Source organism: bacterium SCSIO 12844, from assembly GCA_024397935.1.
GTDB lineage: Bacteria > Pseudomonadota > Gammaproteobacteria > Francisellales > Francisellaceae > M0027.
In genome coordinates, this window is the sequence record CP073743.1 from 631,992 (window position 1) to 689,662 (window position 57,671).

Here is a 57,671-nt window from a genome sequence, read left to right on the forward strand (position 1 = left end):
TTCTTTTGTTATGTTTTAATGCGTTTTTTTTAAAATATCTAATCAACATTAATAAACTCCATTTTTTGATTATATGTTAATAGACTAGGGCTTTGAATGAACTCTACTTTAACTGTATTATCAATATCATTATTTAAAAAGCTGAAATTAAAAGCTGATGATGGTGCATGGTAATATATGATACCATCACGATCATAACTTTCGTATCTGTGAGTGTGTCCTGAAATTACATATTTGATTTTATGTTTATAGTTTTGAAGTACACTAATTACTTTATTGTTATTTTTTATTATATAGTTATCCATAAAATCATTAGTTGGTTGAGCATGATGATGCATACAAATAATAGTTTTATTAGAAGCAAGCTGAGTAAGATGTTCTTCTAGTTTATCTAAAGAATTTTGTGTAACCATGCCATAATCTTCATTCTTTACATTAGAGTCTAAAAAATAATAGTTTTGATTTTCAATAATTTTAGGAGTATCTAAGCAGTATATAATATTATTTTTCTTACAATAAAGTTCTAATAAACTTTTATTGTCATGATTGCCTGCCATCATAAAAATATTTTTATTTTTAATAAGATTTATTTGATCAAACAGCAAATCATAGCTTTGGTTGTTACCATCTTGAACATTATCACCAAGGAAAACAATATTTTTATCTATAATGGTGTTTAATTTAGAGACAACAAGTTTAAATATATTATATGTGTTAATGTTTTTAAGGTTGTTTTGGCAAACATGTGAATCAGAAATAAAAATCATTTGTTATACTCCAATATGTTGCTTCATAGAGTTTAATATGCCAGGTATAAATGTATTAATGATTAGCCCTACAATTACTTTAAAAACTAATGTGCCTATGACTAACTCCATAATTCGCAAAAATGAATAGTGATTAAAAAATGTGATATTGTATCCAATAAATACTAATAAAAACTTTGAAATAAAGTTACATAGTGTATCTCTTATATAAACTCCTAAGAATGAAATTGTGTAAATTGACTTTTTAAAAAAATTTATGGCGTATGCATTAAAACTAAAAGAAATTGAAATGCTAAAAAAAGTAGAAAATAAGACTACCCAATTGAATTTAAAGGCATTTGACCAAATTTGAGAATTTTCTCCTGGGATGGTTGAAATTAGCCATAATATTATATTAGCCATAACACCAAAAGTAGTAACAATAGACATAAAAATGAGAGATTGTTTAATGCCCCATCTTTCAGTAATGATATCACTAAATAGTAATGCTATTGGAAATAATAATCCAGACATAACCATTGGAGTACCAAAAAAATCAACTATTTTGTACGCAAATATATCACATAAAAGCATGGTAAATACGCCCATAAGTATACAAATAACATAAGCATAAATGTCTTTTTCATTGATAAATGGTGATTTATCTGTTTTTGTGTCCATTAAATTCTTGAATATCATGTTAGTAATCCAATTTATATATAGTTTTAATGATCTCTCCAACAATTGATTTGTTTCCTTGAGATTCTAATGAAGTAAGGTTCTCAGAAGTTGTAAAATAATAATTATTATCGATTATTCGAATAACTTTTATGCAATAAGAAGAATTACTTTCTATGACAACTTTAGAAAAATCATTATAGATAGGCTTAGTTTGAACATAAACGAATTTATCCTTAAAAGAAGGTAGTTCAGAAGGAAATCGAAATGCAGCATTGCAAACAAACCCGAATTCATGTGATTCAATGGCTATAGTTTTACCAGTTACAGAATCTAATATATGAAGTTTTTTGCTTTTATATAATTTTTCAATATCATCATTTAGGATAGATTCCATTGTAACATCAAAAATTTTTGCACAAGATTCTACAATATCTACTTTTGGTAAAGATTGTCGCTCTCTTGATTTGACAAATGCTGATCTGTCACATCCAATTGCTTTAGATAATGATGATATATTTTTAATATTTTCTGATTTTTCAATTAGATAATCTAAATTTCTAAAAAACACGATGTGTTTATTTACTTTTAATGCAGTCATGAAAATTTATGTTGACAAATGTCATCATCCTTTGTAGTTTTGTTGTCAGATGTCAGCAATTCTATAGTTGAGTTAATAGAATTACAAGTCTGCTATCTCTAATTAGTTGAGATGTTTAAATAGATATAAATGAAAATGGGAAAGGATGTCATATGTTCTTGATAAATAGTTATATCGTGCTAAAATCATCAATGTCAGGTGTGGTAACCTGCAAAAACAAGCGTAATCATGCGTTAAATGGTGTCAGTGTAATATCATCACGGCTTTTTCGATTTTATCGAGTTGTCGGGTGGTGGCGTAAATACAATACTCGCGAGAGAAATAGCGTCGACCTTACTTGTTTGAGGTTACCAACCACCTGGCTTAATTGGTAAAAAACAAGGAGTCTAATCATGTCTGAAGTCAAGTGGATTAAAATTGTCACGGATATTTTTGATGATGAAAAAGTACAGTTAATTGAATCTTTACCAGAAGCTGATTCAATAATTGTAATTTGGTTCAAATTACTCTGTCTAGCAGGGAAAAATAATAATAGCGGTGTTTTTACTTTAAATAACAGAATTCATTACACCGATGAAATGTTTTCAACAATATTTAGGCGTCATGTAAATATTGTAAAACTTGCACTTACTACATTCGAAAAGTTTGGAATGATTGAGTTGATTAATGATGTTGTTACCATTCCCAATTGGTCTAAACATCAGCATTTAGATCAGCTAGAAGAAAAGAAAAAATACCAGCGTAATTACATGAAAAAATATCGAGAAAAACAAAAGCAAATTACTGATCAAAATTACAGTAAATCTAACTGTAAAACTAACAGTGAATCTAACAGTAAAGCTAATGTTAGCTCGACAGATAAAGATATAGATAAAGAAATAGATAATAATAACCCCCTTATATCCCCCTTTGAATTATCCCCTTGTAAAAAATCACAACAGTGTCATTGTTGTTCAAGAAAAGCAAAATTTACAATTAGTGATTTAGCATATTGTGGGCAGCATACAAGGATTGAGCTAAGTAAACTTGGTAAGCTAGATTGTTTACCTAATGATTTAAATGATCAATTGATAAATCAACTTGATACATCTCTACATGAAATTTTTGAAGAATATCTTGATTTGCGCAAACAGCTTAAGGTTAAAAATACTGATAGAGCTGTAGGATTGTTAATCAATGAGTTAAAGAAATATTCTCTTAATGAGCAAAAGCAGATGATTGAAAACTCAATTATGCATTCATGGAAATCAGTGTATCCGTTAAAGAAGCAACCAGCTAATAACCAACAGAGTAAATCTCAAACACCTGCTGTTAATGCCATTTTAGATGAAAATTGGCGTATGACAGATGAAGAGTTTGATGCACATAACGAAGCAAATATTAAAGCTGCATTTGGTGATGATTTTTTTGAAAATCTTAAAAATGATATTGATAATTTTGACCAAAAAGGAGGGGCAGCATAATGGAAGCAATAAGTAAAATTGAAAGCTTTGTAGAGCAAATGAAGCTTAAAGCTGAGAAGAAAAAACAACATTGTGATAAACATCAGATTGGTTATCTCTATAGCTGTTCACAATGTGATGCTGAGATTAAACAAGCTCAAGAAAGAGCATATCAAGTAGGTGTTTTATTAACTCAGTCAGGTATTAGAAAACGTTTTGAAAAAGCATGTTTTGAAAATTTTAAGCCTGAGAATCATCATGATCAAATAAATTTTAAGTTGGCTAAGAACTATGCTGATAATTTCGATGTCATGAAAGAAAATGGCAAAAACATTGTCATGTATGGTGGTACAGGCACAGGTAAAAATTATTTGGCTGTTAGCATTATGCGAGAATTAATCAGCCTATATAGCGCTAAGGTAAAAGTAATTACGGCGTATAACTTGATCTACAGCATTAACGAAACTTACTCACCAAACTGTCATAAAACCGAGCGCCAAGTTAAGCAAGAATATCTTAGCTATGATTTTTTAGTGATTGATGAGTTTGATTTAAATCGTGGCACTGAGTCAGATAATTTACAGTTGTTTGATGTTATCAACGATCGTTATGAAGAAATGTTGCCAACAGCAATTATTTCTAACCTCAATCGAGAGCAGTTAGAGAAGCGAGTAGGACAGCGTGTCATATCGCGCCTACTAGATGGTGGTGTAATCATGAAGTTTACTGGAGTCGATAGAAGGAAAAATCAAGTTTGTAATGGAGGGGTAAAATTATGAATTGTATAAATAAAGTTTTAAAGGTCGTGGTAAAGTTTTCATATGGCTTATGTGGGTATGTATTGGCGATGGGTAGATCGTTTAATGATGAGGATTTATTTGGTGATTATGACGTTGTTATTCAAGTGGATTTGGCTAAGGGAGCAGAAAAATGAGTTTAGATAATTTGATTAAGGTACAAGTTGAAGATGCGTTACAACCAATAATGGCGGAATTAAACTTTTACATAGACAAACTTTCTAAGACAGATGTTTATAAAGATGTTCAAGTTGGCGCAGCAGAGGCAGCACGGTTGCTAAATAGAAGCGTTGCTATGATTCATATCTATGTTGATGAAGGGCAGTTAATTCCAGTTGACCCACATGAAAAATGCAAAAAATTTACACTCGAAGAAATTGATAGATTTAGGAATGAGTCAACAATGCAACGTCGAAAAGATTTTTAATAGGAGATTATATATGAAAATGCAAAGTGAAAATAACCTTAAATATATTGGTGGTGGTAACGGTTTTGGTTTTTTTATAATACTTTTTTTCATTTTTTTAGTATTGAAACTATGTGGTGTTATTACATGGTCATGGTGGTGGGTATTTGCACCGTTTTGGTTGCCACCCACTGCTTTTTTATTGATATTGGCAATTTTTTATGTTGTCGTTACAATTTTTGATTTGATCAAAAATTATGTTAAGCCAAACAGTTAGTTTTAGAGCGAATTTTAAATAAAAATCATCTTGCCCAAACTCAAAGAATAATTATTGATAGCATAGAAATATAGCAGGTATTTCGGGGGGAGTTACATTCCGAGATAGTCATTTTTATCTTGGGATGTACCCAAAAATTAACGATTTAGGAAGTAAAATGAGTCAGCAGTTACAAGTAGTTAATTATAAAAGTCCTGTAGTAACAGAGCAGCAGTTGAAAACGTATTTGTCATCAATGGGAAGTAACCTAAAGCCTGAACATCAAACGCAGTTTATAGAGCTTGCAAAAGCATTTAATCTTAATCCATTTAAGCGTGAAATATATGGGGTAAGTTATAAAGATAATTTTAATATCATTGTTGGTTTTGAGGTTTATTTAAAGCGTGCAGAAGCTAGTGGTCAATTAGAAGGTTGGAGAGCTTGGACAGAAGGTAACAAACCTGATTTAAAGGCATGTGTTGAAATTAAACGTAGAGATTGGAGTGAACCTTATTACCATGAAGTTTATTTTGAGGAGTATAAACAAGAAAATAAAATGTGGTCTACAAAGCCACGCACAATGCTTAAAAAAGTTGCCATAGCTCAGGGTTTTCGTTTGGCATTTCCACTTGAATTAGGTGGAATCCCCTATATGGAAGATGAACTGCCAGATTTAGAAATTACGGATGTTACAACCAAAGAAAAGAAAAATAGTCTGGTCATAAACAAGCTTTACACAAAAATCAAAGCGCATGGTCTTAGTGATGAGGAAATACCTGATTTTGCTAAATTTGCAAATTTCAGTAGAGATGATATTGACAGTTGTTGGTGCGCATTAAATCGCTTTAATAAGTTATTTCAAGATTATCAAAATTCAAAGGCAATTGATCATGAATCTTTATGAAATTAATCATGCAATTATGCAAACACTATCTAATTCTGTTGATGAAGAGACAGGTGAAGTCATTGGTAATTTCGATATAGAAAAGTTAGATGAATTAAATCTAGCACGTGAAGTTAAAATTTTGAATATTGCCAAATTGATTAAAAACCTAAGTGCTGAACAGGCAGCAATTAATCATGAAAAATCAAAATTTCAACAATGGGAAAGTTCGATCAAAAGTCGTGTTGAATCACTGAAAAATTATTTAATAAGTAACTTAAGGGAGGGCGAAAAATTCAAGGATACACAAATTATGGTTAGTTATAAAAAACCAATGCAGAAGGTTCATATTTCAGATGTAGAAGTTTTGCCAGATGAATTTAAAAAGATTTCAGTTTTAGCAGATAAGGCAAAGATCAAAAGGCAACTTCTTGATGGTGAAATTGTATCAGGAGCAAAGCTTGAGTTGGGTGAGCCAAGTGTTTTGATTAAGTAAATGAAATTAAGGATAAAGTCATGAGTGAATTAGCGGTATTAAATAATCAAGAGTTAACAATGTCTAGTCTTGAGATTGCTGAGCTAACAGGTAAGAGGCATGATCATGTAATTCGAGATATTAAAAAAATGTTAAATGAACTTGAAATCACTCACCCCAAATTTGGGGGCAGCTACATAGATAGTACTGGGAGGCGGTTAAAGTGTTATTACTTACCAAAGCGTGAAACATTAATTTTAGTCTCAGGATATAATATGGGTATGCGTGCTAAAATTATTGATCGTTGGCAAGAGCTAGAAGAAAAACAAGAAACATCATTTGAAATACCGCAAACATTACCCGAAGCATTAAGATTAGCAGCTAATTTAGTTGAAGAAAACTTAACACTTAGAATTGATAATGAAAAAAAGTCATGCTTAATTGATGAATATCAGCCAAAAGCCGAGTATTTAGATCAGATATTAAGTTCAACTTCACTTGTGACCATAACTCAAATAGCTAAAGATTACGGTATGAGTGGTCGTGCAATGAATGAACTTTTGCATGAAATAGGCATTCAGTACAAAATTAATAACCAATGGCTGTTATATAGTCAATATCAATCAAAAGGTTATACACAAAGTTATACACATTTAAGAATGATAAATGTTAGTTATAATCATGATTTAACTGAAGTTAAAATGGTATCAAAATGGACACAGAAAGGTCGCTTGTTTTTATATAACAAATTGAAGTATGTAGGTATTTTACCAATGCTTGAATCCAAAGTAGCTTGATTATTTTTAAGGATTTATAATGAGGTATCAATATGAGGATAAAGTATTTTATTCACAGGTAGCGATATTTAAATATTTAAAGTCGATTAGTATTGTTAGCTGTGGATATAACTTCTTTATCAATGCTTTAAAGAAGAATAATCGAAATGTGCTAAATACGATTAAGTATACTAAAAAGCATAATCATGGTCGTGCAAAAGTGAGTCAAGGATTTGAAGTTGATGGAGCTTACTTTAACAATATGAGTGAGTTTGAAGATAAGTATAATTTGCCTAAAAATACAGTTTCTAATATTAAATCAAAACAAAAACTATCTGTGCAAGAAGCAGCATTAAAAGCGTTGGAATTACCAATTGCTAAGCATCAAGTTTTATATAAGAACAAGATGATATCAAAGTTTTTACAATCAAAACTACCAACGACAAATTTGGCCTATCGTTATAACAGGGGGTAAACGATGGATGAGTTAACATTATCAATTGGGTATAAAATGATTGAGAGCCTAATCGGTAGAAAATATGCTGATGTGGTTTATGATATTGCTGCGACAAATAATCGAAATAAAGTCTATATTCCAGTTTATTCTGGTGGCTCTACAGGTCGATTAAAGAAAGCGTTGCCTGATCATATCTTTAAAGAGCTTGTTAAACATTTTGGTGGTCAACGTTTATATATTCAAAAAGAAAATATTAAAATTGATGAATCAGCCTTAAGGCGTAAAGCAACACAGGATTTAGCTGATAAAGGTTACTCAGCAGATGAAATAGCACAGATTATTGGGGTTAATAGGACGACGGTGTTTAAAAGTTATTTGGCTAATAAAGTAAAAATGAAATATCTTAATGGTAAGCAAGGAGAATTATTTTAATTTTAAATGTATTTCAATGATCAGTTATAAAGTTTATATTTAAATTGTTTTTATTATGTATCTATAAGTTTATATATTTCAATATTGTGCAATGCAAAATCATGCAAACACTTGTATCGCCATTAATAAATTTATTTTATTGTTTCAAATATTACATAAAAATTTATTTTGTTATATTTATTTTTATGTAAAACAAAAAAAATTAAGGCTACTTATGATGCTTAAAATTATTTTATTATCTTTTTTGTTGGTGTTTAATTTAAATTCTATGGCCTCCACATTAATTTATCAGCCTGTCAGTCCCTCATTTGGAGGCAATCCTTTAAATGGGCCTTTTCTACTCCGTAGTGCTGAGCTACAAGATGATCATAAACCTCCTTCATCTGGGAGTAGATCATCAGCAAATACTGCTGCCGAGAGATTAAAGGCAAGATTAGATTCAGTTATTGCTTCACAGTTAGCTAGTTCAATCTTAAAAAATGTGATTGATGATGATGGTAACTTAAGTGCAGGTTCGGTTGAAACAGATTCATTTACCGTTTCTGTCACAGAAATAGGTAGTAGCTTCATTATTAATTTAGATGATAAAGTAACGGGAGAGTCAAGTGAAATTACTATTACTAATTAATAATATCAAAATAACTACACTGTTTATGGTTCTAATACTATTAACAGGTTGTGCTACAAACCAAAAAAGAATCAAGCAGCCTGTTTATGATGAGAATGTCTATTCACAAGCTTTTATGAAAACTTTTCCTAAAGAAAAACTTAATGTATCAATTTTTGAATTTAAAGATTATACGGGGAAATATCAAGGTGCACTAAATGGTCAAAGTGTTTATTCAAAAGTAGTTACTCAAGACCCAGAGTCTGTCTTAATTACTAAACTATTGGCAAGTGATTGGTTTAATGTATTAGAGCGAACGGTGTTAAAAAATATTTTAACTGAAAGAAAGTTATCTGAATTAAGTAACAAAGAGAAATTCTCTAAACTTGCATACTCGCGTTATGCACTTGCAGGTGGAATTATTGATTATGAATCTAATACATTAACAGGAGGGCTTGGTGCAAAATATTTTGGTATTGGAGGTTCTACTGAATATAGAGCTGATCAGATGACCATAAGTTTAAGATTAATTGATATTGAGACAGGATCAATTTTAAGCTCTACTGTTTTGACGGATCAAGTTTATTCATATGGATTGAGTCTAGGGGTTTTTCAGTTTGTAAGCTATAAGAAATTATTGGAAGCTGAAGGTGGCTTTACAAGAAATGAACCCAAGATTCTTGTATTAAATAGCTTACTAGAAGAATCTGTTAAACAGCTTATTCAAGATAGTATTGAATTAGGTATTTTTAGTGTAAAAGAAACAAGCAGTAATATAAAACAAATAAAAAGTTGATGTGTAATGAATAACTAATAATTACTTAGGGAGGTGCATAATTAAGAAGAGAAGAGTTTTATTTAAAACAAAAAAAGAAAAATTGAATAAAAGAATATAATTCTAATTGGAGAACAACATGAATATCCTAAGTAAAAACCTACTAGGGGTTGCATTATTCAGTTGTCTGTATATAAATGCAAATGCAACAACTAGTGTATCTGCAGCATTTGACGCTGCTCATAGTGCTGCATTAGCTGATGTTAATGCAATAGATCAGTCACTCTCAGGTAGTACTGCAGCTATTTCAGATACAACAGCAACTATGAATAATGTACAAATGACTGTCTCACAAACACCAGGTAGTATACAAGTAAGTGAGATTACAAGTTTATCAAATCCAGCAATTGATGGCAATGATGATGTTTTCATTGATCAATCAGGTGCTACGGTTGCTAATCCTAATAAAGCCTTAACGATATGGAATGGTGATAATTTATTTTTAAGCTTAGTGCAAAATGGAGAAGGTAATTTATCTTTACTCAATGTTAATGGTAATGATTCTAGTTTTGAACTTGATCAATCAGGCCCAGGTAATAGTAGTACGGTTACATCAATTGGTAATCAGCTTGATGGAACAGTAGATCAAGATTCAGTATTAATGGGAAATGCTTTTACCTATAGAGGTAGCGGTGATAATAATGAGTTTACAGTTACACAAAATGGTGATAGCAATACTTCTACTGTTGATATTGAAGGGAATGATAATTTCATTGGCAGTGGTGATGCAATTAATCTGGATGGAAATAATAACCTAAGCAGTGCTTTAATTGTAGGAGATAATAATAGCCATAATCTAGCAATAGATGGTGATACAAATACATTTAATGCAATAATTGAAGGCAACTCCAATCGTATAGATATGGGTTTTGTAGGTGAGAATCAAGGTAATAATAATAATTTCTTTGCTGATATACATGGCGATAATAATAGGAGCGATATGTATGGTATTGTTGGAAACTCAAATAACTTATCAGCAAATATTACAGGTGATGATAATCGTAGTGGAATGACTGATGTCAATGGAGATTTAAATGCATTATCAGCAACAGTCATGGGAAATAGTAATGATCTAGATTTTTATGATATTACAGGAAATTTAAATGATTTATCAGCAACAGTCATGGGCAATAGTAATGATCTAGATTTTGATGATATTACAGGAAATTTAAATGAGTTATCAGCAGCTGTGGCAGGTAATGATAATGATGTTGATTTTCATGATGTCGTCGGTAATGAAAATATGCTATCAGCTACTTTAACAGGTGATGATAATAATGTAGATTTTGATAGTGTTGTTGGAAATCTGAATGAATTGTCAGCAACAGTCATGGGCAATAGTAATGATCTAGATTTTGATGATATTACAGGAAATTTAAATGAGTTATCAGCAGCTGTGGCAGGTAATGATAATGATGTTGATTTTCATGATGTCGTCGGTAATGAAAATATGCTATCAGCTACTTTAACAGGTGATGATAATAATGTAGATTTTGATAGTGTTGTTGGAAATCTGAATGAATTGTCAGCAACTGTGGCAGGTAATAGTAATGATATTGACTTTCATGATATTGAAGGGGATGGAAATATATTATCAGCGATAGTAACAGGTGGCGATAATGATTTGGATTACAATGATATTGAAGGTGATAATAATGTTGTTATATCTACATTATTTACAGGTAGTAATTCTAATGAGTTAACTGTAGATCAAATTTTAGGATCTGATAATACTCTTACAACAAATATTACAGGTTCTTTTAATGATTTAACCTATAGTATTGATGGAGACAGTAATGACATTACTACAACGGTAAATGGTGATAATTATCTTCATACAACAACACTAGTTGGAAGTAATAACATAATGACTTTCACATACGGTCCATAAATAACTATCTATTTATATGGCAAAATTATTTTGCCATATAATCATATAACTATAAAATTAAAAATTTAATTAAATCTTATTATTTATATTTATTCACACTACACGACAGTAACGGTGTAACCCATTGATTTTTCATTGTTATCGTTCATTCTTATAATCGCCAAAAAACAAAAAAGAGCGATATGATGAAACACATCAATGAATTACAACAGTCACTGAAGCACTATTTTAACTTATCTTTTTGGAATACTGAATGCCTAACTTACTTTATTATTGCCCTACAGATAATAAATGATGTTAATCTTTCACAAATTGCTAAATGCTTTCCATCAAAAGCATCAACTACGTCATGTTATAGACGTCTTCAACGTTTTATCACAAGGTTTGAAATATCTTTTCTTAGCCTCTGGAAACTAGTCGACACCATTTTCAATTTATCTGATCAAGTCATATTATGCATGGATAGAACTAACTGGAAGTTTGGCAAGGTACATATTAATTTTCTAATGATTGCTATTGCTTATAAAGGTGTTGCAATTCCTGTGATTTGGTCACTGCTTCCTCAGCGAAAGAGAGGTAACTCAAAAGCCATTGATAGGCAGAGACTATTTGATCAACTACTTGAATTTATTCCTGCAACTAGAATTAAAACACTTTTATGTGATCGTGAATTTATTGATGGAAATTGGATAGCTTATTTGTCTAGCAAACAAGTTAAATTTGTTATTCGAGCCAAAGGTAATTATCTAGCTTCTAATAAAAAGATTTCAAAATTATTTCTAACTCTTCAAGCTTCACAAGCAAGAACACTTCATAATACAAAGTGTATAGTAGGGTGCGATTTATATGTTTCAGGACTGCGACTGCCTACAGGTGAATTAGTTATTGTTGTAACTAGAGAGTTTAACCTAAATGCACTCGATCAATATAAAATAAGATGGGAGATTGAGTCATTTTTTTCAGCTATTAAAAAACGTGGTTTTAATTTTGAGAATACCCACTTAACTGATATGCAAAAACTTTCAAGGCTTATGTTTGTTGTATCCATTGCATTAATATGGTCTTATCGTACAGGTGAAATATTAGAAAGCATTAAACCTATTAAAATTAAAAAGCATGGATTTAAAGCTAAGTCTTTGATTAAAATTGGTACTGAAACTATTGCTAAATCGCTAGCTAGAGCCATTAATTCTTCAGAGTATATCTGTAATATTATCAAAGCTACATTTAAACCTAAAATATCAATTAGTCAAAGAATGGATCTGGTAGGTGTCATGTAGTGTGATATTTATTAGAAAATTTGTAACATGTTAAAAAGATATACTAAGGCTTGTTAACATTTCAATTTAAGAATTGATTTTAAGAAGTAAATTCGTAAAGTTAAGATTCTTACAATATAAAAATAAGCTTGCTAATGATTCGATGAATGCTCATAGAGGAGTATTAGTCAAATATTAAGAGATATCATGCATGAATATAGGATTTATGGTAAACCTAATTTATAAAGTACTTTAGCAGGTGATATAACATAAACATATAGTTTGTGATGGCTATAGTTTGCCAATTTGTTTTGCTATTACAGGTGGTGAGGTTAATGTATGTAAAGTAATAACACTACGATAGAAGTACCTTGTGATCTATTTGACAAAATAAGTTTTTTGTAACATATTCTATTTAGTGATTTTAATCACTGGTATGTATAACGTAATGCAAGGAGCTAGCAAAATGAGTACTACAAAGATTCCACAGATGAAATGACGTCATATACAAATTACGCAGATCATAAATTAAATCAATGGCAAACTGATACAGTTAATGGTATGCCTTCACATAATAGCAATGGATTTATGAATTTAACACCTGGAGGTACTACTGGTATACCCAATCTTTTTGGTTTTGGCACGGAAATATCTCAGAATCCTGGTTTAAACAGTACAGTATCAAATTTGGATAATTACGCAAAAGAATTGCAACAATTAGTTAACTCTTTAAATAGAGATTTATTTCAAATGTTTAACCATCAGACATTTCCTCAAACAACATGGATGAATAAACAGAGTTTAGCAGTTGATATTACGGAGTTTCATGACTCATTTGTTATTAAAGCAGAAGTGGCTGGTTTGAAAAAGAATGATGTCAAAGTTTACTATAGTAATGGTCAATTAACCATTAAAGCAGTGAAAGAACGTCAAGATAAGATAGAAGCTAATTCAATATCAGTTAGAAAAGAGAGTTTTGGTGGTGTTTACACCCGTCATATTTTATTGACAAACACTCCTGAAGTTGTTGATGCTAAGTCAATTACTGCTAAATTAAATAATGGTATATTAGAGATTACAATTCAAAAAACTAAGTCTATTCAAAATACGTCATTAGAAGTACCTATAAGTTAGAGCTTTTACTTTTACTCTTCTCCGTGGCTTGCCACGCAATACATATTGTATGGAATGAAAATATGGGGGTAGCTATATAAAAGCAGGTTGGTACTCCGTAAGGCAAAAAATTCGGAATATCCGACTGCTTTGTGTTGCTGTGGAGATAGAAATTTTAGATCTATTACACATTGATTTCACAATGTGAATAGCTTCATTTAAATTGAGATTATTTTACCATACCTAAACTCAAAACTAACTATAAATTATAATATTCATAATCAATTAAAAAGGTACTTCTGAAAGCTAGTAATCCCGGGGGGTTGGGATGCGCAAGAAATATTTTCTGCGAGGAGGATGTATTTCGAGGACTAGAGTTTACTCAAGAGCCATCTATTATTTATAATAAGCTGAATAAAATTACTTAATTTATTCATTAAAAGGTTTAATCTTTTATAGTTTATAATCAACTACAGTTTGCACATAAGCCATGAATTTCGAGGTTCCATGTTTTTACTAAAAAGGTTTTGTTATCCTTAATTTTGGTGGGTATGTTAAATTTATTTAAACAGGTTTCTTTAGTTGAACCACATGAGTCACAAATTAGTATTTGTATACCTTTATGCTGGTGATCAGCATTACAGGCGATGTAACAATTAAGGCTTTCAACTCTATGGATAAAACCATGCTTTGACCAAAAATCTATTGCCCTATAAATTGTGGGTGGTTTAATCTCTTTTTCTACGGATAAGGTTCTTAAGATATCATATGCACTAATAGGTTTATGTTGGTTAATAATGGTTTCTAATACCTGTTGTCGTGGTAGAGTAAATCTGTATTTGTTTTCTTCACAAAATAGCTGTGCCTGCTTTAAGTAATTATTCATGTTTAAAAATATTTAACCTTAGCCTTATCATTAAATTAGTATAAACTAATTTTTATCTTTTTTATAACTGTTATATTGTAACATATAATATTTTTGTATATGATGCCTTACACAATTAATCATATGATAAGTTTAATAAATTTATTGTTGGGCTTATCTATAAAAATGTTATATGAAAAGGCGACTAAATCTATGAATAGTTTTGAAATTTTAATGGCAATAATAATTTTTCTTCTAACAATTGTCTCAGGGATATTTCCATTTGTAAAAAGAGTTAATAACCCTGCAGGGTTTTCGTTTCCAATTGGTGAAGCACTTGCTAATGGTGTTTTTTTAGGTGCAGGTATGATTCATATGCTTGGAGATTCAGCATCTGATTTTATGGATTTACATATTGATTACCCTTATGCATTTTTAATAGCAGGGATAACCATATTATTTTTCTTATTAATTGAACATATTGGTGTGGGAGCATCAAAAAATAATAAAATGAATTCAAGTTTTATGGCAATTATGGCAACTATTATGTTATCTATACATAGTTTTTTTGCTGGCGCGGCTTTAGGAATTTCAGCTACAACAGCGGTAGCTATTGTAATATTTATTGCCATTATAGCTCATAAATGGGCAGCAAGCTTTGCTTTATCTTTGAATATTAACCAAGCTAAACTTAGTTTTATAGCTAGGTTAGTATTATTTTTGATTTTCTCATTGATGGCTCCTATAGGTATTTTATTTGGTCAGAGCGCACAGGTATATTTTACTAATCCATTTATTCAACCAATTTTCACAGCAATTGCTGCAGGTACTTTTATATATATGGGAACTTTACATGGATTAGATAGAGCCGTACTCATTAAAGACTGTTGTAATACCAAACAATATATGTTTGTTATTATTGGTTTTGCAATCATGGCATTAGTTGCGATTTGGACTTAACTAAATAAAGGATTTAACTAGTACAAAAACATCATCTCTATTTTCTTATAATCTAGGCAATTACTATTAAGATACTAGGGGATTTTAATGCCTACGATTGTAAAAGGAAAAGTTGCAACAAGGCAGCAAGCTTCAGATATTTTTGGTGTTTATGTCACAACAATTGATGATTGGGTAAGGCGAGGTTGCCCTTACCTTGAAAAAGGAGGTAGAGGCAGAGCTTGGTCATTTAACACAGCTGATTTATTCAAGTGGCGTTTACAAGAAGAAGTTAATCAGAATGAAAAAATAATGCCAAGTGGTGATGAGCTTAATTTAAAGATCAAGCAAGCAAAGTTACGTTTAACTGATGCACAAGCAGATAATGAAAAAATAAAAGCACGCTTAGCAGCTAATAAAGTGATTGATGCAGATTTAGTATCCAGTGTATTAGCTGATATTTTTGGTTTAATGCGTAATAAATTTTTAAGTATTCCTGAACGAGTAGAATCAAGATTAGTTGGTGAAACTGATAAAGATAAGTTTAGAAAAGTACTACTTGATGAATTAAAAGAAGCCATGTTTGATATATCAGATAACTCAACCCAAACAATCAGTAAAATACTTAGTCAAGGGCAAAACAATGACTGATGTACTTGCTAATCTATTAACTAAAAGCCTTCAACAGCATTTTAAACCAGTCAAAGATTTAAGCATTTCTGAATGGTCTGAACAAAACGTATATTTACCAACAGGAGTATCAGCAGTACCAGGAAGATGGCGCACAATTGCTTATCAAAAGGAGGTATTTGAAGCGATAGAAAATCCAAAGATTAATAAGATTACATTGATGTTTGCAGCACAAACAAGTAAGTCTTCAATTATTAATAACGCACTTGGCTACTATATCCAACATCAACCCGAATCACAAATTATGATGCAACCGTCAGAATCTGATGTCAAAACTTGGCTTGAAACTAAATTCAATCCAATGGTAGATCATTGCCCATCAATTAGTGACTGTCTAGCTAAACCAAGAAGTAGGGAAGGTGTTAATAATCAAAAGATGAAATCCTATCACGGAGGTTTTTTGATGCTTAGCTGGGCAGGCTCACCAAATACTATGCGTGGTCGCTCTGCACCTAAAATTTATGCTGATGAAGTTGATGGCTATGAACGAACGAGTGAAGGTCATCCAGTTAATCTGTTATGGCAACGTGCTGCAACATTTGGTAGTAAGCGTAAACTGATTATTGCTAGTACGCCAACACATAAAGGCGCATCATTTGTTGAGATGAGTTATTTATCTGGTGATCAAAGACAATACTATTTACCATGCCCTCATTGTAATGAATACCAAACCTTACAGTGGAAAAATGTCACATGGCAAAGTGAAAATGGTAATCATGATATTGAATCAGCCAAATATGCCTGTGAAAATTGTGGCAGTTTAATCAATGATGGTCAAAAGCTGGCGATGTTAAGACAAGGTCAATGGCGAGCTAAAATGCCATTTAATGGGCATGCAAGTTTTCATCTTAATGAGCTATACAGTCCATTTCGCACTTTCAGCGATATTGTGCAGTCATTCTTAGAGAAAAAGCATACAGGTGATTTAAAAACGTTTGTAAATGTATCTTTAGCTGAAACATGGGAAGAATCTGGTGAGCAAATTGAACCTAACAGTCTATTAGCAAGAGTTGAAAACTGGGATAAATTACCACTAGGTGTAGCTGTCATTACAGCTGGTATTGATGTTCAGCAAGATCGAATTGAATTACAAGCTGTTGGCTGGGGTATTGATGAAGAATCATGGGTAATTGATTATAAAGTTTTTCATGGTGAAACAAGTGAAGATCAAGTATGGCAGGAATTAACATTATATTTAAACAAGAAAAGATATTTACATGAATGTGGTAAAAAATTACCCATAGCATTTGCCTGTCTTGATACAGGTGGTACTAATAATATGACATCAAAAGCTTATGATTATGTTAGACAGAGCCGAATTGGCTTACCGTTTGCCATTAAAGGTAGAGGGGGCGAATATCCGTTTGTAACCGCACCATCAAGAAAACGTGTACCCAATAAAAAAGCATTTGATCTTTATACAATTGGTACAGATGAAGGTAAAAGTATTTTATTTAATCGCCTAAAACTTGAAGAAACATCTGATGCCAGTATTATTCATTTTAATGCTGATGTCTGTGATGAACGTTATTTTTCACAGCTAACAGCAGAAAAGCGAGTACTTAGATACCATAAAGGTTTTCCTAAATATGAATGGCAGTTGCATGCACCAGATAAACGTAATGAGGCTTTAGATACTTATATTTATTCTTTAGCAGCACTTAGAATTACTAATGTTGATTTGGCGTTGAAGTATGAGCAAATTATTAATTAAGTATATTATCTGTTGAAATGGTATGTATCATCAGTTTATACGTGAATTGGATTTTAAACTAGACTTATTTTATATATTTAAAATTGAAGGTTAAATATGAATGAAGAGAATACAATACTTGTATCACTATACAAATATTAATGCACTTAAAGGTATTTTAAGAAGCAAAACACTATGGTTAACTTCATGCGAAAATTATACAGATGTTGAGGCAGAAGATCGTGCACTTAAAGAAGTTATTAATTATGGGTTGAATAATGAGCAAATATTTAAGGAAGTTATCGTTGGGCATTTAAATATATATGCAGACTTAGATGAAGACAATCATGAAAAAATTATTAATGAAGTTGTTAAATTAAGAAAAAATACTTATATGCTTTGTTTATCAGAAACTAAAGATAATAAACACTTATGGGATAACTATGCTAACAAAAATGATAATGGTGTTATTCTTGAATTAGATCGAGGGTATTTACCACATATGAAGACTAAAGCAGGTTATAAAAATTATACCCTTACATCGAGTGTTAATGGAAAAAGATCATCTGAGTATAGACTTGTAGATATGGTTTATGGTAGAGATAAGTTCATTGAAGCAATTCAAGCTTACTTCAAGTCATCTTGTCCGTTAGTTTTGCCTTTTTACATCGATGAGTATAAAGATATTCAATATGAAGCTGAAAAAGAAAAGAGGCTTCTAGTTTATGTTTCAGATACAGGACCTAAATCTAGGAATTCATTATCATTTAAGATTGACGGAAAATTTGAAAATGATGATGAAGAAACTTTTAATCAGAGAAATATAATTTATAATGAAACGGATAATCGATTTGAATTAAAACTGACAGCAGAATCTTATAAATCCAATTACAACTTTATAGATCAGACATGTGCTGTAAGAAAAGTTTATTGTAAATCGTCAGAAATCTTAAAATTGCTTAATAAATTAAAAAGAAGCGTTAATGGTGATTTTATGATAGAAAAAATCAATTAAGTTAGTTCGCTTTTAATAATTAGCTGAATTCTTCTTTAAGGACATACATTATTTCAACTGAATTTTAATCTTACCCAAACTCCCTCAATTTAACCCTATACAATAACCCTAAGATATGGGGGAATGTATGGATATCGAAGAAGAATTACAACAAAAACGAGCAGAGCTTGAAAGTATTAGATCATCAATTAGTAAGCTTTTAAGTAATGGTGGGGTTGCATCTTATGCTGCTGGGGGGAGTACAGTTGGTTATCGAAACTTACCTGAATTACGAGCTGAAGAAAGAAAAATTTTAGCTGCTATAGATTCACTTGAACGAATTAAGTCAGGTAAACAGCAATCTAATTTCATTACCTCAAGCTTTAAGGTGATGTAATGAAGTTATTATCACGATTTAAGCGCAATAAGACAGTTAACAAAAATATTCATCATTCTTTACCACCAATATATAACCGTGGTTATGAATCAGCAACATCACAATTATTGCGTGATGTTTTTACAGGTGGTAATGTCGATGAAGTCATTGAAGGCCAATCAAGTGCTATTTTACGACGCGCACGAGAAGCCTATGCCAATAATGATTATGTCAAAGGTTATATCTCACAAGCCTGTACCAATATTATTGGTCATCAAGGCATACGTATTCAATGTAAAACCAAACGCAAACGATTAAATGACTTAACTGAAGCTGCTTTTAATCGCTGGGCTAGAAAAGGTAACTGTGATGTCTCTGGTAGCTTATCTTTTATCGATATTCAGCTTTTATGTGTGCGTTCTTTGTTAAGAGATGGTGAATTTTTTATTATTAAACATGTGATTGATGGTCAATTGCAATTACAGCTAATTGATAACTCACGTATTGATGTGACTAAACGTGCAACGCTAGCAAATGGCAAAAAAATCATCAATGGTATTGAAGTTACTCGCTTCGGTAGGCCAATAGCCTATTATTTAACGGATGATACTGAAAGTACTCAAAGGATACCTGCTAAAAATATCATTCATGGCTTTATCTCTGAATATGTAGGTCAAAAACGCGGTATTTCATCGATTGCAACGGCATTAATTCGTCTTGGTTTATTAAAAGAATTTGAAACATCAGCTGTTGATAATGCAAGAAGTAATGCTAAGAGCATTGGATTTTTAAACTTACCAGAAAATGAAATTGATTATAATGCATTGGCTGATCGAGATGATAAAGCATATGATCATTCATTTGAGATGAAAGCCGTTGATGATCGTGCGCAGTTTCATTTATTAAAACCAGGCTATAAGCTATCAACATTTAATAGTCAGTTTCCAAGTACTACCTTTGCACCATTTAAAGAATCTATTTTAAAAGCGATTAGCTCAAGTTTAGGTTATGGCATTAATTATATTAATTTGGGGAATGATTTAAGTAATGTTAATTATTCTAGTGCAAGACAAGGCTTATTGAATGAACGTGATGCATGGAAAATGCTGCAAACGTTAATCATTGATTCATTAGTAAGAGAAGTATTTGAAAGCTGGTTAGAAGTTGAATATCTATCAGGTAGATTAGGTAATATCAGTGAGATTACTTTTAATCAGTTAATCGATACGGTTAAATTTCAAACGCGTAATTTTCCTTGGATTGACCCACTTAAAGATGCTAAAGGCACAACCGAGAATATTAATAACAAAACAACTAGTACTTCACAAGAAATTATCAATGCTGGTGGTGATGTAGAAGAAATATATGCTCAACAAATTGCAGATGCAGAGCATCAAGTAAAGCTAAATAAAATATTAACTCTAACAATAGATACTGAACAAGTAACCATCCAAAAACAAATTAATGAGGGGGTAGATGATGCAGAATTACTTAAAGATGATTGAAGATAGTAAAACACTGACACGAGATTATGAATTTAATGCAACAAAAAGTAAGATTGATATTGAAAAGCGTACAGTTGAATTAAGTTTCTCAAGTAATACACCGTATCAGCGTTGGCAAGATGCATCAGAAGTATTAGATCATCGTGCTGAATCAATTGATTTAACAAGGCTTAATAATAAAGGTGCACTCTTAGTCAATCATGATTGGAATCGTCAGATTGGTGTGATTGAAGAAGCCTATCTTGACGGTAATAAGGCACGAGCTGTTGTTAAATTTTCAAAGCGTCAAGAAGCCGAAGATTTCTTTCAAGATATTCAAGATGGCATTATTGCTAATGTCTCTGTTGGTTATAGCATCAAAAAGGCGGTAGCTGATCATAATAATAAAGCTGTGATTGCTACACGATGGCAACCATTTGAAATATCACTTGTCAGTGTGCCAGCTGATATTAGTGTCGGTATTGGTCGTAATCTTGCCCAAACTGACAGTCAAGAAACAGATAAACTAAAAGAAGTTTTAAGTCATTCAAATTTAAAGTCCAAAAATGAGGGGGATAAAATGAGTCAAGCAGTCAATGAAGATAACAAAATACAAACACGTTCATATGATGATGGTGTTAAAAGTGAAAGTAGCAGACGAGATAAAATTGATGCGCTAGCACGAGAATTTAATCAAGCTGAATTTGCCAGAAGCTATCTTACAAATGGTTCAAGCTTTGACGTATTTCAGAAAGATTTAATGCTGCATGTTCAATCTCAACAGAAAGAGCGATTAAGACAGTTAGAAAAGGAGAGCCCACAGATTGATGCAGTTAAATCTTGTGCCAGTAATATTGGCATGAGTGAAAAAGAAACACGAGAGTTTAGTTTAACACGAGCGATTCGTGCAATGAGCAATCCGCTGAGTTTAAAAGCACAAGAAGCAGCAAAATTTGAGTTTGAAGCATCAGATACAGCAAAAAGATCAATGGGTATTTATGATGACGGTGATTTTGTTATTCCGAATGATATTTTACAAAGAGACTTTAGTATTGCTAATGGTGGTGCGCCATTAGTTGGAACTGAGCTAAGAGCATCGAGCTTTATTGATCTTTTGCGTGACAAGTCAATTATGATGAATATTGCCCAGAGATTATCAGGTTTAAGGGGTAATATTGCCATACCAAGACAAACACAAGGTTCTAATATTACTTGGGTCGGTGAAAAACAAAATGTGGATGAAGGTGAATTAACCGTTGATCAGATTCATCTATCAGCAAAAAGATTAGGTGTATTTTTAGAGATATCACGAGAATTATTAACCAATAGTTCAATTGATGCTGAGACAATGGTGCGAAATGATTTACTAGCAGCAGTAGCACAAGGTATTGATACGGCAGCTCTATATGGAACAGGTGCAGATTTTCAACCATTAGGGTTAACAAGTGTCAGTGGTATTACAGCAGCACAATATGCAGGTGAAAATCCATCTTTAAAAGACTATATCGATTTAGAGACAAGCATTGCATTACAAAATGCGGATGTTGCCAATATGCGTTATTTGATTAATCCATCATTAAGAGGTGCAGCTAAGACAACACCAAGACTACCAGATAGTGAATTAACTGTCTGGGAACAAGGCAATACAATTAATGGTTATCAAGTTGAAGTAACCAATCAGATTAAGCCTAATCAAATTATTTTTGGTGATTTTAGTCAGTTATTGATTGGCCTTTGGGATGGCTTACGTTTAATAGTTAATCCATTTAGTTTAGATAAATCAGGGGCAATACGTATTACGGTAATGCAAAGTGTTGATATTGCAGTACGTCGTCCAGAATCATTTGCCATTGCAACGAAACAAGCTTAAGGGGGAAGATATGAAAGCAGTATTATTACGATCAATTATAGCAGCGGGAAAACCACGTAAAGTTAATGATGTGGTTGATATGAGTCAGGCTGAATATGATTTTCTAGTTACTCGCAAATTGGTTAAGCCATACGAGGAAAAAGTAGACGATAAAAAAGCAGATAAGAAAAAGAGTAGCAAATAGTGGCACAATATCTTGAAAACTTTGATTGCTTATTTAATGACTCTGGTGAGCCTGCAGTTATTGTTAGAACGGGTGATAAAATCACAATTAGACATGAGATGGTAGATAATATTCATACACTCGGCCTATCACAATATAAGAACTGTTCAGCGATTGCGTGGGTTAAGTACGATGATCGAAATAAGATAGTGCGTGATGATGTCATTACATTAACCAAAAGCGCACAAAGTTATCAGGTTGAACATAAATTATTAAGTGGTTCGGGGTTAGTTAAACTAGTTTTAAGTGATGTGGTAGAAAATGACTATATCGATTTCTGATCAAGAGGCAATGAGTATTGCTGAGGCGATTAATGATATTCAGGCAACAGAGAAGCAAATTAAAAATGCCTATCATCAGTCAATTGGTAGAGCTGTTAGACTATCATCAAATCGTGTTGCACATGATATTGCTAATCAATTGGGTATCCCGCTTAAACTAATTAGAAAGCGTATTTTTGTTTATAAGACCATTGTTACTAAAGGTTCATGGAAAATCTGGGCTGGTTTAAATGATTTACCAATTGATAAATTAGGAAGGCCAAAGCGTATTGGATCTGACGTTGTTGTTAAAGGTATTACAGCAAGTAATGCCTATATTACTAAAAACGGTTATGTTCGTGTAAGAGAATCAGGTCAACGTGCAACAGTTGAGATTGATGAACAGGCAGAGAATCTATTACAAAAGCTATTGCCCTATTACTTTTATCAATACTTTGAAAAAGAGTTTCGGCAATTATTAAAGTTTAAATATGGGGTTAATTAATGCTTAATAACACACGAGAATTAACGGAGTTTATCTTATCAAAATTAAAATATAAGTTACCGCAAATTAATTGGCAACTATATCCTAATATTCAAGATTTAAAAGGGCTTCAATTACCCATTGGTAATCTAGCATTACAGCAGTTTGACTTTACACCGAGAGTGACAACCGATCTAAAAACGGTTGACTGTACATTTAGTATTCGGCTTTTATTTAATGACACATCACTTGCACAATTAAATATTCGTGATGCAGCATTGGCAGTTGCAAGCTATTTACATAGAAATTATTTGAGTGAGCAGATTGAATTGATAGAAGTTATATCTAGTAATCAAGACTATTTTACGCCAGAAATTAATGGTTTTGTTGCTTGGGAGATTTTATTTATTACTCGTTTTTATTGTGGTGATTCTATTTATCAATTAAACGGTATTTCACCTGATGTTGAATTAAATATTAACAATAATTTGGTGTAGTGATGGATGTAGTACAGCATTTAGTCGATATGCAAAGACGCTTAAATAATTTAATCAGAATTGGCATTGTGGCTGAAACTAATGAGACAAGATTACGCATAAAACTAGGTGATAATATTACAGGTTGGCTACCTTGGTTAACTCAACGAACAGGTGATTGTCAAACATGGTGGAAACCATCAACAAATGAGCAAGTACTTGTATTAAGCCCTTCAGGAGAACTGAATAATGGCGTTGTACTACCAGCAGTGTATACACAAAATCAACCGAGTTTAAATCCAAATGAGCAGAAAACTATCTATAAAGACGGTACGACAGTCAGTTATAACTATGAAAAAAGTAAGTTAACAGTTGATTGTGTCGGTGATGTTGACGTAATTGGTGCTAAGACTTTAAAAGTAACCTTCGATGGTAATATTGATATTAAAACACCACGTCAAGTTAAAGTTGATGCACCTAATACAATCTGTACGGGTAATTTATTAATACAAGGCAGCTTAACATATATGCAAGGTATGAATGGCTTTAATCAAGATGGCGGAGCAACAGCCATGATTCAAGGTAAAGTACTAGTTTCAGATGATGTGGTTGCTAATGGTATCTCGCAAGTTGGACATACGCATATTGGGGATAGTGGGGGGAGGACTTCAAATCCAGTTAAATAAAGAGGTTGTGATGTTAGGCAGCACCATGCAATTCAACTTTATAGTGTAGATTTTCACGATTAACAACATCTTGTAAAGCGAGGGTAACAAATGTTTTAGGGTTCATTCCCAATGCTTTAGCAAAACTAATTGCAAGTTTTACACCAACAGGACGGCGCCCATGCTCAATATCACATAGCTGTTGCTTTGAAATGCCAATTTTTTTAGCAAAATTAGCTTGTGATATTTCTTCACATTTGCGTAGAGCAAGTAGTGTGTTACCAATGGTTTCTGGTTCATCGATTAGGTTATTTAAATACTTTAATGTGTTAGTACTCATGTTTATTTACCTCATCAATTTCAATATAGTTTAATTCAACATTACCGTTATCATATTCAGTATAAATTGCTCTGTAAGCTTTATTTAGTCTGATTGAACGTTGACCAGAACGTTTGCCATGTAATGGCTCATCATGATAACCAGGCGTTTTTCTTACTTCTGTTAGGCCAAAGGTGGTAATATCTCTAACCCATAATCTAAGTTTTTTAACAATATGAGATGGTACTTTCTGTAAATCTTTTTTAGCTTGTTTGCTTAAATTTACTTTGTAAGCTTCCATTTCATATTCTCCATCATTTGTTATTTCTAATTGTACTCATATTATGAGTATTTGTCAAGAGATTATGAAAACATTATGCCCAAACTCCCTATCCCTTTTGCCTTACCATATGGATATAAAGGCAAATTAGGTAACATTAATGAAGGGCATAGATCGTTTTAATGGTCAAGTTTTAGATGATATTGATCATGTTAAACAGTCAGTTCGAGATATATTAACAACACCAGTTGGTTCACGTGTTCAGTTACGTACCTATGGTAGTCGATTATTCGAATATATCGATCGACCTATGAATAATGAAACAATCATACAGATTATTCTTGAATCAGCTAAATCAATTGATCAATGGGAGCCAAGGGCTAGATTAACTCGAATATTACCATTTATAAATGATAATGGTCGCCTAAATATCGATGTTGATTTTACTTATCGTCCTGACGGTAAAGCAAGCCAATTACGAGGGGTAGTGCTATGAGTGTGTTTGATTTAGCAAAACTACCATTACCAGATTCAATTAAATCAGTAGATTATGATGCCAACTTTAATGCACTGCTTGATAAGTTTAAAGAACGTATGCCAGAGTATGATGCTTACCTTGAATCAGACCCAGTCATTAAAATATTTGAAGCCTGTGCATATCTATTAACATTGAAAGATCAAGAGCGTAATGATCAGATTAAAGCAATACTGATTTCATTTGCACAAAATAAAGATTTAGACAACCTAGGTGCATTATTAGCGGTTGTACGTGCAGAGAGTGAAGATGATGAGCGTTATCGAATTCGTATTTTAACGGCATTAGAAAAAGCAAGTAGTGCAGGTTCTGCTCAAGCCTATGAAGCCTTAAGCTTAGAAGCTGATAGTCGTGTTGCAGATGTTAAAGCTTATGATGAAAAAGATAAGCCAGCTAAAGCCTTTGTCACCATTCAATCCAATGTTTCTGACAATGGTGAAGCCGATAGTGAGTTAATCAATATCGTAACTGCTTATTTAAATCACCAAGATCGAAAGCCACTAGGCGCTGAAGTCATTGTAAATAGTGTTGAAGCACTAAATTATCAGATTGATGCAATGGTTAAATTTGATCAGTCAGCAGATATTGAAACCGTTAAAATGCATATGACTAACTCAATTAATGAGCTTGTATCATTTAAACATAAAATCGGTGCTGAAATTGCCTTATCAGAAATCTATGCAAGATTAAATATGGAGGGTGTATCAGTTGTTGAAGAATTAAATGAGCCAAAAGCAAATATCAAAGCAGGTCAACATCAAGCACCTTACTGTACAAATATTAATATTGTGGAGGTAAGCGAATGAATTTATTGCCACTGAATTCAACTGAGTTAGAAAAAGCAATTGTTGGTGCATTTGAAACTGTATTAAATTCTAAAGACTTACTGATACAGAAATTATGGAATGCTGATTGTTGTCCTGATGAGTTTTTACCTTATTTAGCGAGCTTTCTATCTGTTGATTTTAGAGCTTATAACAAGGCAACGAATGAACAAAAACGTGCCATGATCAAAAGTTCAATTGATATACACAGAAGAAAAGGCACATTAGGCGCGCTAAAGCGTGCATTGGAAACTATAGACTATCAATTATCATTACGTGAATGGTATGAATATGATGGTGTGCCACATACATTTACTTTAGATGTGGTTGTAGATAAGAATAAGCAAATCAACTCTGATTTAAAGGCAATCAAGCATTTAATTGATACCAATAAAAATGTACAGAGCAGCTATATTTTTAATCTAGCAAATGATATTGATGGCAAAGTTAAAGCAGGTGGTTTTGTTGCTTCAGTTCATCAGTATAACTTAAGGGGAGTTGCTTGATGTATGAGATTAAAGTAACGGATGTTGGCAAAGCACTATTAGCACAGGCCCTATTAGACAAAGGTAAAATAAAGTTTGATGCATTTAAAATTAGCAGTGTTACTGATGATGTTAATCTAAATTCAGTTGTCTATACAGGGATAATCAATAAGATTGAAGTTAGAGAAAATGAGCTTATTTTTACCTGTGTTGTTCCTGAAAGTGCCAGTGGTTTTTGGCTAAGATCAATTGCTTTATTAGATGATCAAGAACGTGTAATTGCTTATGGTAATATTCCAGAAATATATAAATCTGATGATGATTTATCACCGAGTGTTAGTAACTATACCATCACATTACAAATAGAAAATGCTGATCAAATTAATATTGAATTTAATAGTCAGGCTTGTTCAACAGTTGCTAACTATTATCAGTTAGCAAAAAGTGTCATTTGTTTGATGAAAGATCATTCACAACTTGCTTGGGATTATGCAAAAGAAAAGTACGAAAGTTAAAAGGGGGTTATAAGTGGCAACAATAGATGATGTACTAAAAGCAACAACTGATTTAAATACTGCAGTATCAACAGAATGTCAGCGCATTGAAGATAAACTTAATGAATTAGAGTTATATAAATCACAGTTATTAGCATCATATAATGCGGAATTAGCTCGATATCAAGAGGATGGATGGCCACCACACTTTAGGCTGTCACGCAATCAAATCGGTACGGTTACAGAAGGGATACTTGACTATTTTAGTATTGTTGCTGACTGTGATATTACATTTGAAGTAATTAGAACAATTAGAACTGGTATTGTTTGGGAAGATCGAGATGCGGAAGAACAAGCAATTCTATCAGCAATGGGTAAAGAGGGTATTACACATACATTACCTGAGTTTAACATTATTAAAATGACCTGGACTAAAAAATTACCAAAAGAGAATAGTCGATTGTTCTTACAGTCGGTTAACTACCATACATATGTCACTCACGGTAGTTATGCCAAATTAGTTCAGGGTAATTTACGAGGGAGTTATTTTGAAGGTATTACTAATGAATGGGGATTATGTGGAGGAACTAATCTTTTAACTAATGCATCTTATGCGACACCGCATCCATATGCTGAAACAGAAACAGGTGAAGTTCATTTTTGTTTATTAGGTACACTTGCTGGGCGTTTTCCAATTATTAGAAGTAAACCCAGATGGGGTTATTTTCCATATTTACAAAGTATTTTAGATTAGGGGGGTTAATGATGTTAGATGAGCAAAGTTTAATTAAATCAAAATTAGCTAAACGAGATGAACTAAGAGATGCAATACATCATTCAGTTGGAGATGCAGAAAGTTTATTTAGTATTGACTCTGATTTATTACAGATAATTACTTATTTATTGATTCAGTTAATTGAATCTATGAAATCAGAAACAGCAGAAGATCATATACAAGCGATTATATCGAGATTAGATACAGATGTATTAAATACACTAGGTTTATTATCTGAAAGCCTAAAAGATAAATCACTTATTTTTCCAATTGATGTTAAACGCAAGTTTAAATCAGAGGAAGATATATTTAATGGCTTAAAAGATCGTTATACAAAAACATCGAATCATTTAAGTGATTATTACGATGATACAACACCTATTGTAAATAATGAGGCTGATGATGTTAACAATAGTTAAAGGCGTGATCTCAAATCTATCAGGCTTTATTTTAGTTTTAATTGTTGTATTTGGTGTTATTCATTTAAACCGCAAATTAAATAAGATGAATGCAATGTGGATGGATGCAAATCAAGTGATTGTTAAAAACCAACAACAGCAGATTGAAGTTAATCGAGCTTATAGCAATCAGCTAGATGCATTAACAAGTCATATTAGTGGTCTAAATGAAAAAGATCGCACACAGTGGATGCAAAGTTATCACCCAGAAATACAAGCCTTATTAAAAACACCACCAGATGGTTTAAAACCACAAGGTGTTATGTAGTGATTAAGTGGGGGGGAGTTATTTTAGTAGCTAGTTTACTTAGTGGCTGTGGTTGGTTTATGCCAACAACTCAAGTTTCAGGTCATATCCCGCCATCATTAACAACCCCAAGAATCGTACATGGTTGTAGTGAAATACAGACAGAGTTAAAACTAGCAACTTGTTATTTAAAAACATCTGAAGCTTTATATTTAGCAAATCAGGATAAAGAAAGTTTAATGAATTTAGAGAAGAAATGGCATAACTAAAAATTAAATAGAAATAGGGGGAATATATGAGTGAATTTTATCATGGTGTGGAAGTTGTAGAAATCGATGGTGGTGCAAGACCAATACGAACGGTCAAATCAAGTATCATTGGTTTAATTGGTACTGCACCTGATGCTGATGGGAATGCATTTCCGTTGAATACACCAGTATTAATTGCAGGTAGTCGATTAGATGCAGTAAAGTTAGGTTCAATTGGTACATTGCCTGATGCTATTGATGGTATATTTGACCAGATTGGTGCAATGGCCGTTGTGATTCGAGTAGAGCATAGTGATGATAATGCACAGATGCTATCAAATATCCAAGGTGGTGTTGATGTTGACACAGGTAAGCGTATGGGCGTGCAGGCATTTTTGGATGCTGGTTCAAAGCTTGGTTTAACCCCAAGGATATTAATTGCACCTGAGTTTTCAAATGAAGTCGGTATTGTTCAAGAAATGCTAAGTATTGCTGATCGATTAAAAGCAATTATTATTGCTGAAGCACCAAGCACAACAGATCAGGCAGCTATTGCTTATCAAAATAGTTTTGGTTCAGCGCGTGTTTATGTTGTTGATCCTAAAGTTCTAGTGCTTAAAGATGGCTTGGAAGTTGCTAAAGCATCATCGCCAAGGGTTGCAGGTTTAATTGCGCGTATTGATAAGCACTATGGTTGGCATTATTCACCATCCAACCATGAAATTTATGGTGTGGTTGGTACTGAAAGACCAATTGATTTTGAGCTTAATGGCAAGTGTAGAGCAAATTATTTGAATGCTAATAAAGTAGCAACGATTATTAATCAAAATGGCTTTAGGCTTTGGGGTAATCTAACTTGTTCTAATGACCCTAAGTGGCAATTTCTTTCAGTTAGGCGTACAGCTGATATGTTAAATGAATCACTGTTATATGCACATCAATGGGCAGTTGATCGAGGGATTACTAAGACATTTGTCGATGATATTGTCATGAGTGTTAATAGTTACATGCGTTCATTAGTTGCACAAGGGCGTATTTTAGGTGGCAAGTGTTGGGCAGACCCAGAATTAAATAATGAAAATGAAATTGCAAATGGTCATGTGACATTTAGTTTTGATTTCAGCCCTGTATACCCAGCCCAGCATATTACATTTAATAGTCATTTAGTGAACGATTATATTTCAGAAATATTTTAAGGGGGAAATTATGTTTAACAATTTGCTTGAGAATTTTGGTGTTTATGTCGATGGTGTTGCCTATCTTGGATTAGCCAGTGAAATTCAATTGCCAAAGATATCTGTCAAGACAGAAGAGTGGACGGCTGCAGGTATGTCGGGTACGGTTGATATTGATACGGGTAAAGTTGAAAAGATGGAAGCCGTAATTAAGCTTAAAGGCATTCAAACGGATCCAGTTAAAGCTATTGGTAATACAGAAGCACCATTGATTATTCGTGGCAGTTTAAGAAACAAAGATGGTGAAAGCAAAAAACTTATCATTGAAATGCGTGGACTGCTTAAAGAATATGATACAGGTACGATTAATGCTGAATCTTTAGGTGAAACGAGTATTACTCTATCACTAAGTTACTATCGTTTGAATGTTGATAATGAAGACTTAATCGAAGTCGATCCAATTAATAATGTTCGTAGTATTTCAGGTGAGAATTCACTTGAAAGTGTTTTAGCCAATATATCAAATTAATATTTCGAAGAGGGGGTAATATGAAAATTAAATTAAGAGAAAAAGTTAAATTAACTGATGGTACGTATAGCAATGAAATTGAAGTAAGAGAGCCAACACGTGCAGATTTAAAAGCTATAGAACATATCGAAGGTAATCTTAACCGAGAGGATTTAATGATTAGTCGTTTAACGAAAATATCAATATCAGCCTTAGATCAAATGGTATTTACAGATAGCCTAAAATTACAAGATTTAATGAGTGAGATGATGGGTGATAGCTATGACCCAAAGTCTACGGTGAGTTAATGTTTGTTATCGCAACTCAAACATCTTGGCAGATCAGTGAACTTGATCAATTACCACTATCAGAGTTAATGAAGTACTATAAATTATCCGTTAATTGGATTAAGTCTAAATATGGGGTGGAGCAATGACAAATTGGAATAAAAAAGTATCTTTGCAGTTAGGAGGAAGTCTTAATCCAAGCTTTATTAAAGCCAGTGAATCAGTTGTTAAAAATCTTGATGTTCTAGGTCGAAAAGAGCTTAAGCTTAAACAAAATAAAGCTTTAATTGGTAAATTACAGGCCGATCAAATGGCAATTAATAAGACAAATGCAAGTTATAAAAAACAAGTCCTTGAATTAAAAGCATTGCAAAGGGCTTATAGTAGTGCTTCTAAAGATGATCAAAAGCTAGCACAGAGAATTTCCAAAAAACAACAGCAGGTAAATAAAACCAATGCCAAATTAAATGAGCAACGAAAAGGGTTGAAATTATTAGGCACATCACTTAAAAAGGCAGGCATCGATACGGCAAATTTAACTTCAGAAGAAAAACGCCTTCAACGAGCATTAGAGAAAACGCAAAAGCAAGCCAAGTTAAAGAGTAAAACATTTTCTGCACTGGGTTCAGGGTTAAGTAAGGTTAAATATGCAGCACTTGGAGCAACAGCAGCAATTGGCGCTATGGGTGCAAGTGCATTTGCATCAGTGAGTAGTTTTTCAAATCATGGTGATAATGTAGCAAAAGTGGCTGATAAATTAGGTATTAGCACAGATACGCTACAAAAACTTAGATATGCAGCAGAGCGAACAGGGGTTACAACACAAACACTGGATATGGCCATGCAGCGAATGTCTCGACGATTATCAGAAGCTGCAAATGGTAGTGGTGAAGCAAAAGGCGCATTAGAAGAATTAGGTTTATCAGCGGTTGAATTAAATAATATGAAGCCTGATCAAGCACTAGCATTAATAGCAGATCGACTAGATCAGGTAACAAACCAAAAAGATCGTATGCGTTTAGCTATGAAGTTTTTTGACTCAGAAGGTGTAGCTTTAGTCAATACACTAAAAGGCGGCTCAAAAGCCTTAACACAGTATGCTAAAGATGCTGAACGTGTAGGTTATGTCTTAAATGAAAAATCCCTTCGTGCAGCAGAGAATAATCGTGATGCTTACTTGAATATGAAAACAAGTATACAGGGTGTTGCTTATGCATTAGGTGATTCATTAATGCCTGCATTTACTCAGAGCTTTAATAATATCACTGTGTGGATATCTGAGAATAAATTACAGATCACAGAATGGGCAGAGACCGCAAAAGTTATCTTCTCTACTGTAGGTACAGTAATTAAAGGTGTTGCAAGTGTAATCAGTTTTGTTTTTAAAAGCGCATGGCGATTTGGCGAGTACCTAGGAATTGCAGTTTATGACACAGTTGAAGGTATTAAAAGTGCTTTTACTGCTTTAAAAAATATAGGTCAAAGTGTTGTTGATTTCTTTAGCAAAGTGATTAGTTTTATTGTTGATCAGTTTAAAACAGTGACAGAAAAAATTGACTGGGTTAAAGATCGAGCAAAAACAGTAGCCAGTTATTTAAGTTTTGGCTATTTTGGTAATGATGAGACTGAGGTAAAAGTCAAACCTAAGTTAGAACCGATACAAGGTAATGAACTTAATTTTGCTAATTACAATCCTATTAATGTTGAAGATTTCTCAAAGGTAAGAAAACAAGTCCAGCAAGTTAATCAACAGACCCAAAATAGTAAGGTAAATCATGTTACGATTACTAATCAAGTCACAGTTCAAGGTAACGGTGATAAATTAACGTTAATGCAAGGTGTAGAAGAAGCAACCCAGAAAGCATTATATGACTATCAAGTGGGAGGGGTTTAATGTCGTTTATTCCATTAGTTTTAGGTGCAATACCATTTAGTGTTAATACGGCAACCTATAATAAAATCACTAAAAGCTATTCGTCTAAGTGGGCAACACAAGATCGAGTTAATAATAGCCCTGCATTGCAAAATACAGGTGATCAAGCTGAAACAATGACCATATCAGGTGTTACATTTCCACATGATAATGTAAATACAAAAGCAACTTTAATAGCTTTAAGAGAGTTAGCAGCAAGCCAATCAAGTAACTTTTTATTTGATTTAGACGGGTTTATTTACGGTAAGTGGGCAATTACCAATATTAGCCAAGAAAATACCAATAATAGTAATACGACTTATAGTATTAACCTTGAGCGTTACCCAGATGCAAGCTTACTTGATCAAGCAAAAGCTTTTGTTAAGGGGGTATTTTAATTGGCAAAATACACGACTAAAGATGGTGATATGCTAGATTTAATTTGTTTTAAGTACTATGGCACAACAGAGGTTACAACTAAAGTTTTAGAGGCTAACAGAGAGTTAGCAAAACAAGGCTCAGTGTTACCAGCAGGTATTGTTATCGATTTGCCAGAGATAGAAAAGCCAACAGCTAAGCGTAAGGTAACGTTATGGTAGTTGACTATCAAATCTTGGCAGATGATAAAGATATTACAGATAAAATTAAGTCAGGTTTAGTTAGTTTAACAATTACAGATACAACAGGTGATCATGCAGATGGTCTAAGTATCAGATTAGTAGATCACCATGATTCAATTCAATTTCCAAGTGATAGTTCAAAATTGAATGTGCATTTAGGTTATCAAGATAATTTACATGACTTTGGTTATTTCTTTGCTGATACGATTAGTTACAGTTACCCACCGAGTCTTTTAAATATAAATGCAAATAGTGTACCCTTTACAGCATCAAATACTTATAAAGCCATGCAGACACAAAGAACAAGATCATTTGATAATATAACATTTGAAAATCTAATTACAGTAATTGCAAACGAGCATGGGTTAGAGACATCAGTAAGCACAGATTTAGGCAAAATCTTAATTAAGCATATTGACCAAACAGATGAAGGTAATATCGGTTTTTTATATCGAGTTATTAGGCAATATGGAGGCACTTTAAAACCGACACATACAAAGCTTATTGTGCTAAATGAAAAAGGTAAAAATACTAAAGATGAAGATATGCCAGAAGTAAGTTTGAGTTTAGATCAGATATCGCAACTAACATACTCAACTAAACGAGAGGCTAAATTTAGAAGCGTGACAGCTAAATATCATGATGTAGATACAGCAGAAACTAAAAAGGTAACAATAGGTAACGGCCAACCAGAATTTTTATTGTCATATACGTATGAAGATGAGCAAACAGCAAAGGCAATAGCAAAAAAAGTATTAGATGGCTACACACAAGATACAGATACACTAAATATTACGATAGTTGGGAACCCAGAAATCATTGCTGGGGTACCAGTTATTATTAAAGGCTTACGTGATGACATTCCACAACAATGGTATGTAAAGACTGCTACACATAGTTTAAGCAAGCAGGGATACCAAACGAGTGTCCAGTTGACATTAAAATAGATCAAAAGTACTGAAAATCTTAAAAAAACATTGGTGCCCATACGGTACCCAAAGACAAAAAGTCATTAAATTTAATAATAATTTATTATTTTTTAAGTTGTTGAAATATAATGTGAAAAATGTGGCGCGCCCGGGTGGATTTGAACCACCGACCTTTGGTTTCGGAGACCAATGCTCTATCCCCTGAGCCACGGGCGCTGAAAGCAAACTTTTAATTTAAACAATTAATGTTTAAATTGTTATAGCACCCAAGCTATGGGCGCAAAAAAGTAAAGATTATGCAATTTGTTTACGGGGCTTAAATTAACATATTTTTATCTTAAGTCGAAGTGTTTTTATTCAATTATCACTTTTAGCTTATCTTTTGGTTATTGACATCTAATTTGATAAGGCTTAGCCTAACTAGATTATATTTTTTATTAGGATAGTTTGATTAATTAATGAATGACTATTATGCAGATGAGAAGCGTTCACTATACCCTTGGTTTATATGGTCATTAGGGGCAATATTTTTCTTTATTGAGTACTTCTTAAGAGTAGCGCCAAGTGTTATTCACCATCAATTAATGGTTGAGTTTCATATTGATGCATTTGATTTAGGTGTTTTATCAGCAAGCTTTTATTATGCTTATATTCTAATGCAGTTACCTGTTGGGGTAGTTACTGATCGCTTTGGCCCAAGGAAGATGTTAATTTTTAATACGGCATTGTGTGCTTTTTCTTGTATATTATTTGCTTTTGCAGATGATATTACAACTGCTGTAATTGCGAGGCTTTTGATGGGGTTCTCTGCGGCATTTGCTTTTGTTGGCACATTAAAATTATGTATTAATTGGTTTGATGTAAAAACATTTGCGTTATTAGCTGGGTTAACACAAGCAGCTGGGATGGTTGGTGCTGCAGTTGGTGATGCGCCAATGAGTTTGTTGTTTAATAGCGTTGGCTGGCGTCCTTCAATGCTTGCGTTTGCACTTTTGCTAATAATATTATCATTAGTGATGTTCTTTACCTTAAAAAATCATCCAAAAAGTATTTATTTAACAGATGAGGATGACCCAGAACAGATTCGACGTAAATCAACTATATTTGAGCATTTAAAAAGAACATTTAGTTACCCGCAATTATGGTTGAATTGTTTATTTATTGGCTTATTATATGGTCCTACAGCTATGTTTGCTGAAAATTGGGGTGTGGGTTATACCTCAGCATTTCACGGCTATGGTATTGATAAATCTGCTTTTTTAGTCGGGTTAATTTTTATAGGCCTTGCCATTGGTTGTCCAATTGCGGGAGCTTTAGCAGATCGTTGGCGTTCACGAGTGAAAGTAATGCGCCTATCGGCAATTTGTTGTTTTATTTTAATGTGTATTATCATTTATGTATCTGCGATTCCTTTCTGGCTTTTAATCATTTGTTATTTTTTCTATGGTATTTTTAATAGTGGCATTGTCGCATCTTATACTGTATCTGCAGAACTAGTGCCTGGTTCATTATCAGCGACTGCATTGGGTATTACTAATATGGCCTCAGTATTTATTGGAATGTTATTAGTACAAATTGTTGGTAGTATATTAAAAAATCTATGGAGTGGTGTTTTAGCTCAAGGCGCGCCTTATTATAGTGCTTTAGAATTTCAAAAAGCACTGGTCTTTGTGCCTTTAATATTTCTTGTTTGCTTTATTCTAAGTTTTTTTATTAAAGAAACGTTTAAAGCTTAATTAAAATAAGTTCAAGTGGATAATTGAATGAATACAATAGTATCAGAATTAAATAAACCTCAACAAGAAGCGGTTATTGTAGAAAATCAAAATACTTTAGTGTTAGCAGGGGCAGGTAGTGGCAAAACACGGGTATTAACCCATCGAATTGCCTATTTGTGCCAAGAGCAATCTTTATCACCTTTAGAAATTTTAGCTGTGACATTTACCAATAAAGCCGCGAAAGAAATGCGTGGACGAGTTGAATCATTATTAAATATTAATCCTTTTGGTATGTGGATTGGTACGTTTCATGGTATTGCACATAGATTACTTAGACGCCATGGCGATCAAATTGGTTTGGATCGTAAGTTTAGAATTTTAGATCAAGATGAACAATTACAAGTGATTAAACGTTTGCTTAAAAATATGCAAATTGATGATAGCTTTTATCCGCCAAAAACAGTACAGCAGTTTATTAATGCTCGAAAAGACGATGGTATACGAGCAGGTGAATTATCACATAAAAAAGATCAACGTTTTGATTATGAATTAATTAAAATATATCATGCCTATGAAATTCAATTAAAGGCAGATAAGGCATTAGATTTTGCTGATTTATTATTATATGCTTATGAATTGTGGAAAATTCCAAGTGTTCTTGAGCATTATCAAAAGCGTTTTAAAGCAATCTTAGTCGATGAGTTTCAGGATACAAATGATATTCAATATCGCTGGTTAAAAGCTTTAGTACATGAAAATAACCATATTATGGTTGTTGGCGATGATGACCAGTCAATTTATGGTTGGCGAGGTGCTAAGGTTGAGAATATTTTTAAATTCAAACAAGAATTTGCACCGGTTGAAGTGATTCGCCTTGAACAAAACTATCGTTCGACTCAAACAATTCTAAATGCTGCAAATGGCATTATTAAACATAATGATCAAAGAATGGGCAAACAGCTATGGTCACAAGGAAATACAGGAGAAAAATTAAAGCTTTATGAGGCATTAGATGAACGTGATGAAGCGTCATTTATTTCTTCAAAAATCCAAGACTTAATTGAAAATCAAAAAGTTTCACCGGCATCAATTGCTATATTATATCGCTCCAATGCACAATCGAGGGTATTAGAAGAAGCGCTACTACAAAAACAAGTGCCTTATCGTATTTATGGTGGTCTGCGATTTTTTGAACGTGCTGAAATTAAAGATGCGCTTGCATATTTGCGTTTGATCGTTTTAAGGGAAGATAATGTTGCTTTTGAGCGTGTGATTAATACACCTACAAGAGGTATTGGTCTTAAAACGGTTGAAAAATTAAGAGAAATTGCTAAAGCTAAAAATATCAGCTTATGGCATAGTGCATGCGAATTTGCTATTGATAAAAATATTACTCAACGAACAAGAAATAATGTTGCTGAATTTATTAAACTGATTGATCATATGGATGCACAGTTAGAAGATTTTAGTTTAAAAGAAAAAATGCGCTTTGTGCTAGAAGCTTCAGGCTTAATGGCAATGTATCGAAATGATAAGAAAGAAAGTGCATTACAAAAGTTAGAAAACTTAGAAGAGTTAGTGAATGCTGTCAGTGAATTTACACCGATGGTAACGATTGATGTCGATGAAAATGATCTATTAGAAGAATTTTTAAGTTTTGCTGTTTTAGAATCAGGGGAAGGGCGTGCTGATGAGTTTACTTCAAGTGTTCAGTTGATGACATTACATTCAGCTAAGGGGTTGGAATTTCCTTATGTCTTTATTGCAGGTCTTGAAGAAGGGCTATTTCCAAGCCATAGGGCACAAGATGAAGATCGATTAAGTGAAGAACGTCGACTTTGCTATGTTGGTATTACTCGTGCAATGCAAAAGCTTTATTTATCTTATGCAAAGGTTCGTCATCAATATGGTGATGTTAACTACCAAAAAAAATCACGTTTTATTCAAGAGATTCCAGAAGATTTAATTGATGAAGTACGACTAAAGCAACAACCATTAAAATCCCAATTTGGTTTTGGATTTAATCAATGTGCTTCAGATGATGCAAGTGCTTTTAAATCAGGTGATTTAGTTAGTCACCATAAATTTGGTATTGGCGTTTTTATTAAAGAAGAAGGCATGGGGGATCAAAAGCGCTATATTATTGATTTTAAGGGTGGTTATGGCATTAAAACATTATTAGCTCGCATGATTGAATTAGAGAAAATTTAGCAAATAAATTGATGATTATTATGTGGATTGTGCATTTTTTTTAACTAATTTAGACTAATTCGATTAAAATAAATAATAGAGATAGCAATTACTTATTTGGTATTTTTTGGATAATGGGATTAGAAGTTACTAAGCAGACATTAAGAGCTAATCGGCGCTTATGCATTTACCATACAAAATTTGATCCTAAAAAGAAAACTTTATTGTTTATTCATGGATTAGGTGGTAAAGCACGTGATTGGCATTATCAATGGCGGCATTATGAACAATGTTATAATGTATTAAGTCTCGACTTATATGGTCATGGTAATAGTGGCTTTTCAAAACGTAAATATGATTTCAGTGTTTTATCGTATATTCTTGATTTTCAGGCATTGTTAGAAAAGCATGACTATCATCATATTACAGTATTCTGTCATGGTTATGGTGCTTTAATTGCACTTAATTTAGCAGCACTTTATCCAAGTAAAGTGTTGAAAGTTATTATGCTAAATCCAGTTACATTAGAGTTGGATCAGCTTTTAAGATCAAAATGGTGGCATCAATTACCAGCAGTTTTCATTCGATTACTTTTTAGATTAGGCTTCTGGAATGGTATGTGGTATCGCCAGATTGACAGTAAAGATAAGCGTACTGTACTTACTTTAAAGTATGCGCTAAAAATGCTTAGTTTTAATCCAAAAATAGAATACCATCAAATTAAACAGCAAGTCTTATTATTATTAAGTAAACATCACCCACTGATTATTAGTAAAAGTATTGCAAAATATTATGCTAAACGAATCAAGCGCTTACGCACAAAATTTTTGGCTTCTGATGATTATGAATTAATGAATTATTATGAGCAAGTTGACTTTTATAGTGATCAACTTATTGAACATTTAAATATCTCAGCATTTAGAAATTTAGTATTTGAAGGCGCGGGCATTCGAGGAATTGCTTATAGTGGTGTTGTCAGTGCTTTAGCTGATCTAGGTATTATGTCGCATATCAAACGGGTTGCCGGTGTATCAGCTGGTGCAATTTATGCAGCCTTAGTGGCGCTTAAATATGATAAAGATGAGCTTTATCATACAATTGCGCCATTAGATTTTAGGCAGTTTACGGATAAGGGTAATAATTTTATTTCCAATACGACACGATTTTTATCTGACTTTGGTTGGTATCGTGGTGATCGTTTTTATGAGTGGATGAGTGAGCGAATTGCAGATAAAGCAGGCAGAAGTGATATTACCTTTCGTGATTTAAAGGCATTAGGTGGGCTTGATTTGTATATTATTGCAACGAATATGTCGAAGCGATGTGCTGATGTATTTTCATTTGATCAGACGCCAGATGTAGAAATCCGTGATGCAATTCGCATGTCAATGAGTATTCCATTATATTATCGAGCCATTAAAAGAGAAGTTGATAAAGAAGATTGTGTGATGATTGATGGTGGTATGACATGGAATTACCCAATTCATTTATTTGATGATAAACGCTTTATTGAAAATCCAATTAATGTTGGTCATACAAAGTACCAAGGTACAGATGATAATTATTGTTTTAATCATGAAACTTTAGGGTTTAGGTTAGAGCCTTTATTTAAACTACCAAACTATGAGCAACAAGAAAAAAGTTACCAAAAGGTTAGTAATTTAGTTGATTATGCAAAGGTATTAATGGAGTTTATTGCAGAAGTTAGTGTAAAAGGGCATTTACCTAAGGATGACTGGAATCGAACGGTATTTGTTGATACACAGGATGTAGCTGCGATGGATTTCTCAATTTCTTCTGAAAGAATAAAATCCTTAATTAAACAAGGAAAAATTGGTGTTCAGAAACACTTTGCTTGGCGAATGAGTCAAGATGGGATAAGATTTCCACAATAATGGCTAATTCATCAGTTTAGAAAATAGTTAGTCATATTGCAATAAGCCAAATAATTAAGGGTAAGTGTGAATAAAAAAGTGAAGATGTCTAAGCCAGGTGACAATGATGTTCTAAAACCTGAGAAGTTACAAAAAGTATTGGCTCAAGCAGGCATTGGCTCAAGAAGACAAATGGAAGAGTGGATTCAAGCGGGTAGAATTTCTGTTAATGGGCGTCAGGCTGAAACAGGTATGCGCGTAACATTAAATGATCGGATTGAAGTAGACGGTAAGCCATTGGTTAAAATTGCAACCTTTTTAACGCGTCCAAGGGTAGTTCTATACCATAAGCCAGCAGGAGAAATATGCTCTAAATCAGATCCTGAAGGTCGTAAAACAGTCTTTGATGCATTACCAAAACTTAAAAATGGCCGTTGGGTTATGGTTGGTAGGCTTGATTATAATACTTCAGGCTTATTGTTGTTTACAACAGATGGAGAATTAGCAAATCGTTTAATGCATCCATCCTATGAGTTAGAGCGAGAGTATGCCGTACGTTTATTTGGTGAAGTCACTGATGAAATGATTGAAACACTTAAAACAGGCATTAATCTTGAAGATGGTATGGCTAAGTTTGATTCAATTCAATTTAGAGGCGGTGAAGGTTTGAACACTTGGTATCATGTGATCTTAAGAGAGGGAAGAAATCGTGAGGTCAGACGTATGTGGGAGTCATTTGATCATATCAAAGTGAGTCGCCTAACTCGTGTTCGATATGGTGATATTATACTGCCACGTAATCTAGCTCAAGGTAAGGCGCTGGAATTAACCGCAATGCAGGTAAATGATTTACGTAAATCCGTTGGTATGCGTTCGTTTACATTTCCAAAGGCGATTTATCATAAAAATAAGACAAAATCATTTAAATAAGTTTATTTATGCAATCAAAGGCTCTCTTATGTTTGTAGTTATTTATCGAGTGTATGTAAAAAAAGCTAAAGAAGATGAATATCAAAAATTATGGCGTAAAGTAGCAAATTACTTTATTGAGTATCGAGGTGCAATAGGTTCTGTTTTACATAAAACAGATCAAGGTTTTTTTCTTGCTTATTCAAGGTGGCCAGATAAACAAACACGAGATGCATCTTGGCCAGGAGAAGATGCGCCTTCTGATGTTTTACCAGAAGATATCCGTCAAAGTATTTTAGAAATGAAATCTTGTGCTGATCAAGAAAATAAATTACCCGAGATTACCATGGAAGTGGTTGATGATTTGTTATTTAATCAAGCTTAACTAAACCTTATTAAAATTCAAAGTCATCGCGAGCTTGTTCAATACACTCTTCGACAGTTTGTTGCTGAGTGTCTTTAGTATGTCCTTTAATAATGTCAATCACTTCTTTTGTATCGTCAGTTAGAATTAATAAGTCAAGATCTTCTGGGCTTATGGTTTTTTCTTGAACAACAACATCTTTTAACCAAGTAATTAAGCCGGACCAATACGATTTACCAACGAGTATGACTGGCATATATTTTTTCTTTTTAGTTTGTATTAGAGTAACAATATCAAATAATTCATCTAAGGTTCCAAAGCCACCAGGCATAACAATATAAGCTAGTGAATGTTTGATAAACGTTGCTTTTCGAGTGAAAAAATAGCGATAACGTAATGTAATATCTTGATGGCCATTAGAAACTTGTTCAAATGGTAAATCAATATTTAAACCAACACTTAATGATGAACCAAGTGAGGCACCAACGTTGGCTGCTTGCATAATACCAGGTCCTCCACCTGTAATAATACTAAAGCCTTCATCAGAGAGTGATTGGGCGATCTCTTGTGCTTGTTGGTAATAAAAATTACCTTCTTTTAAGCGAGCTGAGCCAAAAATACTTACCGCTGGACGGATATGGTCAAGGCGCTCATGACCTTCGACAAGTTCAGCAATAATTTTAAATAAATTCCAAGTCTCTTTAGCATTAACATAAGGACTTTCTCTTAAAGCACGTGAGTGAGGTTTAACTCTTGTTTTATTAAATGTCATAACGATCTCCTTTAATGAAGGATTAATTGCTACCATACCTTGGTAGATATAAAATGTAGATAATTACCTGTCATATAGTTTTATTATAGTGGCTTAAGTCGCTAGATGCATAAGGATTTTTTTTACGAAAGATTATTATATTGAATTTGCAAATTTGATTGTTTCTCTAATTAGCTATGGCATAATCATGATGTTTGATTAAATTTATGAAATATTTAAGGAAGTAATTATGGATCAACCAATTAAATCTAAAGCTGCAATTGCATGGGGGCCAAAAGAGCCATTAACGATTGAAACAATTGATGTTATGCCACCAAAAAAAGGTGAGGTATTAGTAAAAATCATTGCAACAGGGGTTTGTCATACAGATAAATTTACACTTTCAGGTGAAGACCCTGAAGGCATATTTCCTTGTGTACTAGGTCATGAAGGTGGTGGTGTTGTTGAGGCAGTTGGTGAAGGCGTAACTAGTGTCAGTGTTGGCGATCATGTGATTCCACTTTATACGCCTGAGTGTGGTACTTGTAAGTTTTGTACTTCAGGTAAAACCAATCTATGCCAAAAAATCAGAGAAACCCAAGGTAAGGGGCTAATGCCTGATGGGACAACACGCTTTTATAAAGATGGAGAAGAAATTTATCATTATATGGGTTGTTCAACTTTTTCAGAATATACCGTATTGCCAGAGATTTCATTAGCAAAAATTAATAAAGAAGCGCCATTAGATGAAGTATGTCTTCTAGGTTGTGGCGTAACAACAGGTATTGGTGCTGTGATGAATACTGCTAAAGTTGAAGCAGGTGCAACTGTAGCAGTATTTGGTTTAGGTGGTATAGGTCTTTCAGCAATTATTGGTGCAAAAATGGCTGATGCAGGTAGAATTATAGCCATTGATATTAATGAATCGAAATTTGACTTAGCAAAAAAGCTTGGTGCGACAGATTGTATTAATCCTAAGAATTATGACAAACCAATTCAACAAGTGATTGTTGAGTTAACAGATGGTGGTGTTGATTACTCATTTGAATGTATTGGTAATGTCAATGTGATGCGCCAAGCATTAGAATGTTGTCATAAAGGCTGGGGTGAATCAGTTATTATTGGTGTAGCAGGTCAAGGCCAAGAAATATCAACTCGACCATTTCAATTAGTAACGGGACGAACATGGAAAGGTAGTGCATTTGGAGGTGTGAAAGGTCGCTCTGAATTACCAAATTATGTCGAGCGTTACTTAAATGGTGAGTTTGTCTTAAAAGACTTTATTACGCATAAATTATCTTTAGAGGAAATCAATAATGCATTTGATTTGATGGCTGAAGGTAAAAGTATTCGTAGTGTTGTCGTTTACTAACTTAGCTAAAGGTGTTGTATGATTAATTTAGTTAGTTCAACTCAATGCTTTAATGGAGTGCATCAGCAATATACACATCAATCAGATGTTTTAAATTGTCAGATGCGTTTTGCTGTTTTTTTACCACCACAATATAACAGAGAGGATGTACCTTTACTATATTGGCTATCTGGTTTAACTTGTACAGATGAAAACTTTATGCAAAAAGCAGGTGCTTTAAAGTATGCTTCTGAGTTAGGTCTTGCAATTGTTGCAGCAGATACCTCACCACGTGGAGAAGGTGTTCCTGATGATAAAGATAATGCCTATGATTTTGGTTTGGGTGCTGGTTTTTATTTAAATGCAACTAAGGAGCCATGGCGTGAAAATTATCAGATGTATGACTATATACTAAAAGAATTACCGAGTGTCATTGAGCATAATTTTAAATTTTCTGGAAAACCGGCGATTTCTGGTCATTCTATGGGTGGGCATGGTGCTTTGGTGTTAGCGCTAAGAACTCCACAAAAATTTGCTTCAGTTTCTGCTTTTAGTCCAATTTGTCACCCATCTGTTGTGCCTTGGGGAAAGAAAGCTTTTTCTAATTATTTGGGAGATGATAAGAATTTGTGGGCTAAGTATGATAGTGTTTTATTAATGCAGAATATAACAGCATTAGATGGTATGCCAAACATATTAATTGATCAAGGTGATTGTGATCAGTTTTTAGAGTCACAGTTAGCACCTGAATCATTAGAAAAAGCTGCAAAAAAAATCAACTATCCATTAACGATGCGTTATCAGAAAGGTTACGATCATAGTTATTATTTTATTTCGACATTTATTGCTGATCATTTAAAGTATCATTATCTTAACCTTGTAAAATAGATGTTCTACGAACATAAAAGAGAAAAAATATTTCATTAATTTTTTTTGTTTTTATTTGTATATCTATATGAACTTAAAATGATTCGTATTGTGATTATTTATTTATATTTGTTATTAATTATTGCAACTTAACATTTATGGCAATTATTTATCATGTTATGATTCATTGCTTCTTAAATTAGAATTCAGAAATCTAAAGGTAGATTGTAATGACTCATACAAATATAAGTTCTCAAATTAAAAAAGAATTAATAGAAAAATTACTTACATCAGACCTAATTAATCATCAACTTTTGATAAGTAACAATCAATCAGCTGAACTAGGCCGAGCATGTGCAGCAATTTTAGTTGGTGTAATAAACTATGGCTATAATGTTGCAAATCGTTCTGAGTTAAGAGCTCCTATTTCAAGTCCTAGCGATCTTTTACTTGAGTCTGCTATTAGTATATTAGGTAGTATTCATTCAGGCCGTTATTTACGAAGTGAAAATAATCATCCATCAAGGCAGGTGTATCAGTCAATTATTGGTTTACTAAAACTACCTACACTTGATCGCCATATTGAATTAAAGAAGCAAATACTCCATCAGTGTTTGGAAAGTATACTCATTGATAGAGTGAATAAAAAACAGATTATAGCTGACTTTTATAAATTAACTTATGATAAATTTATTAGTAAATACGCAATAGAAGATGTAAAGCAAAAAAATAGTATAGATTCTTTGAAGGTTGATTATATTTCTATAAGTGATGATTCTAATAAGAATAAGATAATAAATCAATTTAATAGGTTATTAAATCAATATATTTCTCAATCGCCTAAAAAAGAGAATATTAAAGATAGACAGTGTATCATATCTAATCTAATTTCCACGCTAGATAGTATTAAGTTAAAAATCATTACTGCTTATGAAAGATATAATATCAATGTAAATTTAAGTGATATCAGTTTAATAGAAGCTTTATTAAAGCAAGATATTGTTTATTTATTTAGTAGTAAAGCAGATGGTAGTCATGCCTACTGGTTAGGTCAATGGAAATCACCTGAAGAAGTTATGGAAAACTTATTTGCTAAGTTAACATTTAATGAAATTAAATTATTAAGTAATAAATTACTCAAAGAAGAATTAGACAAATTTAAGGGAGATAGTGATTTTTATATGTGGCCAGATTCTCATCTAAATTTGGATGAAAGAGACGTCTCAACAGATCTAAGTATAGGTGATATAGGTGATACAGATAATATCAGTATCTCAATAGACCTAACAGGTCGACTTGATGGTGTTCATATAAATGTATTCAATAGAATCGATCAATTAGGGACATTTTCTAATGTAATGGAACAACGGTTAAAAATTATAAAGGATGCAGCAAGGATAATAAACACTACAGTAACCTCTAAACTAATTGACGTTGAAGCACCTAAAACAGATTATCCTTGCGTTATTTTCGATTTAAGAAAATTAATTAATCATTTAAGACATCAATCAGATACAAATCCTTTGCTTGAAGCATCTTTAGTGTTTGAAGATCATCAGGTGTCTTCTTCAACTATAAGTAGTTTAAATCATTTATTGCTGAGCTATTTTGCAGGTATTGTTAATAGAGAAAGTATAAAAGCTTATGGCCATGATTATATTGAATTACAGCCACAGGGATCATTTGGTAGTCTAAGGCCAACAATTACTGATACTGGCTATTCATTTAGGCTATCTTTAGGCTTAGTGCCTAGTACATATACAGCTATTTTAGCTTCGGCATATAAGGATTTTATAGAAGAGATTAGTGAAGATAAAACGCTTAGCTCATTATTAAGTTTTTTAGCTAATGAAATTGATATATCTAGACAAAATGCAAGAAATAAAGCTCCAAATATATTATCTCAGAATCAAGTAAGAATTTGTATAGCAGATTTATCAAGCATAGGAATAACATTAGCTGAAATTTGTAAAAAGCTTAGTACGGTGCAAAATGTGAAGGACTTTGTTAAGGAAGTTGAGCAAATGATTTCAGAGAGGAATAATAATATAATTACTGAGAAAAGTCAGATAGACTCAAAGGCACCAGATGGGTTAGTTGCAATCTATAGTAATTTGTGTAATTTGTATGCAAATAATAAGGATAAATTTCAAATCATTAATAATAATTTATTTTTAAAAAGCTTGGATGAATTAATAGATTTAGTAATATCTATTGAAAATAGATCTAAAAATTATTCAATTATAACAACAAAGATTGAATCATTATGCCGTCTATTAAAGCTAAGAGGTGAATTAGAAATATTTGAAAGAAGGTATCAAAGGCTAAATACTGAACTTGATGAGAATTCCTCACAAAAGAAATCAACTGATTTAGTATTAACAAATGATGGTATAACTATAGCAACAGCTTCAAGAGGGGGAATGGCTGCTTTTACACGGATAGTTGAGATTATTAATAACGTATATTCAAGTTTAGGTAACTCATATCAAGGTAATATGGCAGAAATTTATTTTGAAATTGATTCTAATACGCCACAGGAAATATACGATATGCACTCACATCTCTCAGGAGAAAACTATCATGGTAAATGGTTGTTAGATGAGGAAGAAATAACTGCTAATACTGAAATTAAATTAGCTGATATAGCCCAATTCCCTCGACATCGAACAGGAGAAAGTAAGCCAACTATTTGGAAAGAAGATTGGTCTAAAATTAATGAACAGATAAGACCTGAAGTATTGGTAATTGATATTTCGTCAGCACAACAGAAGGATTTTGATCATTTATATAAAGAGTTTGAAAGGTCAGGTAGTAATCAAAAACCATATGCAATGATCTTATTTGCGAGTGATAATAAATTTGGACAATCAGGTGTCGATTTAGTCTCTATGGGTGATCTACGTTTAGTAACAAAAAGCTTCAATGGTAATAATAATAGAGCACATCAGTTAATAAATAACTTAAGAAAAGCGTTTGAGGATGTTTATAATCAACAGGAAGAAAATACTACTGCAACAAAGGCATATAGAAAATTGCAAGACAATATAAAAGCTCGACGTAGCTCCAAACGAAAAGCGTCTAGTTTACAACCTAGTTCACTTTTTCATGAATCAGGTGAGCCGGAATCTAAGAAGCAAAAAGTAGAGTTTAGTTTTTAATGAGTTATTAAAATTATGACGATTTAGTGAGTGTTTACATTTAGAAATTATTTCTAATAATCAGTTATATAAAGTCTAATTTCATCCTGAATTTAATAAAATATGTTACATGATCATTATTAAAGATAAAGACAATTAAATATTTTTAAACATAAAATAATCGGTTATTTATTTTTATGTGGAGTATATTGGTTATGATTTCTCAGGATGAATTGAATTTATTAGTAGATAAAAATAGAAAAAATAAAAAACTTGTTGAGCTATTAAATAATGAAATAATTAAAACCGCATTATTTGATAGTGATTTAACATTAGAAGAGTTTGTACGCCCACTTGAAAATTACGCTTTTGTTTTTAAAAGATTATCAAATCAACAGATTCAGAATAGATTAAAAGATCGAAGTTTAACGGTTAGGCAAGTCTTAGATATGTCAATAGCTGCTAGCTCACTATTTTCAGGTAACTATCAAGTTACGCAATATTTAACTATAGAGCAAATGCTGAATATTAATGATATTGCCTTTTTGTGTTTGACTGAATCTAATATTGAAGAATTATTCTTAGGAGATAATCTGCATATTACAATTGAGCAAATACTTGATATAGATATGATCGAAATACAAGAGGCCTTGTTAGATGATAATGTTAGAGCCTGTTTAATGAATGGAGATTTTAATTTTGAGGATTTAGTCGATTGTATTTTAGAAAATGGTGGTGACTATGAGGTATTAATTAATGAAGTACAACAAAGAAGAGAAGTAGACCCTGAACCTGAACTTAATCATAACCAAAGTACACATACAGCGTCAGTGCATAAAAGTGCCTCAGAATCTGCATTAAGGTTGCAAGAGCACTATCAAGATAAACTAAGTAATACTTCAATTGCAGCAATTTGCAGTCAACTATTAACATTAGAAGAATCTGAAACAAGACAAGCGGCATTTCGTTGTCTTAACTATTTTGAAAAGAATAAGTTTTATGCCTCTGCAATAGATCCATTATCAGGTATTGGTCTTCGTGAATTATTAAAATTAAGCTTTTTATCAATATATGATGATAGTAGACGAGTAGCTACTAAGGAGAGTGTACTAGAAGCATTTGCTGATGGATTATATGAAATAATGCGTGGTGGTAATTTAAACAATGACAAGGGTGTTGATGATAAAAAGGAAGACGATCCAATTTGCTTTGGTGGTGCATTTAATAAAATTATTGAAAAACAAGTAAGCCTACATGAAGATTATGAACAAGTATATTTAAACAGAGCTTCAGCCTCACTTTATCTACCGACTTTAGTTAAAAATGAATTAAAAAAATATTTATTAAACCAGCTCGATATGTTAAAGCAAAATAATCAAAGTACTGTAGCTTTAGGTAGTGAAGTTGCTTTTATGTTATCGGAGTCAATTATTAACGATAGAATTTGGAGTGAAATAAGGCAGGTAGTTTCAAGTCAATTTTTTGATCGTTATGGTTGTTTATTTGATGGAAACCAAAATGACGATTTTAATTTGTTTATTGATTCAGGGCGACTACTTAGTTCAAGTACAATAAAGAATTTAACTCAGTTAGTAAATGAAAAGTTTACTCATTCAAGTGCTATAGAGCAGTCTTTAACACCTTCTACATTATTTAGTAATCAAGATTCTAAAGCAACAGTTCAAGCAAGATTATCGCTATCAAGCAGCTTTTAAATATTACAAAATATTCAATAAACGTATTTCATGACTTGTTATTAAATATATTAAGTCAAGAAGCTAACTCAACTGAAAATGGTAAAAAAGGCACAAAAATTATCAGTGAAAATCGTGCCTGTATTAAGATTACTGATTTAGCGCAGTCAGGAGCAAACCTATCTAGTATTTGTCACTTATTTGTTTCAAAAAGAAGTTGAAAGGAATAATGAGCTGCAAAGACAAAATGAACATGACCAACGATATGGCTTGGTTATTTATCAAGAGCGATTATAATGAGATTTTAATTAAATTTATTTAATATTTATTTATTGTTTGCAATTATTTGTTATTATTATTTTAAATATTAAAAAACTTAGATTAAAAAGTGTATTGGATGTATTTTGAAATAATAGCAAATCATATGAGTGATTACAAAATTACAAGTGATGAAGCTGAAGCTATTTTAAACGAATTAAAAAAATTTTCCTTTAAACAGCAACGATTGGAAAATAAAGCTATATTAGATCTTGTTGACTTAGAGGAGTTGACGTTACTTCAAGTTGCACAAATGTCAGAGACAGCAGCTGCAATATTTACTAGTGATCAATCGCTAATGCAATATTTCTCTATTGAAGATATCCTTACTATGGATAGTAATGCTTATTTGTTTTTGACAGATGACAGATCAAAAATGCTTTATTTGTCAGATAAGCAAACCCTTAGTAAGGAAAAGGTTTTAAGAATAGATTCATATGATTTATATCTAGTATTATGTGATGAAAATGTTCAACGAGCATTAAAGCATAATTTGATAGATTTTGACAAATTAGAAGAAGTTCTTTGTGATGTAGAAGATGTAGAGGGCTTATTGGATGGTAATTTTGTTGATTATATATTACACAAACAAATAAAGGATAAAGAGAATACACAAACTATATCAATTGAACAAAGTGCATTAGATTCAGCTAAACGTTTAAAAGGTCTCTATTGGGCTGATTTAGATGATAGTTTAATCCAAAACATGATTGATGGTCTTGCAAATTTATCAAAGGATACTGATAACAAGGATATTGCAATTGTATTTCTTAAACTATTATTAGAAAATCAAATTTACCCTAATATGTCTGCTCCTAATTTAGATATCAGTATTAAACAGTTGGTCATGCTGTGTTATTTAGCAATTTGTGATGACCATCGAAGTATGACATCACAAAGTAAAGGTTTGAGAGCTTTAGCTACAGCGTGTTATGAAATTTTAAGGGGTGATAACATTAATAATGAACAGTTTATTGATGATGGAGAGGAAGATAGTCCTATTTGTTTTGGTGGTGCATTTAATAAGCTGATTGAACAGTTTGTTGGTTATCATCCGGCATTTGAGCAAGTCTATATTACAAAGGCTTCCGCATCACTTTATCTACCTTGTGTTGTAAAACAACAGTTACTTGATTATTTGAGTGCTTATTATAATCAAGATCCTAATGATGGTTTTATGCAAAGTATATTTAAGCAGTTAAGTAATACAGGTGAGATTCCAGAGCTAGTATGGATAGAAATTAAAGAAGCTGTATCTAAAGAAGTATTTGAACACTATAAAAGTGTATTTGACAATGAGATGAATGATGAGTTTTTCACTTTTATAGAATATGGTAGGAATATCAATTTTGATATCAAAAATTACAAAAAATCTAAAGATAGTGTATTTATATTTAACAAAGAAATCAATGGTAAGGCAAAAATAGAAGAGCTTACTCCATAAATTTCAAGTGAATTTTTGTTACAAATGCATTTGTAATTATTTTATATTTTGCAATAATTTCAATATTTTTAATTTATGCTGTTTGTTTTACATTTGCTGATTCAATATATTTTTTAATAAGTCAGTAAAAGGGTTGTGCTATGCCATCGATAAGTAAAGAAATTAAATCGCGATTAATAGTTAATCAATTAAACCAAAAATTAAATCCACCAGGTGAATATGATAAATCAGATCTGACAGGAATAATTGGTCGAGCCTATGCTGCCCAACTGTTAAGTATTATTAATTATGGCTTTAATGTTGCCAATCGAGCTGAATTACGAGAGGAAGGTGATGTATTAAGTTTTGGTGAGTCGGCAGTCAATATGGATATAACACACTCTGGACGTTATATTCGTGGTGAGGATGGTCATCCATCACGCAATATATATAAGTCAATTGAGGGAGTTTTAAAATTTGATATGCTAGAAAAGGGAGATCAGGTATCTGTTAAAGAAAAATTGGAAAAAAAACTTAAAGAAGCTAACCCTGGATTCAAGGATTTTTTAAAAGAGTTTAATGGTAAATATTTAAACCCTAAAAGTAAGCATCTTCCTACTTTTAACATTCCTGATGATCCAGAGATAGGTATTTTAAAAGCACAATATGATGACATGGTTAAAATAAATCAAGAAATTGATAAACGAATTAATAAACCATTAGAAAATTTAAATAAGTCATTTGTAAAGTATCATGGAGCATCTATTGATCCAACTAAACAGCAGATGCGAAATACAGCAGTCAAAAACTGTAGAGATTGGATAAAAAAGATTAAAAAAGAAATTGAAGATTTATTAAAGGCATTATTACAAGAAAACCAATCAATTAAAAAAGATGTAGCACTTGAGTTTGGTCAAGAAAAACTTGAAAAAATGCAAATGAAATTAAGTTTAGTTGATAAGTTATTGGAATTAGATGTACTAAAACTATTTCATAAAAAAGCTGATGGTGAAAATGCCGAATGGCTAGGGCAGTGGCAAACACCTGAAGAAGTGATTGAAAATATTTTTTCACAACTTAACTTTGATCAAGTTAATTATTTAAGTGAGTACCTGCTAAGTAATGCCATTGAAAAATTAGGCGCTAAGAAAGAAGAAAACAAAGGAGAAAATAAAGAAGAAAATAAAGAAGAAAATAAAGAAGAGAGTAAAGTATTTAACAAGGCAGGGACTTTTAGTGCGGTAATGAATAAGCGTGTTGATATTACAAAGGAGTTAGCACAAAAAGCTCAAGCAGAGGAAAAAAATTATCTAATCAAAGTTACTGCATCAGCTTCAGATTATCCTTGTATGGTTTTTGACTATAGAAAATTCATTTCATTCTTACAAGATAAATGTAGTGATCAATTTGAGAAACTCCGTGCTGAGCTAGATTTTGAAGAAGATCAGAGTGCATCTCCAACAGTTAGAGTCTTGAATAATGTGTTATTAAGCTATCTAGCAGGTAAAATCAATCAAAAAAGTTTACAAGCTTATGGTGAAAATTATATTGAAATTCAACCACAAGCATCATTTGGAAGTATTAGGCCATCCATTACAGATACAGGGTTTTCATTTAGATTGTCTCCAGGGCTTGTGCCAGATTCATTTTCAGAAGTGTTATCTAGTGCATATGAAGAGTTTTTATCTGAAGTTTCGCAACCAGAAACACAACAAAAATTATTGGTTTTGTTAAATCAAGAGGCGAATAAAGATAAAAAAAATATAAATGATAAAGTTGGTACAAGGGTGATAGCTCAAAATGCAGCAAGAATTAAAATTGCTGATTTAGCAAAAGATAATCATAGTCTGCAGGATATCTGTGATATTTTTGAAAAACAAAGAAAAATAAAATTAGAAGAATTTTGTCAATTAGAGCTTAAAAAAGACAGTCAATCAGAAAATGAAAAAGAGAAGCTAGAGCTAAAAAAAGCTCAAGCACCAGATGAGTTATTAGCAATGTATCATAATTTGATTGATGTTTATTTTAGACATCAACAAAAATTTAAGGCAAGTGAAAATCAAGGTGTGCGTGATTTAGATAAAATCATTGACTGGGTAATTGCTCAACAACCAGAAAATGAAAATTACTCTGTTATTGCAACTAAGGTTGAATCACTTTGTCGCTTATTACAAATGCGCTATGAAATGGAGATAAAAGTAGAACGAGATAAAAGAATTACAAGCCAAGCTGAGAAGCCACAAGAATTAGCACTTAAAGCATCTGTTGATTCAGTATTAACAGATGATGAAGATTATAAAACAGAGGCAACAAGATGTGGCATGTCAGGATTTTCTCATGCAATAAGAATCGTTAATCATGCCTATTCGAATTTAAAGTTTGAAGAAGGGGACAAGCTAAGTGGTGAGCTTTCTGAAGTTTACTTTGAAATTGATCATGAAACACCTAAAGAAATAATGAAGCAATTTAAAGAAGAATCTTCACAAAAAATTGAATGTTGGGAAATAAATGAAACTGAAGAAGGAAAAAAAGCACATATTAAATTTGCAGATATTGCAGCCTTTCCTCGTCATGAAGCAGGGAAAAGTAAGCAAACAAATTGGAAAGGTAATTGGGCTGAAATTGATGAAAGTGATAAACCTGAAGTTTTAATTATTGATATGACTTCAGGCACACAACAAGACTTAGATCGCTTAACTGCACAGTTTAATCAATCAGGTAATGTTAAACCTTATGCAATGCTATTATTTGCTAGTGACAATAAGTATGGTCAAGGTGGTATTGACTTAGTCTCTATGGGTGAACTACGATTGGTTACAAAATCTAAAAAGCAGCTTGATGGAAATGAAAGTGCGCAAAATTTAACTAATCAGTTAAAAGAAGCATTTCATGAATCTTTTAAAACGCATGAGGAAAATAATACAGCAATTAAAGCATACCGAAAAGTTTTAAGTGATGCAGGTTTGCGTAGATCAAGTAAAAAATTAGTAGAATCAGGTAATATTTTTATTGCTGAGCCTGTGGGAGAAATAGCTAAGTTTGAAGAAAGCTCTAGTCAAGCAAGCGGACCAATTACACCAAGTCCATTCCAAAGTAATATCCCAGCCGCTATTGGGGCAGGAGAACTAAACTATATAATGTAATACTAAAAGAAATATAGTTATAAACGCTTAATAAAATTTGCCTTTTTATTTAATTTCATATAGAATTTGACCCGCTCTTTGCGTTTCATTCTTGATTTAATCATAACAGAGTAGAAACGCTTATCGCAATGTATAAGATAAACCGGAAGGAGTAAAATAAACATGCGTCATTATGAAGTTGTATTTATTGCGCATCCAGATCAAAGTGATCAGATGCCAGCGATGCTTGAGCGTTATCGCGAAATTATTGAAAAAGATGGTGGTAAAATTCACCGCCTAGAAGATTGGGGACGTCGTCAATTAGCTTACCCAATTGAGAAATTACATAAAGCACATTATGTATTAATGAATATCGAATGTAATCAAACTGCCTTAAATGAGTTGGAAGAATCATTTCGTTATAATGATGCGATTCTTCGCCGTTTGATTTTAACTAAAGATGAAGCAATTACTGAGCCATCAGTTATGATGGCTGAGTCAAAGAAAAGAGTTGAAACAGCGTCAGCTTAATTTTTAAGGAGTATTACTAATGCGTCTAAATCGTCGTCGTAAAATGTGCCGTTTCAAAATTGAAGGCGTAAAAGAAATTGATTACAAAGATCTAAATACGTTGAAAAGCTATATCACTGAAACGGGTAAAATTGTACCAAGTCGTATTACAGGTACAAGTGCTAAGTATCAACGTCAGATTGCAACAGCAATTAAACGTGCTCGCTTTTTAGCATTGTTACCTTATTGTGATCATCATTATTAATAGAAATTTATTTGAATTAGATTTAAGAGGCTTTTCAAGATGGAAATTATCTTAAAAGAAAAAGTAGAAAACCTAGGTAAGCTAGGTGATATGGTTAGGGTGCGTGCTGGTTATGCGCGTAACTATTTAATCCCTTATGGTAAAGCAGTTCAAGCAACAGCTGAAAATGTTAAAGCATTTGAAGCACAAAAGGCTGAACTTGAGCGCTTAGAAAATGAGCGTATTGCCAAAGCACAGGCTGATGCAGAGCAAATTCAAAGCAAAAGCTTTGAGATTAAAGCTCAAGCAGGTGAGGGCGGTAAATTATTTGGCTCTGTTGGTACAAAAGAAGTTGCTGATATTGTTAAAGAAACTTCAGGTATTGAAGTTGAGCGTCGTCATGTGCGTATGCCAGAAGGTACGATTCGTCAAATTGGTGAATATCAAGTTAGTATTCACTTACATACAGGTGTTGATGTAACAGTAACAATTGTGGTTGCTGCGTTATAATTGATGATTGTATCTTTTCTAAAAGACACTAAAATAGAAGGCTGTGTATGAACACAGCCTTTTTTATTTTGGATGGATATTAATGGAAAATATAAATAATTTATATGCAAACTCAGACTACCAAAAATTAGAGCAATTAAAACAGCCGCCTTATTCTATTGATGCTGAACGCTCAGTTATTGGTGGATTATTATTAGATAATGATGCTTGGGATAAAATAGCAGACTCATTGATAGAGCGTGACTTTTATCGTAAAGAGCATCGCGTTATATTTAAAGAAATTACACGATTAGCTTCAAAGGAAGAGCCCTTTGATGTGATCACCCTAAGTGAGTCGTTATTTGAAAGTCAACTATTAGATCAAGCAGGTGGTTTAAACTATCTAGCAGAATTAGCCAAAAATACACCGACAGCTCAAAACATTGCAGCCTATGCACGCATTGTAAAAGAACGTGCAAAATTAAGATCATTATTAAATACAGCAACTGATATTGCTGATCTTGTCTATGACCAATCAGGCCGTAAAAGTGATGAGATTATTGATGAAGCAGAGCGAAAAATATTTGCATTAGCAGAATCAAGTACAGCTTCAGCTGTTGGCCCTGAGTCGGTGCAAAATGTATTGCCTAATGTTATTGATAGACTTGATAGCCTAATGGATGCAAAAGATGGTATTACAGGCACGCCAATGGGCTTAAAAGATCTTGATGATATGACATCTGGCTTACATCCTGCAAATTTGGTGATTGTAGCCGGTCGACCATCAATGGGTAAAACACTTATTTCAATGAATATGGCTGAAAATATTGCAAGAACAGCAGATAAACCTGTTTTAGTTTTTAGTATGGAAATGCCTGCAGAAGATTTGGTGACTCGTATGATTTCATCTTTAGGACGTGTTGATCAAAGTCTATTAAGAAGTGGTAAATTAAATGATGAACATTGGGCTAAGATTGCATCAGCAATGAAAGTGATCAGCCAAGATATGAAGATGTTAATTGATGACTCACCTGCATTATCACCAGCTGAAGTACGTTCAAGAGCTAGACGAGTTGCAAGAGACCATGGTGGATTAAGCTTAATTATTGTTGATTACTTACAATTAATGCGTGTGCCAGGTATGGAGTCAAACAGAACGCAAGAAGTTTCAGAAATATCAAGGTCATTAAAAGCATTAGCTAAAGAGTTACATGTACCTGTTATTGCGATCTCGCAGCTAAATAGGGGAGTTGATGATCGATCAGATAAGCGTCCAATGATGTCAGATTTAAGAGAATCTGGCGCCATTGAGCAGGATGCGGATGTGATTATGTTTGTATTTAGAGAAGAAGTTTATCATAAAGATAAGCCAGAATTAAAAGGCATTGGTGAAGTGATTATTGGCAAGCAAAGAAATGGACCAATTGGTAGTGTTAGGTTAACATTTACAGGACAGTTTTTACGATTTAGTGATTATGCACCAGAGGAGCAAATAACAGGAGGTTTTTAGTGATGCAATGCCGGGTAGAAGCATTAATAAACAAGGATAGATTAACAGAGAATATTCAAGTATTGCTAAAAAAAGTAAAGCCTAATGAAGTATTGGCTATGTTAAAAGGTAATGCTTATGGCCATGGTCTAGTTGAAGTTGCAGAAATTATTCAACCCTTTGTTAATGGGTTTGGTGTCGCAAGCTTTATCGAAGCACAAAAATTACGTGATAGCGGAATTAACTTACCAATTGTATTGATGTCTGGCTTTGTTGCTCAATGTCAAATACCGTATATGAAAGCATTAGATATAACACCTGTGATTCATAGCCATTATCAATTAGAGTGGGTTTTAGCTGAGAAAAGCGCTTGGCATATTAATGCTTGGCTTAAAATAAATACAGGTATGAATAGGCTAGGTTTTGATCTTGATGATGCAAGAATGATT

At 32.6% G+C, this 57,671-nt stretch carries 67 protein-coding genes and 1 tRNA gene (2 of these 68 cut by a window edge); 59 read left to right on the top strand and 9 right to left on the bottom strand.

The window, feature by feature from the left end:
* The 4 genes in view from KFE69_03020 to KFE69_03035 are tightly spaced (at most 19 nt apart) and all read right to left on the bottom strand, a layout consistent with a single transcriptional unit that may run on beyond the window.
* A protein-coding gene (locus tag KFE69_03020; GenBank protein UTW43132.1) for a hypothetical protein crosses the window boundary here: on the bottom strand, positions 1-49 show its start. It extends 416 nt beyond the left edge of the window; the window shows 49 of its 465 coding nt (coding positions 1-49); its start codon is at positions 47-49; its stop codon lies off the left edge, out of view.
* Complete coding sequence (locus tag KFE69_03025; GenBank protein UTW43133.1) at positions 39-767, bottom strand: metallophosphoesterase; 729 nt, start codon at positions 765-767, stop codon at positions 39-41. Before KFE69_03025 ends, KFE69_03020 begins: the two co-directional genes overlap by 11 nt.
* Before the next feature lie 3 nt (positions 768-770).
* The gene (locus KFE69_03030) at positions 771-1,427 is read right to left on the bottom strand and encodes a VUT family protein (GenBank protein ID UTW43134.1); all 657 of its coding nucleotides are present in this window, start codon (positions 1,425-1,427) and stop codon (positions 771-773) included.
* Positions 1,428-1,446: 19 nt separating this feature from the next.
* Positions 1,447-2,025, bottom strand: a complete 579-nt coding sequence (locus KFE69_03035; GenBank protein ID UTW43135.1) for a hypothetical protein — start codon at positions 2,023-2,025, stop codon at positions 1,447-1,449.
* Between the two features lie 392 nt (positions 2,026-2,417).
* Between KFE69_03035 and KFE69_03040 the strand changes: the two genes are divergently transcribed.
* The 15 genes from KFE69_03040 to KFE69_03110 all read left to right on the top strand — a co-directional run bounded on the left by KFE69_03040 (position 2,418) and on the right by KFE69_03110 (position 13,675).
* Positions 2,418-3,488, top strand: a complete 1,071-nt coding sequence (locus KFE69_03040) for a phage replisome organizer N-terminal domain-containing protein (protein UTW43136.1) — start codon at positions 2,418-2,420, stop codon at positions 3,486-3,488.
* Positions 3,488-4,246: an ATP-binding protein gene (locus KFE69_03045; protein UTW43137.1), complete on the top strand. Its 759-nt coding sequence runs from the start codon at positions 3,488-3,490 to the stop codon at positions 4,244-4,246. The genes KFE69_03040 and KFE69_03045 overlap by 1 nt, the downstream gene beginning before the upstream one ends.
* On the top strand, positions 4,243-4,401 hold the full coding sequence (locus tag KFE69_03050; protein UTW43138.1) for a hypothetical protein: 159 nt from the start codon (positions 4,243-4,245) through the stop codon (positions 4,399-4,401). The genes KFE69_03045 and KFE69_03050 overlap by 4 nt, the downstream gene beginning before the upstream one ends.
* Positions 4,398-4,691 carry a hypothetical protein gene (locus KFE69_03055; protein UTW43139.1) on the top strand — a complete coding sequence of 98 codons (294 nt, stop codon included), beginning with the start codon at positions 4,398-4,400 and terminating at the stop codon, positions 4,689-4,691. Before KFE69_03050 ends, KFE69_03055 begins: the two co-directional genes overlap by 4 nt.
* Before the next feature lie 19 nt (positions 4,692-4,710).
* Entirely contained in the window at positions 4,711-4,947 is a 237-nt protein-coding gene (locus KFE69_03060; GenBank protein ID UTW43956.1) for a hypothetical protein, read from the top strand.
* A 157-nt stretch (positions 4,948-5,104) separates the two neighbouring features.
* Positions 5,105-5,830 carry a phage recombination protein Bet gene (gene bet / locus KFE69_03065; protein ID UTW43140.1) on the top strand — a complete coding sequence of 242 codons (726 nt, stop codon included), beginning with the start codon at positions 5,105-5,107 and terminating at the stop codon, positions 5,828-5,830.
* On the top strand, positions 5,817-6,305 hold the full coding sequence (locus tag KFE69_03070; GenBank protein ID UTW43141.1) for a siphovirus Gp157 family protein: 489 nt from the start codon (positions 5,817-5,819) through the stop codon (positions 6,303-6,305). The genes bet and KFE69_03070 overlap by 14 nt, the downstream gene beginning before the upstream one ends.
* A 20-nt stretch (positions 6,306-6,325) precedes the next feature.
* Positions 6,326-7,081: a phage regulatory protein/antirepressor Ant gene (locus tag KFE69_03075; protein ID UTW43142.1), complete on the top strand. Its 756-nt coding sequence runs from the start codon at positions 6,326-6,328 to the stop codon at positions 7,079-7,081.
* A gap of 19 nt (positions 7,082-7,100) precedes the next feature.
* Positions 7,101-7,535, top strand: coding sequence for a hypothetical protein (locus tag KFE69_03080; protein UTW43143.1), 435 nt, complete (start codon positions 7,101-7,103; stop codon positions 7,533-7,535).
* Positions 7,536-7,538: 3 nt separating this feature from the next.
* On the top strand, positions 7,539-7,949 hold the full coding sequence (locus KFE69_03085; GenBank protein UTW43144.1) for a hypothetical protein: 411 nt from the start codon (positions 7,539-7,541) through the stop codon (positions 7,947-7,949).
* Positions 7,950-8,040: 91 nt separating this feature from the next.
* Positions 8,041-8,577: a curli production assembly protein CsgF gene (locus KFE69_03090; protein ID UTW43145.1), complete on the top strand. Its 537-nt coding sequence runs from the start codon at positions 8,041-8,043 to the stop codon at positions 8,575-8,577.
* Positions 8,555-9,352, top strand: a complete 798-nt coding sequence (locus KFE69_03095) for a transporter (protein ID UTW43146.1) — start codon at positions 8,555-8,557, stop codon at positions 9,350-9,352. Before KFE69_03090 ends, KFE69_03095 begins: the two co-directional genes overlap by 23 nt.
* Positions 9,353-9,470: 118 nt before the next feature.
* Entirely contained in the window at positions 9,471-11,282 is a 1,812-nt protein-coding gene (locus KFE69_03100; protein UTW43147.1) for a hypothetical protein, read from the top strand.
* Between the two features lie 182 nt (positions 11,283-11,464).
* Positions 11,465-12,562 (top strand): IS4 family transposase, encoded by a 1,098-nt coding sequence (locus KFE69_03105; GenBank protein ID UTW43148.1) that lies wholly within the window; start codon positions 11,465-11,467, stop codon positions 12,560-12,562.
* 474 nt (positions 12,563-13,036) lie between these two features.
* Positions 13,037-13,675, top strand: coding sequence for an Hsp20/alpha crystallin family protein (locus tag KFE69_03110; protein ID UTW43149.1), 639 nt, complete (start codon positions 13,037-13,039; stop codon positions 13,673-13,675).
* Positions 13,676-14,120: 445 nt separating this feature from the next.
* Here KFE69_03110 and KFE69_03115 read toward each other — a convergent pair whose 3' ends face one another.
* Complete coding sequence (locus tag KFE69_03115) at positions 14,121-14,540, bottom strand: transcriptional repressor (GenBank protein ID UTW43150.1); 420 nt, start codon at positions 14,538-14,540, stop codon at positions 14,121-14,123.
* A 192-nt stretch (positions 14,541-14,732) separates the two neighbouring features.
* Between KFE69_03115 and KFE69_03120 the strand changes: the two genes are divergently transcribed.
* The 12 genes from KFE69_03120 to KFE69_03175 all read left to right on the top strand — a co-directional run bounded on the left by KFE69_03120 (position 14,733) and on the right by KFE69_03175 (position 24,694).
* On the top strand, positions 14,733-15,479 hold the full coding sequence (locus KFE69_03120; GenBank protein UTW43151.1) for a ZIP family metal transporter: 747 nt from the start codon (positions 14,733-14,735) through the stop codon (positions 15,477-15,479).
* 87 nt (positions 15,480-15,566) lie between these two features.
* A complete protein-coding gene (locus KFE69_03125; GenBank protein UTW43152.1) occupies positions 15,567-16,109 on the top strand; it encodes a terminase small subunit in 543 nt (180 codons plus the stop codon).
* Entirely contained in the window at positions 16,102-17,862 is a 1,761-nt protein-coding gene (locus tag KFE69_03130) for a phage terminase large subunit family protein (GenBank protein ID UTW43153.1), read from the top strand. Before KFE69_03125 ends, KFE69_03130 begins: the two co-directional genes overlap by 8 nt.
* A gap of 100 nt (positions 17,863-17,962) precedes the next feature.
* A complete protein-coding gene (locus KFE69_03135) occupies positions 17,963-18,856 on the top strand; it encodes a hypothetical protein (GenBank protein UTW43154.1) in 894 nt (297 codons plus the stop codon).
* Between the two features lie 127 nt (positions 18,857-18,983).
* Positions 18,984-19,232, top strand: coding sequence for a hypothetical protein (locus KFE69_03140; GenBank protein UTW43155.1), 249 nt, complete (start codon positions 18,984-18,986; stop codon positions 19,230-19,232).
* Positions 19,232-20,716: a phage portal protein gene (locus KFE69_03145; GenBank protein ID UTW43156.1), complete on the top strand. Its 1,485-nt coding sequence runs from the start codon at positions 19,232-19,234 to the stop codon at positions 20,714-20,716. Before KFE69_03140 ends, KFE69_03145 begins: the two co-directional genes overlap by 1 nt.
* A complete protein-coding gene (locus KFE69_03150; protein ID UTW43157.1) occupies positions 20,691-22,565 on the top strand; it encodes a phage major capsid protein in 1,875 nt (624 codons plus the stop codon). Before KFE69_03145 ends, KFE69_03150 begins: the two co-directional genes overlap by 26 nt.
* Before the next feature lie 10 nt (positions 22,566-22,575).
* Positions 22,576-22,749, top strand: coding sequence for a hypothetical protein (locus tag KFE69_03155; GenBank protein UTW43158.1), 174 nt, complete (start codon positions 22,576-22,578; stop codon positions 22,747-22,749).
* Positions 22,749-23,069: a hypothetical protein gene (locus KFE69_03160; protein ID UTW43159.1), complete on the top strand. Its 321-nt coding sequence runs from the start codon at positions 22,749-22,751 to the stop codon at positions 23,067-23,069. The genes KFE69_03155 and KFE69_03160 overlap by 1 nt, the downstream gene beginning before the upstream one ends.
* On the top strand, positions 23,050-23,553 hold the full coding sequence (locus KFE69_03165) for a hypothetical protein (protein UTW43160.1): 504 nt from the start codon (positions 23,050-23,052) through the stop codon (positions 23,551-23,553). Before KFE69_03160 ends, KFE69_03165 begins: the two co-directional genes overlap by 20 nt.
* The gene (locus KFE69_03170) at positions 23,553-24,029 is read left to right on the top strand and encodes a hypothetical protein (protein ID UTW43161.1); all 477 of its coding nucleotides are present in this window, start codon (positions 23,553-23,555) and stop codon (positions 24,027-24,029) included. The genes KFE69_03165 and KFE69_03170 overlap by 1 nt, the downstream gene beginning before the upstream one ends.
* 2 nt (positions 24,030-24,031) lie before the next feature.
* A complete protein-coding gene (locus KFE69_03175) occupies positions 24,032-24,694 on the top strand; it encodes a phage baseplate assembly protein V (GenBank protein ID UTW43162.1) in 663 nt (220 codons plus the stop codon).
* A gap of 13 nt (positions 24,695-24,707) precedes the next feature.
* Here the strand turns inward: KFE69_03175 and KFE69_03180 are convergent, their stop codons facing one another.
* Together KFE69_03180 and KFE69_03185 are read right to left on the bottom strand one after the other, a co-directional pair.
* A complete protein-coding gene (locus KFE69_03180) occupies positions 24,708-25,013 on the bottom strand; it encodes a helix-turn-helix transcriptional regulator (GenBank protein ID UTW43163.1) in 306 nt (101 codons plus the stop codon).
* Positions 25,003-25,293: a type II toxin-antitoxin system mRNA interferase toxin, RelE/StbE family gene (locus KFE69_03185; GenBank protein ID UTW43164.1), complete on the bottom strand. Its 291-nt coding sequence runs from the start codon at positions 25,291-25,293 to the stop codon at positions 25,003-25,005. Before KFE69_03185 ends, KFE69_03180 begins: the two co-directional genes overlap by 11 nt.
* A gap of 139 nt (positions 25,294-25,432) precedes the next feature.
* On the opposite strand from KFE69_03185, the gene KFE69_03190 reads away from it, so the two are divergent.
* From KFE69_03190 to KFE69_03260, 15 genes are all read left to right on the top strand, one after another.
* On the top strand, positions 25,433-25,768 hold the full coding sequence (locus tag KFE69_03190; GenBank protein UTW43165.1) for a GPW/gp25 family protein: 336 nt from the start codon (positions 25,433-25,435) through the stop codon (positions 25,766-25,768).
* On the top strand, positions 25,765-26,613 hold the full coding sequence (locus KFE69_03195; protein UTW43166.1) for a baseplate J/gp47 family protein: 849 nt from the start codon (positions 25,765-25,767) through the stop codon (positions 26,611-26,613). Before KFE69_03190 ends, KFE69_03195 begins: the two co-directional genes overlap by 4 nt.
* Positions 26,610-27,137 (top strand): phage tail protein I, encoded by a 528-nt coding sequence (locus tag KFE69_03200; protein ID UTW43167.1) that lies wholly within the window; start codon positions 26,610-26,612, stop codon positions 27,135-27,137. Before KFE69_03195 ends, KFE69_03200 begins: the two co-directional genes overlap by 4 nt.
* Positions 27,137-27,631: a phage tail protein gene (locus tag KFE69_03205; GenBank protein UTW43168.1), complete on the top strand. Its 495-nt coding sequence runs from the start codon at positions 27,137-27,139 to the stop codon at positions 27,629-27,631. Before KFE69_03200 ends, KFE69_03205 begins: the two co-directional genes overlap by 1 nt.
* 13 nt (positions 27,632-27,644) lie before the next feature.
* The gene (locus KFE69_03210; protein ID UTW43169.1) at positions 27,645-28,364 is read left to right on the top strand and encodes a hypothetical protein; all 720 of its coding nucleotides are present in this window, start codon (positions 27,645-27,647) and stop codon (positions 28,362-28,364) included.
* 11 nt (positions 28,365-28,375) lie between these two features.
* Positions 28,376-28,804, top strand: coding sequence for a hypothetical protein (locus KFE69_03215; GenBank protein UTW43170.1), 429 nt, complete (start codon positions 28,376-28,378; stop codon positions 28,802-28,804).
* Positions 28,788-29,111 (top strand): hypothetical protein, encoded by a 324-nt coding sequence (locus tag KFE69_03220; protein ID UTW43171.1) that lies wholly within the window; start codon positions 28,788-28,790, stop codon positions 29,109-29,111. Before KFE69_03215 ends, KFE69_03220 begins: the two co-directional genes overlap by 17 nt.
* Entirely contained in the window at positions 29,111-29,359 is a 249-nt protein-coding gene (locus tag KFE69_03225) for a hypothetical protein (GenBank protein ID UTW43172.1), read from the top strand. Before KFE69_03220 ends, KFE69_03225 begins: the two co-directional genes overlap by 1 nt.
* Before the next feature lie 26 nt (positions 29,360-29,385).
* A complete protein-coding gene (locus KFE69_03230) occupies positions 29,386-30,534 on the top strand; it encodes a phage tail sheath subtilisin-like domain-containing protein (protein UTW43173.1) in 1,149 nt (382 codons plus the stop codon).
* 10 nt (positions 30,535-30,544) lie between these two features.
* A complete protein-coding gene (locus tag KFE69_03235) occupies positions 30,545-31,042 on the top strand; it encodes a phage major tail tube protein (GenBank protein UTW43174.1) in 498 nt (165 codons plus the stop codon).
* A gap of 20 nt (positions 31,043-31,062) precedes the next feature.
* Positions 31,063-31,329: a phage tail assembly protein gene (locus KFE69_03240; GenBank protein UTW43175.1), complete on the top strand. Its 267-nt coding sequence runs from the start codon at positions 31,063-31,065 to the stop codon at positions 31,327-31,329.
* Positions 31,330-31,453: 124 nt separating this feature from the next.
* The gene (locus tag KFE69_03245; protein ID UTW43176.1) at positions 31,454-33,202 is read left to right on the top strand and encodes a hypothetical protein; all 1,749 of its coding nucleotides are present in this window, start codon (positions 31,454-31,456) and stop codon (positions 33,200-33,202) included.
* On the top strand, positions 33,202-33,618 hold the full coding sequence (locus KFE69_03250) for a phage tail protein (protein UTW43177.1): 417 nt from the start codon (positions 33,202-33,204) through the stop codon (positions 33,616-33,618). The genes KFE69_03245 and KFE69_03250 overlap by 1 nt, the downstream gene beginning before the upstream one ends.
* A complete protein-coding gene (locus KFE69_03255) occupies positions 33,619-33,819 on the top strand; it encodes a tail protein X (protein ID UTW43178.1) in 201 nt (66 codons plus the stop codon). It abuts the gene before it with no gap.
* Positions 33,813-34,787: a hypothetical protein gene (locus KFE69_03260; protein UTW43179.1), complete on the top strand. Its 975-nt coding sequence runs from the start codon at positions 33,813-33,815 to the stop codon at positions 34,785-34,787. Before KFE69_03255 ends, KFE69_03260 begins: the two co-directional genes overlap by 7 nt.
* A gap of 122 nt (positions 34,788-34,909) precedes the next feature.
* On the opposite strand, the gene KFE69_03265 is transcribed toward KFE69_03260, so the two are convergent.
* Positions 34,910-34,985 (bottom strand) — tRNA-Arg (locus KFE69_03265).
* 242 nt (positions 34,986-35,227) lie between these two features.
* Between KFE69_03265 and KFE69_03270 the strand changes: the two genes are divergently transcribed.
* The 5 genes from KFE69_03270 to KFE69_03290 all read left to right on the top strand — a co-directional run bounded on the left by KFE69_03270 (position 35,228) and on the right by KFE69_03290 (position 41,845).
* Entirely contained in the window at positions 35,228-36,505 is a 1,278-nt protein-coding gene (locus tag KFE69_03270; GenBank protein UTW43180.1) for an MFS transporter, read from the top strand.
* 27 nt (positions 36,506-36,532) lie between these two features.
* Positions 36,533-38,698 (top strand): DNA helicase II, encoded by a 2,166-nt coding sequence (uvrD, locus tag KFE69_03275; protein UTW43181.1) that lies wholly within the window; start codon positions 36,533-36,535, stop codon positions 38,696-38,698.
* 113 nt (positions 38,699-38,811) lie between these two features.
* Positions 38,812-40,572, top strand: a complete 1,761-nt coding sequence (locus tag KFE69_03280) for an alpha/beta fold hydrolase (GenBank protein UTW43182.1) — start codon at positions 38,812-38,814, stop codon at positions 40,570-40,572.
* An 84-nt stretch (positions 40,573-40,656) separates the two neighbouring features.
* Positions 40,657-41,481 (top strand): pseudouridine synthase, encoded by an 825-nt coding sequence (locus KFE69_03285; GenBank protein ID UTW43957.1) that lies wholly within the window; start codon positions 40,657-40,659, stop codon positions 41,479-41,481.
* A gap of 28 nt (positions 41,482-41,509) precedes the next feature.
* A complete protein-coding gene (locus KFE69_03290; GenBank protein ID UTW43183.1) occupies positions 41,510-41,845 on the top strand; it encodes an antibiotic biosynthesis monooxygenase in 336 nt (111 codons plus the stop codon).
* 10 nt (positions 41,846-41,855) lie between these two features.
* Here the strand turns inward: KFE69_03290 and KFE69_03295 are convergent, their stop codons facing one another.
* On the bottom strand, positions 41,856-42,596 hold the full coding sequence (locus KFE69_03295; GenBank protein UTW43184.1) for a TIGR00730 family Rossman fold protein: 741 nt from the start codon (positions 42,594-42,596) through the stop codon (positions 41,856-41,858).
* A gap of 241 nt (positions 42,597-42,837) precedes the next feature.
* On the opposite strand from KFE69_03295, the gene KFE69_03300 reads away from it, so the two are divergent.
* The 12 genes from KFE69_03300 to alr all read left to right on the top strand — a co-directional run.
* Complete coding sequence (locus tag KFE69_03300) at positions 42,838-43,947, top strand: S-(hydroxymethyl)glutathione dehydrogenase/class III alcohol dehydrogenase (protein ID UTW43958.1); 1,110 nt, start codon at positions 42,838-42,840, stop codon at positions 43,945-43,947.
* Positions 43,948-43,965: 18 nt separating this feature from the next.
* Entirely contained in the window at positions 43,966-44,814 is an 849-nt protein-coding gene (fghA, locus tag KFE69_03305; protein UTW43185.1) for an S-formylglutathione hydrolase, read from the top strand.
* 209 nt (positions 44,815-45,023) lie between these two features.
* Complete coding sequence (locus KFE69_03310; protein ID UTW43186.1) at positions 45,024-47,954, top strand: hypothetical protein; 2,931 nt, start codon at positions 45,024-45,026, stop codon at positions 47,952-47,954.
* Positions 47,955-48,148: 194 nt separating this feature from the next.
* On the top strand, positions 48,149-49,648 hold the full coding sequence (locus KFE69_03315) for a hypothetical protein (protein UTW43187.1): 1,500 nt from the start codon (positions 48,149-48,151) through the stop codon (positions 49,646-49,648).
* Positions 49,649-49,683: 35 nt separating this feature from the next.
* Positions 49,684-49,848: a hypothetical protein gene (locus KFE69_03320; GenBank protein ID UTW43188.1), complete on the top strand. Its 165-nt coding sequence runs from the start codon at positions 49,684-49,686 to the stop codon at positions 49,846-49,848.
* A gap of 203 nt (positions 49,849-50,051) precedes the next feature.
* Positions 50,052-51,389, top strand: coding sequence for a hypothetical protein (locus KFE69_03325; protein ID UTW43189.1), 1,338 nt, complete (start codon positions 50,052-50,054; stop codon positions 51,387-51,389).
* 140 nt (positions 51,390-51,529) lie between these two features.
* Positions 51,530-54,511 (top strand): hypothetical protein, encoded by a 2,982-nt coding sequence (locus KFE69_03330; protein UTW43190.1) that lies wholly within the window; start codon positions 51,530-51,532, stop codon positions 54,509-54,511.
* A gap of 162 nt (positions 54,512-54,673) precedes the next feature.
* Complete coding sequence (gene rpsF, locus KFE69_03335; GenBank protein UTW43191.1) at positions 54,674-55,021, top strand: 30S ribosomal protein S6; 348 nt, start codon at positions 54,674-54,676, stop codon at positions 55,019-55,021.
* A 19-nt stretch (positions 55,022-55,040) separates the two neighbouring features.
* Positions 55,041-55,265: a 30S ribosomal protein S18 gene (rpsR, locus tag KFE69_03340; protein UTW43192.1), complete on the top strand. Its 225-nt coding sequence runs from the start codon at positions 55,041-55,043 to the stop codon at positions 55,263-55,265.
* A 39-nt stretch (positions 55,266-55,304) separates the two neighbouring features.
* Entirely contained in the window at positions 55,305-55,754 is a 450-nt protein-coding gene (gene rplI / locus KFE69_03345) for a 50S ribosomal protein L9 (protein UTW43193.1), read from the top strand.
* Positions 55,755-55,836: 82 nt separating this feature from the next.
* Entirely contained in the window at positions 55,837-57,243 is a 1,407-nt protein-coding gene (dnaB, locus tag KFE69_03350) for a replicative DNA helicase (GenBank protein UTW43194.1), read from the top strand.
* Positions 57,244-57,245: 2 nt separating this feature from the next.
* Positions 57,246-57,671, top strand: the start of a protein-coding gene (alr, locus tag KFE69_03355) for an alanine racemase (protein ID UTW43195.1). Its footprint extends 660 nt past the window's final position; the window shows 426 of its 1,086 coding nt (coding positions 1-426); the start codon lies at positions 57,246-57,248; its stop codon lies beyond the right edge, outside the window.

Excerpts from the sequence above, each read along its gene's own strand:
- KFE69_03250 (UTW43177.1), top strand. The coding sequence starts at position 33,202 with ATGTCGTTTATTCCATTAGTTTTAGGTGCAATACCATTTAGTGTTAAT.
- KFE69_03200 (UTW43167.1), top strand. The coding sequence starts at position 26,610 with ATGAATTTATTGCCACTGAATTCAACTGAGTTAGAAAAAGCAATTGTT.
- KFE69_03115 (UTW43150.1), bottom strand. The coding sequence starts at position 14,540 with ATGAATAATTACTTAAAGCAGGCACAGCTATTTTGTGAAGAAAACAAA.
- KFE69_03110 (UTW43149.1), top strand. The coding sequence starts at position 13,037 with ATGACGTCATATACAAATTACGCAGATCATAAATTAAATCAATGGCAA.
- uvrD (UTW43181.1), top strand. The coding sequence starts at position 36,533 with ATGAATACAATAGTATCAGAATTAAATAAACCTCAACAAGAAGCGGTT.
- KFE69_03325 (UTW43189.1), top strand. The coding sequence starts at position 50,052 with ATGAGTGATTACAAAATTACAAGTGATGAAGCTGAAGCTATTTTAAAC.
- KFE69_03085 (UTW43144.1), top strand. The coding sequence starts at position 7,539 with ATGGATGAGTTAACATTATCAATTGGGTATAAAATGATTGAGAGCCTA.
- KFE69_03285 (UTW43957.1), top strand. The coding sequence starts at position 40,657 with ATGTCTAAGCCAGGTGACAATGATGTTCTAAAACCTGAGAAGTTACAA.
- KFE69_03040 (UTW43136.1), top strand. The coding sequence starts at position 2,418 with ATGTCTGAAGTCAAGTGGATTAAAATTGTCACGGATATTTTTGATGAT.
- KFE69_03175 (UTW43162.1), top strand. The coding sequence starts at position 24,032 with ATGGATGTAGTACAGCATTTAGTCGATATGCAAAGACGCTTAAATAAT.
- bet (UTW43140.1), top strand. The coding sequence starts at position 5,105 with ATGAGTCAGCAGTTACAAGTAGTTAATTATAAAAGTCCTGTAGTAACA.
- KFE69_03215 (UTW43170.1), top strand. The coding sequence starts at position 28,376 with ATGTTAGATGAGCAAAGTTTAATTAAATCAAAATTAGCTAAACGAGAT.
- KFE69_03190 (UTW43165.1), top strand. The coding sequence starts at position 25,433 with ATGAAGGGCATAGATCGTTTTAATGGTCAAGTTTTAGATGATATTGAT.
- KFE69_03330 (UTW43190.1), top strand. The coding sequence starts at position 51,530 with ATGCCATCGATAAGTAAAGAAATTAAATCGCGATTAATAGTTAATCAA.
- KFE69_03070 (UTW43141.1), top strand. The coding sequence starts at position 5,817 with ATGAATCTTTATGAAATTAATCATGCAATTATGCAAACACTATCTAAT.
- KFE69_03185 (UTW43164.1), bottom strand. The coding sequence starts at position 25,293 with ATGGAAGCTTACAAAGTAAATTTAAGCAAACAAGCTAAAAAAGATTTA.
- KFE69_03155 (UTW43158.1), top strand. The coding sequence starts at position 22,576 with ATGAAAGCAGTATTATTACGATCAATTATAGCAGCGGGAAAACCACGT.
- KFE69_03220 (UTW43171.1), top strand. The coding sequence starts at position 28,788 with ATGTTAACAATAGTTAAAGGCGTGATCTCAAATCTATCAGGCTTTATT.
- KFE69_03075 (UTW43142.1), top strand. The coding sequence starts at position 6,326 with ATGAGTGAATTAGCGGTATTAAATAATCAAGAGTTAACAATGTCTAGT.
- KFE69_03315 (UTW43187.1), top strand. The coding sequence starts at position 48,149 with ATGATTTCTCAGGATGAATTGAATTTATTAGTAGATAAAAATAGAAAA.
- KFE69_03030 (UTW43134.1), bottom strand. The coding sequence starts at position 1,427 with ATGGACACAAAAACAGATAAATCACCATTTATCAATGAAAAAGACATT.
- KFE69_03245 (UTW43176.1), top strand. The coding sequence starts at position 31,454 with ATGACAAATTGGAATAAAAAAGTATCTTTGCAGTTAGGAGGAAGTCTT.
- KFE69_03270 (UTW43180.1), top strand. The coding sequence starts at position 35,228 with ATGAATGACTATTATGCAGATGAGAAGCGTTCACTATACCCTTGGTTT.
- fghA (UTW43185.1), top strand. The coding sequence starts at position 43,966 with ATGATTAATTTAGTTAGTTCAACTCAATGCTTTAATGGAGTGCATCAG.
- KFE69_03135 (UTW43154.1), top strand. The coding sequence starts at position 17,963 with ATGAAGAGAATACAATACTTGTATCACTATACAAATATTAATGCACTT.
- KFE69_03240 (UTW43175.1), top strand. The coding sequence starts at position 31,063 with ATGAAAATTAAATTAAGAGAAAAAGTTAAATTAACTGATGGTACGTAT.
- rpsR (UTW43192.1), top strand. The coding sequence starts at position 55,041 with ATGCGTCTAAATCGTCGTCGTAAAATGTGCCGTTTCAAAATTGAAGGC.
- KFE69_03105 (UTW43148.1), top strand. The coding sequence starts at position 11,465 with ATGATGAAACACATCAATGAATTACAACAGTCACTGAAGCACTATTTT.
- KFE69_03260 (UTW43179.1), top strand. The coding sequence starts at position 33,813 with ATGGTAGTTGACTATCAAATCTTGGCAGATGATAAAGATATTACAGAT.
- KFE69_03280 (UTW43182.1), top strand. The coding sequence starts at position 38,812 with ATGGGATTAGAAGTTACTAAGCAGACATTAAGAGCTAATCGGCGCTTA.
- KFE69_03145 (UTW43156.1), top strand. The coding sequence starts at position 19,232 with ATGAAGTTATTATCACGATTTAAGCGCAATAAGACAGTTAACAAAAAT.
- KFE69_03055 (UTW43139.1), top strand. The coding sequence starts at position 4,398 with ATGAGTTTAGATAATTTGATTAAGGTACAAGTTGAAGATGCGTTACAA.
- KFE69_03120 (UTW43151.1), top strand. The coding sequence starts at position 14,733 with ATGAATAGTTTTGAAATTTTAATGGCAATAATAATTTTTCTTCTAACA.
- KFE69_03235 (UTW43174.1), top strand. The coding sequence starts at position 30,545 with ATGTTTAACAATTTGCTTGAGAATTTTGGTGTTTATGTCGATGGTGTT.
- rpsF (UTW43191.1), top strand. The coding sequence starts at position 54,674 with ATGCGTCATTATGAAGTTGTATTTATTGCGCATCCAGATCAAAGTGAT.
- KFE69_03230 (UTW43173.1), top strand. The coding sequence starts at position 29,386 with ATGAGTGAATTTTATCATGGTGTGGAAGTTGTAGAAATCGATGGTGGT.
- KFE69_03180 (UTW43163.1), bottom strand. The coding sequence starts at position 25,013 with ATGAGTACTAACACATTAAAGTATTTAAATAACCTAATCGATGAACCA.
- KFE69_03140 (UTW43155.1), top strand. The coding sequence starts at position 18,984 with ATGGATATCGAAGAAGAATTACAACAAAAACGAGCAGAGCTTGAAAGT.
- KFE69_03150 (UTW43157.1), top strand. The coding sequence starts at position 20,691 with ATGCAGAATTACTTAAAGATGATTGAAGATAGTAAAACACTGACACGA.
- KFE69_03170 (UTW43161.1), top strand. The coding sequence starts at position 23,553 with ATGCTTAATAACACACGAGAATTAACGGAGTTTATCTTATCAAAATTA.
- KFE69_03025 (UTW43133.1), bottom strand. The coding sequence starts at position 767 with ATGATTTTTATTTCTGATTCACATGTTTGCCAAAACAACCTTAAAAAC.
- KFE69_03125 (UTW43152.1), top strand. The coding sequence starts at position 15,567 with ATGCCTACGATTGTAAAAGGAAAAGTTGCAACAAGGCAGCAAGCTTCA.
- KFE69_03080 (UTW43143.1), top strand. The coding sequence starts at position 7,101 with ATGAGGTATCAATATGAGGATAAAGTATTTTATTCACAGGTAGCGATA.
- KFE69_03035 (UTW43135.1), bottom strand. The coding sequence starts at position 2,025 with ATGACTGCATTAAAAGTAAATAAACACATCGTGTTTTTTAGAAATTTA.
- KFE69_03090 (UTW43145.1), top strand. The coding sequence starts at position 8,041 with ATGCAAAATCATGCAAACACTTGTATCGCCATTAATAAATTTATTTTA.
- KFE69_03310 (UTW43186.1), top strand. The coding sequence starts at position 45,024 with ATGACTCATACAAATATAAGTTCTCAAATTAAAAAAGAATTAATAGAA.
- KFE69_03100 (UTW43147.1), top strand. The coding sequence starts at position 9,471 with ATGAATATCCTAAGTAAAAACCTACTAGGGGTTGCATTATTCAGTTGT.
- rplI (UTW43193.1), top strand. The coding sequence starts at position 55,305 with ATGGAAATTATCTTAAAAGAAAAAGTAGAAAACCTAGGTAAGCTAGGT.
- KFE69_03050 (UTW43138.1), top strand. The coding sequence starts at position 4,243 with ATGAATTGTATAAATAAAGTTTTAAAGGTCGTGGTAAAGTTTTCATAT.
- KFE69_03045 (UTW43137.1), top strand. The coding sequence starts at position 3,488 with ATGGAAGCAATAAGTAAAATTGAAAGCTTTGTAGAGCAAATGAAGCTT.
- KFE69_03205 (UTW43168.1), top strand. The coding sequence starts at position 27,137 with ATGTATGAGATTAAAGTAACGGATGTTGGCAAAGCACTATTAGCACAG.
- KFE69_03295 (UTW43184.1), bottom strand. The coding sequence starts at position 42,596 with ATGACATTTAATAAAACAAGAGTTAAACCTCACTCACGTGCTTTAAGA.
- KFE69_03290 (UTW43183.1), top strand. The coding sequence starts at position 41,510 with ATGTTTGTAGTTATTTATCGAGTGTATGTAAAAAAAGCTAAAGAAGAT.
- dnaB (UTW43194.1), top strand. The coding sequence starts at position 55,837 with ATGGAAAATATAAATAATTTATATGCAAACTCAGACTACCAAAAATTA.
- KFE69_03165 (UTW43160.1), top strand. The coding sequence starts at position 23,050 with ATGACTATATCGATTTCTGATCAAGAGGCAATGAGTATTGCTGAGGCG.
- KFE69_03060 (UTW43956.1), top strand. The coding sequence starts at position 4,711 with ATGCAAAGTGAAAATAACCTTAAATATATTGGTGGTGGTAACGGTTTT.
- KFE69_03130 (UTW43153.1), top strand. The coding sequence starts at position 16,102 with ATGACTGATGTACTTGCTAATCTATTAACTAAAAGCCTTCAACAGCAT.
- KFE69_03195 (UTW43166.1), top strand. The coding sequence starts at position 25,765 with ATGAGTGTGTTTGATTTAGCAAAACTACCATTACCAGATTCAATTAAA.